A 45,647-nucleotide genomic window follows, 5' to 3' on the forward strand; every position below is an offset into this window, starting at 1 on the left:
CCCCCCCCCCCCCCCCCCCCCCCCCCCCCCCCCCCCGCTCCCACATTTTGATCTCATTTCAGCCGGAGACGGGTGTCAGACCAAACTGTCGTCAATCACCAACACCAATTTCCCGGAAATCTGATTGCTCGCCAACTCAGCGAACGCCGCCTCGGCATCCTTGATCGGGAAGGTCTTGGCCAGTTGCGGGCTCAGGCGTCCCTCGGCAAACAGCGGCCATACATGCTGGCTCAAGTCACTGAACAAGTCTGCCTTGAACTGATCGCTGCGGCTGCGCAGGGTCGAGCCGAGCAACTGAATGCGCTTGCCCAGCACCTGCGCCAGGTCGAGCTGCGCATCGCGCCCGCCCATCAAACCGATCAATACCCAACGGCCGTCCAGGGCCAGCAGCTTGAGGTCCAGCGCGGCGTAGTTGCCACCCACCGGGTCGAGGATCACATCGAACGGCCCGAAATCGCTTAGCCCTTCAATGCCGTCAGTACGTACCACGCCGCCCTGGACACCGAGTGCCTCGCAGTACGCCAGGCGCTGCGCCGAACCGACGCTGACCCAGCACGGGCTTCCAAACGCCTTGCACAGCTGGATCGCCGCCGAACCCACGCCACTGGCGCCAGCATGCAGCAAGACTTTTTCACCGGGCTTGAGGCCCGCCAGCTGGAACAGATTCAGCCACGCGGTGCTGTACACCTCAGGCAATGCCGCCGCTTCGGTCAGCGACAAGCCTTCCGGCACCGGCAGGACGTGGCGCGCATCCACCACCACTTCTTCGGCCATGCCGCCACCGGCGAGCAATGCGCAGACGCGGTCACCGACCTGCCAGGACGACCCCGGCCCGACCTCACTGATGACCCCGGAGCACTCAAGACCCAGCACGTGGCTGGCGCCAGGCGGCGGCGGATAGAGCCCGGCGCGCTGTAATAAATCGGCGCGATTAAGGCCCGCAGCCGCCACACGAATGCGAACTTGGCCTACATCGCAGGTAGGGCTGGGTTCTGTCAGCCACTCCACATGACCTTCAACGCCTTGCAATGCTTTCACAGTGCCTCCATAGTGAGTCTGGACTGAGCCCGTAGCTATAGCGCCGGGCTTTTTGCATTATGCGACCGGATCATATGGAACCGGCTCCCTCAAAGACGGCCTAATATGCGTTATCAATTGCCCCCGCGTCGAATCAGCATGAAGCATCTGTTCCCCAGCACCGCCCTCGCTTTTTTCATTGGTCTCGGCTTCGCGTCGATGTCGACCAATACGTTCGCAGCCAACAGCTGGGACAACCTTCAGCCTGATCGCGATGAGGTGATTGCAAGCCTTAACGTCGTCGAGTTGCTCAAGCGTCATCACTACAGCAAGCCGCCGCTGGACGACGCGCGCTCGGTGATCATCTACGACAGCTACCTCAAGCTGCTGGATCCGTCGCGCAGCTACTTCCTGGCCAGCGATATCGCTGAGTTCGACAAGTGGAAGACCCAGTTCGACGACTTCCTCAAAAGCGGCGACCTGCAGCCCGGCTTCACCATCTACAAGCGTTACCTGGACCGTGTCAAAGCGCGTCTGGACTTCGCCCTGGCTGAGCTGGACAAAGGCGTCGACAAGCTCGACTTCACCCAGAAGGAAACCCTTCTGGTGGATCGCAAGGACGCGCCTTGGCTGACCAGCAGCGCCGCCCTTGACGACCTGTGGCGCAAACGCGTCAAGGACGAAGTGCTGCGCTTGAAGATCGCCGGCAAAGAGCCCAAGGCCATTCAAGAGCTGTTGACCAAGCGCTACAAGAATCAGCTGGCACGTCTGGATCAGACCCGTGCCGAAGATATCTTCCAGGCCTACATCAACACCTTCGCGATGTCCTACGACCCGCACACCAATTATCTGTCGCCAGATAACGCTGAAAACTTTGATATCAACATGAGTCTGTCGCTGGAGGGCATCGGTGCCGTCCTGCAAAGCGACAATGACCAGGTCAAAATCGTGCGCCTGGTGCCGGCAGGTCCGGCAGACAAGACCAAGCAGGTCGCCCCGGCCGACAAGATCATCGGCGTGGCCCAGGCTGACAAAGAGATGGTCGACGTGGTCGGCTGGCGTCTGGACGAAGTGGTCAAACTGATCCGCGGGCCGAAAGGCAGCGTGGTGCGCCTGGAAGTGATTCCGCACACCAATGCACCGAACGACCAGACCAGCAAGATCGTGTCCATCACCCGTGAAGCGGTGAAGCTTGAAGACCAGGCCGTGCAGAAGCAGATCCTGAACCTCAAGCAGGATGGCAAGGATTACAAGCTCGGCGTGATTGTGATCCCGGCCTTCTACCTGGATTTCAAAGCGTTCCGTGCCGGTGATCCGGACTACAAGTCCACCACCCGCGACGTGAAGAAAATCCTGACCGAGCTGCAGAAGGACAAAGTCGACGGCGTAGTGATCGATCTGCGCAACAACGGCGGCGGTTCCCTGCAGGAAGCCACCGAGCTGACCAGCCTGTTTATCGACAAAGGCCCGACCGTGTTGGTACGCAACGCTGACGGCCGCGTCGACGTGCTTGAAGACGAGAACCCGGGTGCCTTCTACAAAGGGCCGATGGCGCTGCTGGTCAACCGTCTCTCGGCTTCGGCCTCGGAGATTTTCGCCGGCGCGATGCAGGACTACCACCGTGCGCTGATCATTGGCGGCCAGACCTTCGGTAAAGGCACCGTGCAGACCATTCAGCCGCTCAACCATGGCGAACTGAAACTGACCTTGGCCAAGTTCTACCGGGTTTCCGGGCAGAGCACCCAGCATCAGGGCGTGCTGCCGGATGTCGACTTCCCGTCGATCATCGACACCAAGGAAATCGGCGAGAGCGCCCTGCCTGAAGCCATGCCGTGGGACACCATCCGCCCTGCGATCAAGCCGGCGTCGGACCCGTTCAAACCGTTCCTGACGCAGTTGAAGGCTGACCATGACGCGCGCTCCGCCAAGGATGCCGAGTTTGTGTTCATCCGCGACAAACTGGCCCTGGCCAAGAAGCTGATGGAAGAGAAAACCGTCAGCCTCAACGAAGCCGATCGCCGTGCGCAGCACACCAGCATCGAAAATCAGCAACTGGTACTGGAAAACGCCCGCCGCAAGGCCAAAGGCGAAGACCCGCTCAAGGAACTGAAGAAAGAAGATGAAGATGCGCTGCCGACCGAGCCGGAAAAAACCAAGCCGGAAGATGACGCCTACCTGTCTGAAACAGGCCGGATCCTGCTCGACTACCTGAAGATCAGCAAGCAGGTGGCCAAGCAGTAAATGATGGCAGTTTAATGTGAACGCTCCTCGGAGTGTCATCATATAGACATCATTCTGTCGTGAAATGAAGGACCGCAGGCGCCAAGCCCGCGGTCCTTTTTTTTCGATCGAGATCGCCATGACCATGACCGAACAGCTGAATGCATTGGGCTCTATCCTGGCTCAAGGCAGTTTGCACAGCCTGTTCCAACCGATCATTTGCCTGTCCGAACGGCGCATCCTCGGCTACGAAGCTCTCAGCCGTGGCCCCTCCAATAGCCCATTGCACTCCCCGGTCGCGCTGTTTTCCGTGGCCAGGCATATCGGGCGCCTCAGTGAACTGGAAATGGCCTGCCGCGAAAGCGCGTGTCGACGGTTCAGCGAACAGAAACTGCCAGGCAAGCTGTTCCTGAATATCTCGCCGGAATCCTTGATGGAGACCGCGCATCAACCGGGGCGCACCTTGCAACTGCTGCGCGACGTCGGCATTCCCCCAAGCCTAGTGGTGATCGAACTCACCGAGCAGACCCCCACCGACGACTTCGATCTGCTGCAAACCGCACTGCACCATTACCGCGACATGGGCTTCGCCATCGCCCTGGATGACCTGGGCGCCGGCTATTCCAGCCTGCGGTTGTGGTCGGAGCTGCGCCCGGACTACGTGAAGATTGACCGGCATTTTATCGACGGCATCCATCAGGACGCGCTCAAGCGTGAGTTCGTCGGCTCCATCCTGCAAATCGCCAGGGCGTCGCGGGCACAGGTCATTGCCGAAGGTATTGAGTTACCCGAAGAATTGGCGGTGTTGACCGAGATGGGCGTGGACCTGGTCCAGGGCTACCTGCTCTGCCGCCCGCAGGAACAGCCGCCCCAGGAAGCACGCCTGATGCTGCCCAAGCAGGACAACGCCAACCTCGCCCTGAGCGAAGAAGGCAGCGACCTCAGTGCCCTGCTGAACGAGCAACCGGCGGTGGATCAGGACACGGCCACCGCCCAGGTGCTGGAGTCGTTCCGCCGCCAGGCCAATCTCAATTCGCTGGCGGTACTGGACGGGCGTGGCCACCCGGTCGGCATCGTGCACCGGCATTCGTTATCGGACGCGCTGCTCAAGCCCTTCGCCACCGATCTGTTCGCACGCAAGCCCATCAGCCGTTTGATGAGCGATGACTTTTTGGCGGTTGAGTTGAGCCAATCGCTGCAGCAAGTCAGCCGCCTGCTGACCAGCCGCGCACGGCAACGGATTGAAGAGGATTTCATCATCACGCTCAATGGCGATTACCTGGGCCTGGGGCGGGTGATCGATGTGCTCAAGCTGATCACCGAGCTGAAGATCCAGCAGGCGCGTTACGCCAACCCGCTGACGCTGCTGCCGGGCAATGTGCCGATCCAGCAATGCCTGACGCGGCTGTTGCAGCAACAAAGAGAGTCAGTGATCTGCTACGTGGATATCGACAGCTTCAAGCCATTCAACGATATCTACGGCTACGGGCGCGGGGATGAGGTCTTGCTCTGCCTGGCGCAATGCCTCAACGACCGGGTTGACCCCAGCCGCGACTTTGTCGGGCATATCGGCGGCGATGATTTTTTGCTGGTGCTCGGCCCACAGGATTGGCGCAAGCGCCTCAACCAGTTGCTGGATGACTTTCACACCCAGTGCCGACGCTTCTACCGCGCTGAACACCTCGACGCCGGCTGCTTTGTGGCATTGAACCGCCAGGGCGCGCGTCAGGAATTCGCCTTGCTGTCGCTGTCGATCGGCGTGGTTCACTTATATCCACAGGCCTGTGGGCAACTCGATGCCAGCCAGTTGGCGGAGCTGGCCTCGCAGGCCAAGCACCACGCCAAGGATGTGGCGGGCTACAGCATTCATGTGATCGACAGCATGGACATGCTGGCCCAGGCGCTTTAAGCCTCGGCAGATTCCGGGTAATCGTATTCGAACACGCGCACCACTTCCGAGGCGTGCCAGGAGGCGGCGGCCACGCCATCGGACGGCCCGCTGAAACGCCCCAGGCGCTCCACGCATTCGAAGAAACCGGTACGCGGCAGGCGGCTGGCACCCTGGCTGATCACCAGTGAGCTGCGCAATGGCTGCTCGGCCTTGGCGTCCAGCGCGGCCAAGTGCTCAAGGGCGGCGGCCAGGGTCTGCATGGCCGGCGTGGGAAATTGCAGACGCTCCAGCAGCGCGCGGTAGGTCAGCAGGTGGCGCTGGCGGCGCGCCTGATCCAGTTCGTTGAGTAATCCATCCCAGTGTTGACGGCTGATACGTAGGCTCAAGATTCATCCCTCCAACCTGCAACGCCCAATTCCCAGGCCAGGCTGCGGCGAATGGCGGCATCCGGCTGGCGTTCACCACTTTCAATCAATCCGAGATACGAGGGGCTGATACCCACGGTGCGGGCCAGGGTTTCGATGGCCAGCCCCCGGGTTTCACGCAGGCCGCGCAGGTCCGCGAGCGGGCGCAAAGCCTGATCGGGAGCGACCTGAGCGTCAGAAGAAGGAGGGAGTGCTGGTTGTTGCTGACCGGCGGCTTTTAGTAGCGCCTGGTACTGGTCCCATGGCAACACCGCGTACTCGGGTTCGCCATTGCGTGAAATTATCTGAATATCCATGACTGCCCCGTAGGATAACAACACTTACTAAGTAAGCTCTTTCCTTAGGAGTGTAATCCTAACAGCCACAAAGGTCGCAGGGGGATAGCCGTGTGATCAGTTTTTTTGCGGGTTTTCCTCAGCCAGCAGCGCAGGCGTCGCAGGCAGGCGCTCAACCACCGCAAGCTTTTCCGGGCGCTGGGCGTCACGCCAGGCGCGAAAAGCGCTCAGTTCGCCGTCCAGGGTCTTCATGACCCATGCCAGCACCGCGATGTCATCGAGCATGCCAAATACCGGGATAAAGTCCGGGATCGCGTCAATCGGGCTGAGGAAGTACATCAAGCCCGCCACCACCGAAATCAGCGCCTTGGGGCTGATTGCCCGGTATTCGCCGCGCCAGTAGGCCAGGCACAGGGCCTGAAGCAATTTGAGATCATCCTTGAGCTTACCCAGGCGGTTGCCCTGGCTTGAGCCTTTTGCGGCGACGGCAAACAGCAGGGTTGGCAAACGCCCACGGCCAAGCAGACGCGCGGCCATGGGCAAAAAACGGGTGAAATTGAACGGTGGTTTCATCTGTCACTCCAGTTCCAGGCGACATAAAAGGTTATCCACACAAATTGTGGATAACCTTGTGAACAGAGCCTGTTTTATCGGCTGAAAGCCACGGACTACAAGGCTTGCAGTCAGATCGGGCGTTTTTTGCGCACATAAAAAAAACCCAAGATTTCATTGACTTGGCGTTGATGTGCGGCTACCCGTGCTCGAGTCTTATATCAGACTGTTTCAGTTTGCGGGGGTTCGTTTGAATTTACGTCGGGTGTGAATCATGCGGATTTACCGGGCCGCAGATACGACAACGCCCCGTCGAAACGGGGCGTTGTCTGTTCAGGCGCCGATTACTTCTTGGCGGCTGGAGCAGCAGGTGCGTCAGGGGCTTCAGTCTTGGCTGGGTCCTTGATGGCCAGCAGTTCCAGGTCGAATACCAGCACGGAGTTGGCTGGAATCGCCGGGCTCGGGCTCTGAGCGCCGTAGGCCAAGTCAGACGGGATGTACAACTCGACCTTCTCGCCAACGTGCATCAGTTGCAGGCCTTCGACCCAACCCGGGATCACGCCGCTGACCGGCAGGTCAATCGGGCTACCGCGATCAACGGAGCTGTCAAAGGTCGTGCCGTTGGTGAGCTTGCCGGTGTAGTGCACAGTCACCACGTCGGTCGGCTTAGGCTGAGCGCCGTCGGCCTTCTTCACGATCTTGTACTGCAGACCGGAAGCAGTGGTCACTACGCCGTCTTTCTTGGCGTTTTCTTCGAGGAATTTCTTGCCGGCGGCTGCCGACTCTTCGCTCATTTTGGTCATACGTTCTTCTGCACGCTTCTGCAGTGCGGCAAACGCTTCAACCAGTTCGTCGTCTTTCAGCTTCTGTTCTTTCTTGCCGACGGCATCTTCGATGCCTTGGGCTACCGCTTTGGAGTCCAGGTCATCCATGCCTTCCTGGGCAAGACTTTTGCCCATGTTCAGGCCGATACCGTAGGAAGCTTTCTGCGCCGGGGTTTTCAGCTCTACGCTGGTCTGCGAATCACAACCCGCAAGTACCAGGCTAACCAGGGCCACCGCCGCCGCCAACCGATGCTGTTTCATGCTATTTCCTTGTTCGTGCGCCAAAAGGGCATTCGAGTAAAGTCGCGAGCTTATCAGGCGGCCACGACCAATGGCTACCGGCATGTGAGCAGGAAACTTCCGATAAGTTCACGTGTTTAAAAGCATTTTCATTCATGATGGAGGCCCGCGACGGATCGCGGGACTGCCTGCAACCAGGCTCATGGCCACTTGCCGCACCTATGGCGTAGTGGCATAACAACGCGACAACTCGACAAGGATAGTTATCTTGCGCATTTTTTCCCGTGTTTTGCTTCTGATATTGCTCGCACTCGGCCTGCTGCTGGCCGTCGTGCTCTATTACACCATCAACCCCAAGCTGCCCGACTACGTGCCCGTGCAGCAGGTGCGCTACCAGGATCAATGGAGTGCCGCCGATCGCCAGACCTACTACTTCACGCCTCAGGGCACTCAAGTGAAAGGCCTGCACTACGACTGGTTCACCGCCCTGGAGCTGCCGTTCTCCGAACAGCGTTTTGCCACGCCCGAGTACCTGGCGCGCTTTGGGTTTCTGGTCGACCCCAAGCAGGTCCCCACCGCGCAGAACCCCGGCAACCTGCCAGTCGGTTTTGCCCGCCATCAGAATGCCGGCAGCACAGTTGAATACCTGGATATCACCTGCGCCGCCTGCCACACCGGCGAGCTGCACTTCAAAGGCCAGGCTCTGCGCATTGATGGCGGCTCGGCCCAGCACGTGCTGCCCTCCAGCGTGCCCACCTTGCGCGGCGGCAGCTTCGGCCAGGCACTGGTGGCCAGCCTGGCCGCCACCTATTACAACCCGTGGAAATTCGAGCGCTTTGCCCGCCAAGTGCTGGGGGATCGATACGACGCCGAACATGGCCAGCTGCGTCAGGACTTCAAACGGTCGCTCAACCAGTTCCTCAAAGTCGCCTGGAATGACACCCACCGCGGCCTCTACCCCACCGAAGAAGGCCCGGGCCGTACCGACGCGTTTGGCCGCATCGCCAATGCCAGCTTTGGCGACGCAATCTCGCCGGACAATTACCGCGTTGCCAATGCTCCGGTGGACTACCCGCACCTGTGGGATATCTGGACCTTCGACTGGGTGCAATGGAACGGTTCGGCCCAGCAACCCATGGCGCGCAACATCGGCGAAGCCCTCGGCGTCGGCGCGACACTGGACTTCTTCGACAGTGCCGGCCAGCCCCTTCAAGGCGAAGCGCGCTACCCTTCCAGCGTGCGCGTGCGTGACCTCAACCTGATCGAAGAAACCCTGCAACGCCTCAAGCCGCCCACTTGGCCGGAAGACTTGTTCGGCGCCATCGACAAACCCCTCGCCGCCCAGGGCCGCGCGTTGTTCGCCGAGAACTGCGCCGGTTGCCATGTGCCCGCCGTCAGCCAGGTCAATGGCCGCCCGGTGCAGCAGTTGAAAATGCTCCCCGTTGAATACATCGGCACCGACCCCGGCACCGCCAGCAACATCGCTGACCAGCGCTACGACCTCAGCGCGCTGCAATGGGACCCGGCGGAACTGGCCAGGCTCAACGTCGAACTGCACCCCACGCCGACCGCGCCGCTGGACCTGCACAATATGTCGGTGGCGCAAGGCCTGGCCTACGTCACCGCCTTTGTCGAAGACCACGCCTACCGCGCCGCCGGCGTGACCCCGGCCGAGCGGCCAGGCCTGGACGGTTTCGGCCTGCCTATCGGCGTGCGCGAGGTGCGTGCCTACAAAGCGCGGCCACTGGCCGGCGTGTGGGCCACGCCGCCCTTCCTGCATAACGGCTCGGTGCCGACGATCTACCAATTGCTCTCGCCTCAGGACGAGCGCAGCACCACTTTCTATAAAGGCACGTTCGCCTACGACCCGCGCCACCTGGGCTTTGAAACGCAGGCGTTCAAGAATGGCTTCCTGTTCGATACCAAAGTCACCGGCAATCACAACAGCGGCCACGAGTTTCGCGCCGGCCAACGTGGCAATGGCGTGATCGGCCGCGGCCTGCAACCGCAGGAACGCTGGGCGCTGCTGGAATACCTCAAAGTACTGGGCGGCCCGCTGGAGCAACAGTTGCCATGAATATCCGATCTGACTACAAGGAATCTTCGATGCTCGCGCGTCTGTGGCTGCGCCTCGGCGCGTTTCTGGGTAAAACCCTGTTATGGCTGGTGGGCCTGGGGCTGCTGGGCTGGCTGATCGCTGCCGCCTGGTTTGCCTGGCAGCACAGCGGCCCGGTGTCGCCGGACGAGCAGATCCCGCCCGGTGAAGCGGCCATGACCCAGGGCATCATTCAGACGGCCGTGCGCATCGTCGATCAGCACCGCGAAGGCACGCGCTACCTGCGCGATGCGCATGCCAAGGCTCACGGCTGCGTGAAGGCGCAAGTCAGCGTAGTGGCGGATCTTGACCCGGCATTGCGCCAAGGCGTGTTCGCCGAGCCGGGCAAAACCTGGCAGGCACTGATGCGCCTGTCCAATGGCAATGCTTATCCGCAATTCGACAGCATCCGCGATGCGCGGGGCATGGCGATCAAGTTGCTGGATGTTCCGGGCAAACAGTTGATGGCAGATCAGCAGGCGCGCACCGAACAGGATTTCGTGATGTTCAGCCATCCGAATTTCTTTGTCAGCGATGTGGCGGAGTATGCGCAAAACATCGGCGCCCAGGCCGACGGCAAGAAGGTCCTGGCGTTCTTTCCCAAGGCAGACCCGCGCAGCTGGCAGGTGCGCCATTTGTTTATCGCGCTGGCCACACTGTCGCCTGCCCCGGCCAGCCCGACGCAGACGACTTACTTTTCGGTGTCGCCCTACAAGTTCGGCGCAGCCAATGCCAAGTTTCGCGTAGCGCCTGACCCGCTCAGTTGCCCTGAGTATGTGTTGCCCAAGCAGAACCAGGACCTGCCGAACTTTCTGCGCAGTGCCTTGAGCCAGCAGCTGTCGACCGACCGTGTGCCGGCGTGTTTTGTGTTGCAGGTTCAGCGGCAGAATCCGCAGAAATTCATGCCGATTGAAGACACCAGCATTGAATGGAAGGAGAGCGATGCGCCGTATGAGACCGTGGCGACCGTGCGGGTTGAGGCGCAGGATTTTGATACGCCGGCGTTGAATCTTGCTTGTGACAACCAGTCGTTTAATCCGTGGTTTGGGCTGGAGGCGCACCGGCCGATTGGAGGGATTAATCGGTTGCGTAAGGCGGTGTATGAGGCTGTGAGCGACTATCGGCATAGTCGTAATTTGTGAGGTGTCGGGTATGGGTTCCGCCCTTACGGCGGGTCACGTTGGAAAAGCCCCAAAGTGACCAAAGGGCTCTTGCCCCACCACTCGGCACCTCGCTCACGCTTCGGTGTGCCTGAGCTCAAAAGCAGATCAAGATCAAAAGCCGACCTGAGTGGTAGAAGCGGAGCCGAGGCGGCCTGACAGCCGACCTGATCTTGAAAGCTGAACTCAATCAAATGTGGGAGCTGGCTTGCCTGCGATGGCATCAACTGGTTGTGCCTGATACACCGAGGTGTCTGCATCGCAGGCAAGCCAGCTCCCACAGAAAAGCAAAAGCAGTGCGGTGCTGGCGGCTGAACTCGGTCAACTTGTGGGAGCGGGCTTGCTCGCGAAGGCGGTGTGCCAGTGACACATGAGCTGACTGACCCACCGCATTCGCGGGCAAGCCCGCTCCCACATTTGGATCTCTGTGCATCAGGTAGAAGTGTGTTGCTGTGCTTTTGCTTCTACCACTCAGGTCGGCTTTCAGGCCGCCGTGCTTTTGCTTTTGATTTGCTTGTGATCTGACAGGCCCTGTCAACCACGCTGGCCGAAGTGAGGGCATGCCGAGCCTGGGCGAGGCACCGAGTGGTGGGGCAAAGACCTTTTGGTTACTTTTGGCTGGGCCGGCATTCCGGGCGTTTGCCAAAAGTGACCCGCTGTAAGAGCGGAACCGCCAGCCGCCGTTACCGCAGCAACGGATATGTACCCCCCCCGATCCGTAAAGAACCCGTATAAATCCCAACTTCCCCATAACGATTCCGTCGTCCCTATTGAGCAACTACCCCCCCACCCTCTACCGTCAATTCCTACCCCCAAAACCCGTAGGAAGTCATCGTGGAAAGTTCAACTTTAGGCATGGTCGTCCTGTCAATGATTGCGCTCTTCGGCACCGCCGCGTTTTGCTTCGAGCACCTCGCCACCCGCGGCGAAAAGAAAAAGAAAGCCAAATAAGCTGATCCCTGAAATCAGCAGAACCCCAGTTTTCCAAGGGATACCCCGACACCGGGCTATCCCTTGTTTTCGTTCGCCCGGCAATCACTCATCTATATACCGTCTTAATACCGCCCCCTGTAATCAGTGCCCGGGCTTGATACCCAAGCGCATAACCTCCCCCCGCTTCTTCAACAAGGGGAGTTACACCGTGCTCACACTGACCTTCATTTATGTCGCCAGCGGCTTATGTGCCGTGGGCCTGTTCGCTTACCTGGGCTACGCCCTCATCCGCGCTGAAAAGTTCTAGGGAGTGAACCGTAGCCGGGCAATATCACGCCATTATTAGCAAATACATCCTGCGACGCGCATAGAACAACACCAAAAAAACCATAGCAAAGTTTAATTACGGCAAAACCAGGTACGTAGATAGTTTTCATGGCGTTAGTCTCATTATTTTTGTTGTATATGTGAGATCCGCAGATGTTACCGCTGAGTCAGCCTAGGTCGCCGCCTCCCACCGGCAACGTCACGCCCGTAATGTAGGAAGCCTCGTCCGAGGCCAGGAAAAGAATTGCGCCCGCTTGCTCATCAATGGTCCCGTAGCGCTTCATCAAACTGCTGTCGATGGTTTGATTGACGATTTGCTGGTACCAGATCCGCTCCTGTTCGCTTTGCGGTTGGTTGTTACGCGGGATACGGCGCGGTGGTGCCTCAGTTCCGCCTGGCGCGGTAGCATTGACGCGGATGCCACTGCCGGCAGTTTCCAGCGCCAGGCAGGCAGTCAGTGCGTTAACGCCGCCCTTGGCTGCGCCATACGGCACCCGATTCACGCCCCGTGTGGCGATCGATGAGACATTGACGATGGCGCCGGTGCCCTGTTCGAGCATGTAGGGCAGCGCGCTGTGGCAGCACCACAACGTGGGGAACAGAGAGCGGCGCACTTCGGATTCGATTTCACTCTCGGCGTAGTGCTCGAAGGGTTTGGCCCAGATCGTTCCGCCGACGTTGTTGATCAGGATATCAATGCGCCCAAAACGCGCTTTGGTCGTGGCCATCACCTGCGCGCATTCTGCGTGCCGCTCCAGGTCAGCGGTCAAGGTCAGCGCACGGTCATGCTGCAGTTCATGAACGAGTTCAGAACGGTCGACGGCGACCAGGAACGCGCCCTCCTCCAACAAACGCTCGGCGACACGCCGGCCAATGCCCTGGGCTGCGCCGGTCACTAGCGCAACTTTTGCTTTGAAACGTGGGTTCATTTCACTGTCCTCGGTCGGCGTCGCCGCTAACAATTGCATTGGGCGTAAACTTCTCATAATGGAAGTTGGCCGGGACGACGCCCTGATCTTTGAAGTACTGTCGCACCGCATCGACCATCGGTGGTGGTCCGCAGAGATACGCGTCAACGTTGCCACCGTTGAGCATGTCAGCGGTCATGTGCTGGGTGACATAGCCTTGCTGAGGATGGAAGGTCTGAGGGTCGGCAACGCAGGTGACGAAGCTGAAATTGGGCAAGCGCACAGTGAGAGCTTTCAGGGCCTCGACCATCACCAGATCCTGATCCCGGGTCACGCCATAGATCAGCGATACCTTCTGAATTTCATCACGTTCGGCGAGCACTTCGAGCATCGACAGAAACGGCGCAAGCCCGGTTCCGCCGGCCAGGAACAGCAGCGGTCGAGTAACCTCACGAAGATAGAAACTACCCATCCGAACTCTTCGGCTATGCCGAAGGCACCTTCACCGGTGCGCGCAAAGGCGGCTACGCTGGGCAACTTGCCGCCGCCAACGGCGGCACTTTGCTGCTGGACGAGATCGGCGACATGCCGTTCGCCCTTCAAACCCGCTTGCTACGGGTGCTTCAAGAGCGAGAAATATCACGTCTGGGTAGCGCCGTGCGCACCCCCTTGGACGTCAGACTGATCAGCGCCACCCACTGTAATCTGGCTGAACGCATCGCTCACAAGGCGTTTCGCGAAGATTTGTATTACCGCCTAAATGGCCTGGCTATTACCCTACCGGCGCTGCGTGAGCGCACTGATTTCGCCGTATTAGTGGAACGGCTGCGCCAGCGTTTCGACGCCCCACCACTGCATCCAGATGCGTTGCTGGCACTGCAAGAACAGGCCTGGCCGGGAAATATTCGTCAGTTAGAGCAAACCCTTCGATTGGCGAGTGCCCTTGCAGGCAATGACATGATGATCATGCTTGAGGGCTTATCACTGTCGGTTGCGCCACCGCCTACAAAAGCGCCGATGGATCTGAGGCAGACGCAGCAACGCGCAATTGAAAGTGCTTTGCAGGTTAATGGCGGCAACATAAGTGCCACAGCTCGACAGTTGGGCATATCGAGGACGACTTTGTACAAGAAAAAGTACGGGCGCGGATGAGAACGCTTTTGCGGCCTGGGAAATGCAAACTCCAGCAGGTCCGAACCACGAGATGGTACTTAAATAGATTGGGTGTAAACGAAGAAAACTGCGGTATCACGATCTACGTTCATTCCACTCATTTTAGGCGTGTTGGTGTCGTTGGGTTACCGCACCAACGCCCCTCGTGACCTGCTTTGAACCTGCGGATCAGCCAGTAAGCGTGCGAGAAACCACGCATCTTCAAGTCCCTGCCCTGCGTCGGCACCTTGATGGGGGAGCATGGCGTGAGCAGCATCGCCAATCAGAGCTACGCGTCCATGGACATTCCCAGAAAGTTCGTCCACATCATGGAGTGCCCAAAGGGTGGGCGAAGGAATGCACTGTTCCTCAAGGCGCCTCAAAACCGAGTGAAGATTTTGGCTCGCATTTATAGAGCACGATAACCAGGGCCAACTCCCACACCGTTCCCTCTTCGGGCAACAGCCCGATGCGGCAGATCACGCCAAGAACGGCGCCCGCGGTCGAGCCATCAAATAAAAAATACATATTTCCTGCAATTTGGGATTTTGCAGTATTTTGTCTTTACAGGATTTTTGCTTAGTAATAGATTTGGCCGTAGTCGAGGACACCTGCCTGCCCCAGACAATAAAAACAATAAGAGGTACGTTCATGCACACACCTACCCCCAGCAATATCCTCTGCGACGTAGTGGACGCCCGGCCTGTCAGTCGCTTGCAGTGGGAGCTGCTCGCCCTCTGCGTACTGGTTGCAGTGCTTGACGGGTTCGATACCCAGATCGTCGGATTCCTGGTAACGGCCATGGCTTCGACCTTGAACGTGACGCCCCAAGCCCTGGCCCCGGTGTTCGCGGCAGGTTTATTGGGTTTGATGCTCGGCGCCCTGCTACTTGCCCCTATGGCGGACCGCCTGGGGCGCAAGAAGATTCTGGTGTTGTCGATCCTGTTGTTCGGCACATTCGCGTTACTGACCGCTTTTGTTAACAGCGTTCCGCAATTGCTGGTCGTGCGCTTCCTGACCGGTATAGGTCTTGGCGGCGCGATCCCCAACCTGGTGGCGCTGATCTCTGAATACAGCCCACGGCGTTATGCGCGCAGTGCCGTCACACTGCTGTTCTGTGGCATGCCACTGGGCGCGATGCTGGCAGGTTTGACGGTCGACCAACTCCTCGCCACCTGGGGATGGGAAAACCTTTTCCTGATTGGTGGCGCGCTGCCCTTGCTGGTCGCCGGCGTCGTGGCACGGCGGCTTCCGGAGTCGGTTGAGTTCCTCAGTCGCAAGCCCGGCAGCCGCCCTGCCCTGAGCGCTATCATCAAGCGGCTCGCACCCGATCTCGCCGAACTGCCCGCCAGCCTTGGCCGTCCGCGTCAGCAGGCAACCTCCTCTACTTCCCTGAGCCGTCTTTTCACCGCCGGCATGTGGCGTCGCACACTGTTACTCTGGCTGCCGTACGCCATGAACCTGCTGATTTTGTACTTCATCATGAGCTGGATCCCGACACTGCTGGTGGCAGCCCATGCACCGCTAAGCATGGGGATCCGCGCGATTATTCTGTTCAGCCTGGGAGGTGTGATCGGCTCAGTTATACAAGGCTGGCTGATGAACCGTTGGGGCTCGGTCAATGTGCTGACCCTCGAGTTCATGGGCTACCTGGTGGTCGTGCTGGCGCTCAGCCAATTGCCGGTTTCGCTTTATTCGCTTTTCCCCGCGATGCTGGCGCTGGGCATTCTGGTACAGGGCGCGCAGGCCGGTCTTAACGCTTTAGCCGCCGAGTTGTACCCACAGGAAATACGCTCCACAGGTATCGGCTGGGCATTAGGCGTCGGGCGTGTGGGTTCCATTACAGGGCCTGTTTGCGGAGGCTTGATGCTGGCGGCCGGCTGGGTTTTGACAGAGATCCTCATCGCAGCGTTGATCCCGGGCGCCATCGCGCTGACGGCGATTACCTTGCTGCGACTGGACCCCGCAAGCAAGCAACAACCAACACGCTCACAAAGCGAACGGGCGCTGATGCGCTCAAAGACCTGCCCGCCTGGGGTTGAGTGAAATCGGCTTTCTGCCGGTTATTGCCAGCCCTGGCAAAGTGCTCCCCTCCAGTTCATTCCGGCCGGCCCCCCGGCCTGGATGAAGCCGAGTGATATCGTCAAAATCGAAATCGAGCGAATTGGTATCCTGCGCACCAGTAATGTAGACGAGCGCTGACATGCAAAAACCGTTTGATTCCGAACACAACGCCGAGCACCTGGCTGACAGCAAAGGCTCCAGCCTGGAGCGGATGTTGCGAATCCTGGACCTGTTTACCGAGCGCCATCCAATCTGGACGGTCGATGGAATGGGAAATGCGCTGGGGTTCACACGCTCCACCGCCTACCGTTACGTACGTGAACTGGCCGAGGCCAATTTGCTGTTTCAGGTAGAGGCCGGGCGCTACGCTCTGGGCGCGAGAATCATCACTTGGGATCGCCAACTGCGCGTCAGTGATCCGCTGGTTCGTGCCGCACATGCACTCGAGCCCAGCTTTCCAAAGTGGGGCGCCGAGCAAGCATGGCTGGTGTGCCGATCGTTCAAGGATCAAGTGGTCTGCGTCCATCAAACCGGCAATCTGTCCAATCAGGTGAGCTATTCACGAGGTTCGCCAAGACCGTTGTTCATGGGTGCCACTTCCAAAGTCATTCTGGCCAATATGGGCTCGCGACACCAAAGCCGGATATTTCTGGAAAACCCGAGTGATGTCGAATCCAGCAACCTGGGTAAGACGTGGGAGCAATTCCGACGCTCGCTGCAGCGCCTGCGCCGCCAGGGATATGTGCTGAGCATCAGCGAAGTGGATGCTGACGTCTTCGGCCTGGCGGCGCCCATATTCGATGGCGACGGCAAAGTCGTGGGTAGCATCAGTTGCGTGCGCCCGACCTCGCAACGCGACAGCGAACAGGATGAAGTGCAAGGCCAGCAGATCCTCGCCCTTGCCGACAATCTTTCACAACTCATGACCGCACTGGCGCACAGAGCAGAACTTCTGGACTGACCTGTGCGCAGGTCATCTACGGATGAGGGACGTAACACCGGACGCATCGCCACGGTCGGCAAACCCATCAATCGCGTTGCCCTTGAACTCGGCGGCAACGCCCTACTGATGGTGTTCAGCGACGTTTGGCTTTCACCAGCTCAGCAATCAAAAAATCCCTGAACGCTGAAACCGCTGCCGGCAAATTGCGCCCAGCCATGCTCTGCAGTTCGATGCGGCGTGCCTGCATGCCTTCATCAAGGATCGGCACGCATTGCAGCGCCTTGTCCGCCACCTGCTTGTGCAAGGTCATTTCGCTGGCCAGGCTGATAACGCCTTCTTCGCGGACGAAGCTGTAGAGCGCGGCAACGTAATTGGTGGTCAACACCGGGTCGAACAACAACCCCTGTACGCCGCAACAGATGTCAAACAGCTGCCGTATGGTGGTGTCAGCCTTGGGTAACGCAATGGGCCAGGGTTGCAACTCGGCGAGGGTGACCGCTTCACGCCCGGCCAAGGGATGAGAATTGGAGACCACGGCGAAAATCGCCCCGCTCAGGACATGTTCAACCTTGATTTCCTTTTGCGGCGTCAGGCTGAAGGTCATCGCCAGATCGGCTTCGCCGGAACGAACTTTCTCAGTTGCTTGCGCAGGCGCACAGACCTCCAATGTGAAATGAATGCCCTGATACTCACGCCTGAACGCGCTGATGCTCCTGGGCATGTATTCCAGTGCAAATCCTTCCGAGCAAGCAACATGCACATGGCCCCTGCGCAAGCCATGCAGCTCGGTAATTTCCAGCACCACCTGCTCGGCCTCAAGCTGCGACTTGCGCGCATATGCCGCCAATCGCGCCCCCGCCTCGCTGAGCACCATGCCCCGGGCACGACGCTCAAACAGGCTGGCATCCAGAGCCACCTCAAGCTTGGAAATTTGTCGGCTCACCGCTGATGCCGCTACATTCAGCCGCAATGAGGCTTCGCTGATCGATCCGCATCGCGCGACTTCGAGAAAATAGCGCAGTGCTGTGGACTGCACGCCATACAGTTGCATCGGCGCCTCCAAGGGTTGCCTTTTCGGCAAAGGAAGTATCGAAATATTATTCTTGTGGCATTGATAGCCTTTCCCTACATTCGTGTCCAGACCAAAAAAACCTTGCCTGAGCTTTCATCCTCCTTACGCATTTGCGACCCGCTGCCCTTTGATTCAACCACACTCGCCAACGGAGACGACGGCATGGGCATCAAAGGTTTCGCCTGCAGTATTGCGCTGATGGGCATCATCATCAGTTTTCCGGCTCATGCCGGTAAAGCCAACGACACCTTGGTTTACGCTTCCGACAGCGAGCCTGAAAACATCAGTCCCTATCACAACGATTTACGCGAAGGTGTGATTCTCGGCCGGCTGATCTGGGACAACCTGATCTACCGCGATCCCAAAAGCGGCGAATACAAACCCATGCTGGCCACCAGCTGGAAACAGGTCGACGACACCACCATCGACTTCGAGCTGCGCAAAGGCGTCAAATTTCACAACGGTGACGCGTTCACCGCCGACGACGTGGTGTTCACCCTCAACTACGTGGTGTCGCCCGAAGCGAAAGTCGTTACCGTGCAAAACGTAGACTGGATCAAGAGCGCCGAAAAAACCGGTGACTACAGCGTTCGCCTGCATTTGAAGAAGCCTTTCCCTCCCGCACTGGAATACCTGTCCAACGCCGTTCCGATGTTTCCCAAGCAGTATTTCGAGAAGGTCGGCCTGGCCGAATTCAGTCGCAAGCCCATTGGCACCGGGCCGTATAAAGCCGTGTCGGTGGTGGCCGGCGAAGGCGTGACCATGGAGATCAACAAGGACTACTTCCCGGACAGCCCACAAGGCCAGCCACATATCAGCCACCTCAAGTTCCGGGTGATCCCGGATGCGGAAACCCGCCTGGCCGAGCTGATGACCGATGGTGTCGACTGGACCTGGCGTGTCACCCCGGATCAGGCAGTCGACCTCAAAGGCATGCCGAACCTGACCGTGACCAGCGGCGAAACCATGCGCATCGGCTTCCTGATTCTCGATGCTCGGGGCACCTCCACTGAAAACTCGCCGATGAAGAACCTCAAGGTGCGTCAGGCCATCAACCATGCGATCAACCGCAATGCGCTGGCCACGCAATTGGTGGGTGGCGAAGCCAAACCCCTGCAGGTTGCCTGTTATCCAGGCCAGTTCGGCTGCGATACTACCGCAGCCACGGTCTACAACTATGACCCGGCCAAGGCCAAGGCGCTGCTCGCCGAAGCCGGTTACCCAAATGGCTTCGAGACAGAAATCTTCGCTTATCGCGACCGTGATTACGTCGAAGCCATCATCGGCAACCTGCGCGCCGTGGGCATCAACGCCAAGCTGCGCTACTTGAAGTACGCCGCCCTGCGCGATCAGCAACGTGGTGGCAAGGTACCCATGTCGTTTCAGGCCTGGGGCTCGTTCTCGATCCTCGACACCTCGGCGTCGGCCGGTACCTGGTTCAAGGGCAACCCGGACGACAACATCAAGGACCCACAAGTCCAGGGCTGGTTGCAGACCGCCGACAATGCCCTCGACCCGCAAGTGCGCAAGGACAACTACCGCAAGGCGTTGCAGCGCATCAGCGAACAGGCCTATTGGGCGCCGCTGTTCAACTACTCGATGAACTACGCCTACACCTCCGAACTCGCGTTCACCCCGTACCCGGATGAGCTGCCGCGTTTCGTCGAGTCCACGTGGAAGTAATGCGCAAGCTGGCGGACTGATCCAAAGGTGCCGTAGCGCCTGGACTCGTCCCTGCCACAGACACGTCCTCACACATGTCACCCAATAGATATGAGGAAACTCGCCATGCTTGGATTCCTTCTGCGCCGTCTGGGCATCGCTATTTGCGTTGCCATTACCGTGTCGGTGATCAGCTTTTCTCTTTTGCATCTGTCCGGCGACCTGGCCACTGCCATTGGCGGACCGGAAGCCACTAGCGAACAGATCGAACAGATCCGCGTGCAGTACGGTTTGAACAAACCGCTACCGACCCAGTACTTCAACTGGCTGGGCGATTTGCTACGGCTGGACCTGGGCAATTCATTTTTCTTTCAGGAGTCGGTCTACAACCTCGTCGCCAGCCGCTTGCCGATTACCCTCGGGTTGGGCGCCATGGCGTTGGGCATCGCCTTGCTGGTGGCAATTCCCCTGGGCGTGCTGGCCGCGGTCAAACGCGACACCTGGGTTGACCGACTGGCCTTGAGCATTGCGGTGCTGGGTCAGGCAATGCCAAGTTTCTGGTTTGCGCTGATGTTGATCGTGGTGTTCGCGGTGACGCTCAAGTGGCTGCCGGTGTCCGGCAACTCGACGCTGCTGCACTTCGTCATGCCGGCCATTGCCCTGGGCTACTACGCGACTCCGGCAATCATGCGGCTGACCCGCGCCGGCATGCTTGATGTGCTCAGTTCCGATTACATTCGCACCGCCCGCGCCAAGGGCCTGCGCGCTGCCCGCGTGTTGTTCAAGCACGCACTGCGCAACGCCTTGATTCCGGTAGTCGCGCTGGCGGCGGTGGAGTTCGGCTTCATGCTCGGCGGTTCGGTGGTGATCGAAACCGTGTTTTCCCTGCAAGGCATCGGGCAACTCGCCTGGGACGCCATCGCCCGTGACGACTTCCCGGTGGTACAGGCCGTGGTCCTGCTGATTGCGGTGATCTACATCATCCTCACCTTGCTGGCCGATGTGCTCAACGCACTGCTCGACCCGCGCATTCGCGTGCGCTAGGAGGCTTACATGAGCACCCCCACCACCCTCACGATCAATGACTACCTGCCACCACCGAGCAGCCTGAGCCGAGTACTTGGCAAGAGCTTTCGTCATCGTGGTTTCGCCATCGGCGCGGTGTTGTTGCTGATCATCTTCGCTGGCGCACTGTTCGCGCCGTGGTTGGCACCTTACGACCCTTATGCGCAAGACGTGATGCTGCGCATGAAACCGCCGGTATGGATGGCCCACGGCACCTGGGAGTACGTCCTTGGCACCGACAAGCTGGGCCGTGATTACCTGTCACGACTGCTCTACGGCGCACGTATTTCGCTGTTCATCGGGATTGCGGCGGCGCTGATTTCCGGCTTTATCGGCACCGTCATGGGGCTGTTGGCGGGTTACTACGGCGGCAAGGTCGATGCATTTATCAGCTACCTGATCACCACCCGGCTGGCGATGCCGGTCGTGATGGTCGCACTGGCCTCGGCCTCGCTGATGGGCGGCTCACTGAAAGTGGTCATCGTGCTGCTCGGCTGCCTGTTATGGGATCGCTTCGCGGTGGTGGTCAGGGCTTCGGTGCAACAGATTCGCGATGCTGAATATGTGGCGTCGGCCCAGGCGCTTGGCTGCTCGACCCTGCGCATTCTGGTCAGTGAAATTCTGCCCAATCTGGTCGGTGCACTGATCGTCGTCGCGACGCTGGAAATGGCCCACGCGATCCTGCTGGAGTCGGCACTGTCGTTCCTCGGGGTTGGTGTGCAGCCGCCGACGCCGTCCTGGGGTTTGATGATCGCTGAAGGCAAACCCTACATGTTCTTTTCCCCGTGGGTCATCGCCATTCCCGGCGTCGCCCTGATGATTCTGGTGCTGGGCATCAACCTGGTCGGCGACGGCCTGCGCGATCTGATCCTGCCCGACGGCCGTAACTGATAGACGGCCGTAACTAAAGAGGGTACCGAACATGGCACTACTCCATGTGGAAAACCTGCGCGTGGACATTCCAATGGGCAACAGCCCGACACCGGATGACATGCTGCATGCCGTGCGCGGTCTGAATTTTGAAGTCGAGCGCGGTGAAATGCTGTGCATCGTCGGCGAATCCGGCTGCGGCAAATCCCTGACCTCACTGGCGCTGATGGACCTGTTGCCACGCAAGGCCAAACGCACCGCGTCACGGCTGACGCTGGACGGTATCGACATGCTAAACCAGAGCGAGCGGCGCATGTGCGACCTGCGCGGCAACCGTCTGGCGATGATCTTCCAGGAACCGATGACCTCGCTGAACCCCGCCTACAGCATTGGCGATCAGCTCAGCGAAGTACTGACTCAGCATCGCAAGGTGTCGCGCAAGGATGCCCTGGCTCGCGCCGCGCAGATGCTGGAGAAAGTCGGGATCAGCAATGCGACCGAGCGCTTGCGTCAGTATCCGCATCAATTGTCTGGCGGTTTGCGCCAGCGGGTAATCATCGCCATGGCGTTGATGTGCGAACCGGACCTGATCATCGCAGATGAGCCAACCACGGCACTGGACGTGACTATTCAAGCGCAGATCCTGCGCTTGATTCGCGACATTCAGAAAGAACTCGGCCTGGCGGTGATCTTTATCACCCACGACCTTGGGTTGGTGGCACGGATCGCCGATCGGGTCGCAGTGATGTATGCCGGGGAAATCGTCGAAACCGCCCCTGCCCTGCAACTGTTCGAGAACCCGCAGCATCCTTACACCCGCGGTCTGCTGGCGAGTATTCCAATCCCTGGCCGGACTAAACCGGGTGAGGCGCTGGGTTCGATTCCGGGCCTTGTGCCGAGTCTGGTAGGCGAACAGCAAGGTTGTGCGTTCCGCAATCGTTGCAGCCAGGCGACACCGGACTGCGCGCAAAACATCCCCGAAGTCGAACAGGACGGACACATGGCGCGCTGCCTGCTCGCCGCACCGAACCCGGCACCGATTCGCCTTCAGGAGCGTGCAAGGTCATGAAAAAAGACATCGCTTTAGAGCTGTGTGACATCCGCCGCGAGTTTCGGATCAACAAGGGCTTTTTCAAACCCGCCGCCACCCTGAAGGCCGTGGACGGCGTTTCCCTGCGCCTGATGCGTGGCGAGACCCTGGGTCTGGTAGGCGAGTCCGGTTGCGGCAAAAGTACCCTGGCCAAGATGCTGCTCGGTCTGTTGCCGCCTACCAGCGGCGATGTGCTGGTCAATGGCAAACATCTGGCGGCGACTGATCGCAAGGAAATGTCCCGGCATATTCAGCCGATTTTCCAGGACCCCTACTCCTCGCTGAACCCACGCAAGACCCTGCGCGAAATCGTCACCCTGCCGCTGATCGTGCATGACATCGGCAGCACCGCCGAGCGACGCAAGAAGACCGAAGAGATGCTTGATGTGGTCGGCCTGCCCAAGCGGGTGATCGACAGCTACCCGAGCCAGCTGTCTGGCGGGCAACGCCAGCGGGTGGCGATTGCACGGGCGCTGATCATGCGCCCTGATGTATTGATCTGCGACGAGCCCACATCAGCGCTGGATGTGTCGGTGCAGGCGCAGATCCTCAATCTGCTGCAGGACCTCAAGCGCGAATTCGGCCTGACCTATCTGCTGATCAGCCATAACCTGGCGGTCATCGAACACCTCGCAGACCGGGTCGCAGTGATGTATCTGGGGCGCATCGTCGAGGAACGCACTCGCGAATCGTTGTTCGCCAACCCCGGCCACCCTTATACCCGCGCCTTGCTGGATTCGGTGCTCACGCCCGATCCGCGCTTGGGCATTCCTGAAATCGGCCTGCACGGCACCTTCCCCAACCCCATGTCACCGCCGTCCGGTTGCGCCTTTCATCCGCGCTGCCCGAGCTGCTTCGCCCCCTGCACAACGGCCTATCCGGCCAATGGTCCGCTTATCGGCGGCAACGTGCGTTGCCACCTTCACGACAATTCTGCCCAAACACTGGAGCTTATCCACTCATGAGTCGTTCACTGGCCATCAGCAACACCACAGAGCAATTCGACAACGGCGATTTTTTTAATCTGCTCGAACGTAGCGTCGCCTTGCACACCGAAAGCCAGGCAGCGGACAGCCAGCCCGAGCTGTATCGCTACCTCAATGATTTCATCACCCCGCATGTCGAGGCGATGGGCTTCAGCGTCATGGTCTATAACAACCCGGTGGCAGAACGCGGCCCCTTCCTGATCGCCACACGCATTGAACATCCAGAACTGCCGACCGTGCTCAGCTACGGCCACGGTGATGTGGTGCGCGGCTATGAAGCGCAATGGCGTGAAGGCTTGTCGCCGTGGCAAGTCACGGTCGAAGGCGATCGCTGGTACGGCCGCGGCACGGCGGATAACAAAGGCCAGCACCTGATCAACCTGACCGCGCTGGAGCAAACGCTCAAGGCTCGCGACGGCAAGCTGGGTTTCAATGTCAAGCTGCTGTTGGAAATGGGCGAAGAAGAAGGCTCGCCGGGCTTGAATGCGTTCTGTGCCGCACACAGTAAAGAGCTCGCGGCGGATGTTTTCATCGCCTCGGACGGCCCGCGTCTTGCGGCATCACGCCCGACGATTTTTCTCGGCTCACGCGGTGTATTCAACTTCGAGCTGGTGGTCAATTTGCGCGAAGGCGCTCATCACTCCGGCAACTGGGGCGGGTTGCTGGCCAACCCCGGCATTATTCTGGCCAATGCCATCGCGAGCATGGTCGATGAACACGGTCGGGTGAAAGTTGCGGGCCTGATGCCCGAGACACTGCCGGAGCCGGTTCGACAGGCACTGGCCGATATTGACGTCGGTGGCGGACCGGGCGATCCGGAAATCGACGCCAACTGGGGTAACCCGCAGCTCTCGCTGAGCGAAAAGGTGTTCGGCTGGAACACCCTCGACGTCATCGCCTTCAAGACCGGCAACCCGGACGCCCCTGTGCATGCTATCCCTGGCAAGGCCAACGCCCACTGCCATATCCGCTTCGTGGTAAACAGCGACTACACGACCTTTATCCCGGCTGTACGTGCCCACCTGGATGCTCATGGTTTCAGTAATGTCGAGGTCAAGCAAAGCCGCATCGATGTGATGCATGCCACTCGGCTGGATCCGCAAAGCCCGTGGGTCAGTTGGGCGCTCAGCTCCCTGGCACAGACCACCGGCAAAAAGCCTGCGCTGCTGCCAAACCTCGGCGGCTCGCTGCCCAACGACGTGTTCGCGGACGTGCTCGGCCTGCCAACATTGTGGGTGCCGCACTCGTACCCTGCATGCTCGCAACATGCGCCGAACGAGCACTTGCTGGCACCGGTGGTCAAGGAAAGCCTGCAAATCATGGCCGGGCTGTTCTGGGACCTGGGCAACGACGCGGCACGCCTGACCCAGGAACATCAGTTACGGGAGCAAGCGCAATGAGCGCCTCTGCGCAACAGGCGCTGGACTGGCTGGCTGACCAGCGCCAAGCCATGGAAACGCTGCTGCAGCGTATCGTCGACACCGACTCCAACAGCTATGACAAGGCGGGCGTCGACGCTGTGGGCGCGCTGCTCGCGGCTGAACTGGAAGCCGACGGCATCCTGCTCAAGCGCATACCGGTCGATGGTTTTGGCGACGTGATGCTCGCCGAAGTGCCAGGCGAATCTGGAAAGCCGGTGTTGCTGCTGGGCCATCGCGACACGGTTTTCCCCAAAGGTACCACCACGACTCGCGGCTATAGCCGCGACACCCATTTCGCCTATGGCCCCGGTGTTGCCGATATGAAAGGCGGCCTGGTGCTCAATTGCTTCGCCCTCAAGGCACTCAAGCGCGCCGGTCGGTTGCCCTATCCGGTGCAGGTTCTGTACACCGGTGACGAAGAAATCGGCTCCGGCAGCGCCAGAACCCATATCGAAAAGGCCGCCCGGGCCGCCCGCGCCGTGCTCAATACCGAGCCCGGCCGGGCCAGCGGTAACGTGGTCAGCGCACGCAAGGGCGGTGCCACGCTGATCATCGAAGTCAGCGGCCGCGCGGCGCATGCGGGGGTCAACCATGCCGACGGAGCCAGCGCGATCGAGGCCCTGGCGCGCAAGATTGTCAAGCTCCATGCCTTGACCGATTACCCGGCAGGCATCACCACGAACGTAGGCCTGATATCCGGTGGCACCTCCAGCAACACCGTCGCGCCTAGCGCCTACGCCCGGCTGGACGTGCGCTTCATCGAACTCAAGCACTGGGACCAGATCTTCACCGCAATCCAGGCCATCGTCGCAGAAGAAGAACTGATCGGTACCAGCGCCGTCCTCAAGGAAGCGACAACCTTTCTACCGATGGAAGCACATCACAGCGAACGCCTGCTGCACATCTACCAGCAAAAAGCGCTGGCGCTGGGTTTCAGCGTCGAAGGCGAGTTCACCGGCGGTTGCGCCGACTCCGGATTCACCGCCAGCCTGGGCATTCCAACCCTGTGTGGCCTGGGCCCAGTGGGTGGCAAGGTCCACACTGATCGTGAATACCTGGAACTGGACACGCTGGTGCCTCGCGCCCTGGCGTTGGTGGCGACCATTCTGGCTGTCGGCGACAGCGTTTGAGGTAATGGGTCTCTACGAATCGCCGGGGTCAAGGTATCAGACAGGCCCGTAGGCAACTTCTGCTGGTGTCGGGTATCACTTCAAGGTGGCGCGAATGGTTCACTCGGGCGAGGCTTTTAACCTGTTCTACTGCCGCAATGACGGAACGTTCAGCCGCCTCGTCGGGTGCTATCGGGTAGATGCATGACTGACCAATGGAAAGGTCGTGCAATAAACGCTCATCAAGTTCACCGAGTACCACAAAGCAGTAGTCACTCTTGGCCACTCGCACTTCGACGCGTTTGCCAGGCGCGGCGTTCACCGTATCGACATGGATCAGCGCAACATTGTCAAAACAGCTGAAACCCTGATGGATCAAATCAATATGGTCGCTATCAAGTCCGCACACGATGACCACGATACGCGTGCAATTTGAAGGCTCGCGCACCCACTTCATTGCGTGGGTACGACAATCGGCAGCTTGGCTCATATGCGTTGCCTTTCTTGTTGCAACAGGCGGGTTGACGAGGGCATTGGTTAAATCACGCCCCGCGCCTGCAACAGGCTTTTCGCCAAGCTGCGGGCCGCCGATAACACCTCTTCAACCTGTTGATCCATCGCCGCCGTGGATGAGGCTATTTTTCCAAGTTCGACGACGCGCAGCGGGTGGCCGCAGACGGATCCCAGCCAGGTCAGGCCAGACACCATGCCAACTTCGACATCCAGTAAAAAGCTTCCGTGGGAGACGGAGCACAACAGTTGGCTGACGAAACACGCATCGCCCCCGGCAGAGTTCTCCGGGCTAGACCCGACCCGTAACCAGTCGACCCTCAACGCCTCGGATTGCTTGATGGCTAGATAAGCCACCTGGTCCCAGTCATCTATCGCTACGTGCAGCTTGTCGATCATGTATTGGGGCAACGCGGCGCTGGTAACGATGACCACTCCGGCATCCGCCGAAGGTTGCTTGATCCAGACTGCAGATTGCGATATCGCATGCATGGCGGTACTCCCGGCGGTTTGGTAGGAGCCACTTGCTCCGGACGGCGATCTGACGATGAGGTCGTGACATTCAATATTGATGCCGACTGACCCACCGCTCCGTGAACAAGCTCGCTCCTACAGGTGATTGGCGTTAATCAGCCGTTGCGGAACAGGAAGCTATAGGCATTCAGCGCAGGCGCCCCACCCAGGTGCGCGTAAAGCACTTTCGAACCTTCGGGGAACTCGCCACGGCGGACCATTTCAATCATCCCGTGCATGGATTTGCCCTCGTACACCGGATCGGTCAGCACACCTTCCAGGCTCCCGCACAGGCGAATGGCTTCCAGCGTACCGTCGTTAGGCAAACCGTATTCCGGATAGGCGAAGCGTGTGTCGAGCACCACATCCTCTTCGGTGATCTCGCGGCCCAATTCCACCAGTTCTGCGGTGTGCCGGGCGATACGCAGGATCTGTGCCTTGGTTTTCTCTGGCTTGGCCGAGGCATCAATGCCGATAACGTTCTTCGAACGGCCGTCCGCAGCGAAACCGACGACCATACCGGCCTGGGTACTGCCGGTCACGGAGCAGACCACGATGTAGTCGAACTTGAACCCCAGTTGTTTTTCCTGCTCCCGTACCTCCTCGGCAAAGCCGACAAACCCAAGGCCGCCGTAGGGATGTTCGGAACACCCCGCAGGGATCGGAAAGGGTTTGCCGCCCCGCTCCACCACATCGTTCATGGCCTTCTCCCAGCTGGGCCGGATGCCAATGTCGAACCCGGCGGCGTCCAGCCGTACATCCGCACCCATGATGCGCGACATCTCGATATTGCCGACGCGGTCATACACCGCATCGGAGTAGTTCACCCAGTTTTCCTGGACCAGCACACACTTCATGCCCAGATGGGCAGCGACGGCGGCGACCTGACGGGTCTGGTTCGACTGTATCCCGCCGATGGACACCAGGGTGTCGCAGCCCTGTTCGAGTGCTTCGGGAATCAGGTATTCGAGCTTGCGCGTCTTGTTGCCGCCAAAGGCCAGGCCACTGTTGCAGTCTTCGCGTTTGGCATACAACTCGACCTTGCCGCCCAGGTGTTCGCTGAGGCGTTTCAAAGGCGTGATGGGAGAAGGACCGAAGGTCAGCGGATAACGTTTAAAACGATTCAAGTTCATGACTCTGCTCCTTGTTTATTGAGTATCCAAGCGCCAGACCGAAAGGCAAAAGAGGCTGCGTTCCAGGCTCTTTCAGAGGGGCTTCGATGAGTTCAATATTAAGAAGAGTTCGAAAAATATGTGTTGCAAATTTCTATTAAATAAAGAAACATAATTTTTCACAAGAAACACTAAACATACTTTAATTGCGTATAAATCCATATGAACGCAACAAATACTCAAGTGAAGCAGGGCAAAACAGTCGCGTTGCCGCAGCCGCTGGATCGAACCGACCGCGCCATTCTCAAGACCCTGCAGCGAGATGCTTCCATCTCCAACGTGGCGCTTGCAGAGAAGGTGAAATTGAGTGCACCGGCTTGCCTCAGGCGCGTCGAACGGCTCAAACAGGCCGGCCTGATCAAGGGCATCGTCGCCCTGCTGGACAATGAAGCGCTGGATGCGGGGATGGTGGTCTTGATCGGCGTGGTACTGGACCGCTCCACACCGGAATCCTTCGCTGCATTCGAGGCGGCGGCACAAAAAGTGTCCGGCTGCATGGAGTGCCATGTGGTGACAGGGGAGTTCGACTACTTCATGTTGCTGCGCACCAAGGACAGCAACAGTTTCAACCGGCTCCATGCGGAGCAATTGCTTTACCTGCCCGGGGTTCGCCAGATTCGCTCGTTCATGGGGTTGCGCCAGGTCTTGTCGACAACCCACATTCCCCTTTGAGGTTCAAATTAGCCCGAGCAGCCGTCGGTCAGCAATCCGGTGCCCCAGAAATATCAGCGCCCATCAAAGAGCGACGTGATGTCCGCATCCAATAGCAGGTCAGCTGTCGACCCTCGGCCAAAGAAGACACATAAAGAAGCCTTACTTTTCGTCAACTTTTTACTTCGGAACTCATGCCAGCGATAGGCAACCGCTTCAAACGTGTTGTTGGCGGCGTGAGAGGCTTTCTGCCGCTCGGCGCGACGATGTTGAGCGGGGATCGATATTGTTGGCCACCAGCGCATGTGCAGCCTCCCTCCGCTGGCGAGCCTCCTTGAGACTGACGCCTGGATAGATGCCGAGGGAAATACGCCATTGCTTGTCATGCCAATAGAAACGGAAATGCCAGCGCTTCGAACCCGTCGGTGGCACTTGCATAGATAAGCCATCCTCATCGGTTAACGTATAAGGCTTGCTGGCGGGCTTAGCTTGCTTGATCGCTGTATCTGTCAGCGCCATCAGACACCTCCTTTTGCATCAAGGAGGGGAATACAACTCAGCGGTAGACGGACCAATACGAAAATTGATGCGCAAGGAATCTTAAAAGGCTGTGCCAGCGGTGTACTTAAATGTGCACTTAAAACCGTGGCTGGAGATGGATTCCAGTGGAATTCAGAAAACGAAAAAAGCGGCTCAAGGCCGCTATTTCCGTGGCTTCCAGGCGCTCAATGGGCCTTAGTGGAAGCAAATATGGCGCAGCGGACGGGACTCGAACCCGCGACCCCCGGCGTGACAGGCCGGTATTCTAACCGACTGAACTACCGCTGCGCGTAACACTTTGAAGCGAATGGTGGGTGATGACGGGATCGAACCGCCGACCCTCTGCTTGTAAGGCAGATGCTCTCCCAGCTGAGCTAATCACCCTTCACTTTCGGTGTGGGCGGCATCATACACCAAAAATTCGCAATGTCTTGATTTAAATGCACTTTATTTGAAATATTTTCTCAAGCGCAGCGCACGCCCCCGGAAAACCGGGCTTCTGGCCCGCAAACGCGAGTCTATTGCGAGCTGGGCCCCAAGGCAGATTTCTTCGACGGACGCCTGAGCGCCAGCGCGGCCTATTTCGAAATCCACGAAAACAATCGCTCGGTGTCCGACGACGATTACAACACCCAGACGCCAGCCCCGCCCCACTATGCATTCAAAGGCACCAAGGCGGTGACCAAGGGTTATGAACTGGAAACAACTGGCGACCTGGCGCCGGGCTGGCAGTTGCAGGCCGGCTATACCCACAAGATCGTGCGTGATGACCAGGACGCAAAAATCTCCACCTACAAACTCAAGGCCAACCTGGACAAGTTGACCGTCGGCGGTGGCGTGCGCTGGGATTTCTAACCGGCCAATAAAAAACGCCGCCGATCATCGGAAATGATCGGCGGCGTTTTTTGAGGTTTCGCACACCCCAGACAGCAAAAAGCCCGCTCAATGAGCGGGCTTTCTGTGGTGACCTGGCGTTCAGCGTTCCAGGTTACCGAATATGGCGCAGCGGACGGGACTCGAACCCGCGACCCCCGGCGTGACAGGCCGGTATTCTAACCGACTGAACTACCGCTGCGCGTAACACTTGAAGCGAATGGTGGGTGATGACGGGATCGAACCGCCGACCCTCTGCTTGTAAGGCAGATGCTCTCCCAGCTGAGCTAATCACCCTTCGTTTCGGTGTGGCGCGCATTCTACGGAGCGACCCTAGGTCTGGCAAGCACTTTCTTAAATCTTTTTTTTCAGCCCTTCCAATAGCTTAGGCAGGGTTGGCCTCGAGCGCTATCAAGAGAATAATGCCCCCCTTTGTATAAAGGAGAGACTCACCCCATGTGGTTCAAGAACCTGCTTATCTATCGCCTGACCCAAGATCTGCCTGTTGATGCCGAGGCGTTGGAAGCGGCCATGGCCACCAAACTGGCGCGCCCTTGTGCGAGCCAAGAGTTGACCACTTACGGTTTCGTCGCCCCTTTTGGTAAAGGTGAAGACGCTCCCCTGGTTCACGTCAGCGGTGACTTCCTGCTGATCGCCGCGCGCAAGGAAGAACGCATCCTGCCGGGTAGCGTGGTGCGCGACGCAGTCAAAGAGAAAGTCGAAGAGATCGAAGCAGAGCAAATGCGCAAGGTCTATAAAAAGGAACGCGACCAGATCAAGGATGAAATCATCCAGGCCTTCCTGCCGCGCGCCTTTATCCGTCGCTCGTCGACCTTCGCCGCCATCGCGCCGAAGCAAGGCCTGATCCTGGTCAACTCAGCGAGCCCCAAGCGCGCCGAAGACCTACTGTCGACCCTGCGTGAAGTGATCGGCACCCTGCCCGTTCGCCCGCTCACGGTAAAAACCGCGCCAACCGCGATCATGACCGACTGGGTCACCACGCAGAAACCGGCCGATGACTTCTTCGTCCTCGACGAATGCGAACTGCGCGACACCCATGAAGACGGCGGCATTGTGCGCTGCAAGCGCCAGGACCTGACCGGTGAAGAAATCCAGCTGCACTTGACCACCGGCAAAGTCGTGACCCAACTGTCACTGGCCTGGCAGGACAAGTTGTCCTTCATGCTCGACGACAAGATGACCGTCAAGCGCCTGAAGTTCGAAGACCTGCTGCAAGACCAGGCCGAACAGGACGGCGGCGACGAAGCCCTGGGCCAACTGGACGCCAGCTTTACCCTGATGATGCTGACGTTCGGCGAATTTCTGCCGGCATTGGTTGAAGCGCTGGGCGGCGAAGAAACCCCACAAGGCATCTAAACGCAACACAGGCCTTATACGGGCACGGTCAATGTGGGAGCTGGCTTGCCTGCGATAGCATCACCTGGGTGTTACTGACAAACCGAGGTGCCTGCATCGCAGGCAAGCCAGCTCCCACATTTGATCGCGTTGCTCCCCCGAACACTCTAATAACAAGGACATCCTCATGCGCGCACTCGCCGCCTTGAGCCGCTTCGTCGGCAATACCTTCGCCTACTGGGTGTTGATTTTCGCGGTGCTCGCCTTCCTCGAGCCCGGCTGGTTCATTGGCCTGAAAGGCGCCATTGTGCCGCTGCTGGGCCTGGTGATGTTTGGCATGGGGCTGACCTTGAAACTTGAAGATTTCGCCGAGGTTGCCCGCCATCCGTGGCGTGTGGCCCTGGGCGTGATCGCGCACTTTGTGATCATGCCGGGCGTGGCATGGTTGCTGTGCCAGGCCTTCCACCTGCCGCCGGAAATTGCCGTCGGCGTGATCCTCGTCGGGTGCTGCCCAAGCGGCACCTCGTCCAACGTGATGACCTGGCTGGCCCGTGGTGACCTGGCGTTGTCGGTGGCGATTGCTGCAGTCACCACCCTTCTCGCCCCACTGCTCACGCCGGCGCTGATCTGGCTGCTGGCATCAGCCTGGCTGCCGGTGTCGTTCATGGAGTTGTTCTGGTCGATCCTGCAAGTGGTGCTGCTGCCGATCGTGCTCGGCGTGGTCGCACAACGGGTGCTCGGCGAGCGCGTGCGCCATGCGGTGGACGTGCTGCCATTGGTGTCGGTGGTGAGCATCGTGATCATCGTTGCGGCCGTGGTGGCGGCGAGTCAGGCCAAGATCGCTGAATCAGGCCTGTTGATCATGGCCGTGGTGATGCTGCACAACAGCTTCGGCTACTTGCTGGGTTACTTCACCGGCCGGTTATTCAAACTGCCACTGGCCCAGCGCAAGTCGCTGGCACTGGAAGTCGGCATGCAGAACTCCGGGCTGGGCGCCGCGTTGGCCAGTGCGCATTTTTCGCCATTGGCGGCGGTACCCAGTGCGCTGTTCAGCGTCTGGCACAATATTTCCGGGGCGTTGCTGTCGACTTACTTCCGCCGCATGAGCGAAAAGGAAGACCGCCGCGTACTGGAAAACACGCCGCAAACTTGATCACCTGATCGATATTGGGCACTCTACCGAGCTTCGCGGGGACGACCCCGCGACGCTGTCGAGCGCTATTCCAGGGGACGACCCCACTTTTAGAAGAGAGGTCATCATGTCCTGGATCATCCTGTTTTTTGCCGGGCTGTTTGAAGTGGGCTGGGCAGTCGGCTTGAAGTACACCGATGGTTTCAGCAAGCCATTGCCCACCGCCCTGACGATTGCCGCCATGGCCATCAGCCTCGGCCTGCTGGGCCTTGCCATGAAAGAACTGCCGCTGGGCACCGCCTATGCCATCTGGACCGGTGTCGGCGCGGTGGGCACGGTGATCGCCGGGATCATCCTGTTTGGCGAGTCCATGGCGCTGTTCCGGTTGGCCAGTGTGGCGTTGATTATCTGCGGGCTGATTGGCCTTAAGATTAGCGCCTAATTCACTGTCGCTATCGCAGGCAAGCCCGCTCCCACATTAAACCGCGTTCGCTTGAACAACTCGGTCAACTGTGGGAGCGGGCTTGCTCGCGAAGAGGCCCGGACAGTCAGTAAAAAACTACCTGACACTCCCGCGCAACACCCCCACCCGCTCCTGCAACTGCGCAGGCGTCGCGGCCTCGACCGTCACCGGCTCACCCGCCACCAGCACCACCCGCGACCAGATCCGGTGAAAGAACCCCTTGTTCGGATCGCGACTGAAAAAACTACCCCACAAGCCCTGCAACGCCATGGGAATCACCGGCACCGGCGTCTCTTCCAGAATGCGCGTCACGCCCCCGCGGAACTCATTCATCTCACCGTCCCCGGTGAGCTTGCCTTCCGGAAAAATGCACACCAACTCGCCTTCCTTCAGGTAGTGGGCAATCCGCGCGAAGGCCTTTTCGTAGATCTGGATATCCTCGTGACGCCCGGCAATCGGAATCGCCCCCGCAGTGCGGAAGATAAAATTGAGCACCGGCAAACGGTAGATCTTGTAGTACATGACAAAGCGAATCGGCCGACGCACTGCACCGCCGATCAACAGCGCATCGACAAACGACACGTGGTTGCACACCAGCAACGCCGCGCCCTCATCCGGAATCAGCTCGAGGTTGCGGTGCTCCACGCGGTACATGGAATGGCTGAGCAGCCAGATCATGAAACGCATGGTGAACTCGGGGACGATTCTGAAGATGTAGGTGTTGACCGCGATATTGAGCAGCGACACCACCAGAAACAACTCGGGAATCGACAGCTTGGCCACGCTCAACAGCAGGATCGACACGATGGCCGACACCACCATGAACAGCGCATTGAGAATGTTGTTGGCCGCGATCACCCGCGCACGCTCGTTTTCGGCGGTGCGCGACTGGATCAGCGCATACAGCGGCACGATATAGAAGCCGCCGAACACGCCCAGGCCGAGGATATCGAACAACACCCACCAGGCCTGGCCGTAGCCGAGTACGCCGAGCCAGTCATGCTCCTGAGCACTCTGCGGGAAGCCGCCGGAGTGCCACCACAGCAGCAGCCCGAACACTGTCAGGCCAAATGAGCCAAAGGGCACCAGGCCGATTTCCACCTTACGCCCGGAGAGCTTTTCACAGAGCATCGAGCCCAGAGCGATACCGACCGAGAACACCGTGAGGATCAAGGTCACCACAGTTTCATCGCCGTACAACCACTCCTTGGCGTAGGCCGGGATTTGCGTCAGGTAGATCGCGCCGACAAACCAGAACCACGAGTTGCCGACAATCGAACGTGACACCGCCGGGGTCTGCCCCAGGCCCAGGCGCAGGGTGGCCCACGATTCGCTGAATATGTTCCAGTTCAGGCGCAGCCCTGGGGTAGACGCCGCCGCGCGCGGAATGCTGCGGCTGGCCAAGTAACCCAGCACTGCCACACCGACAATTGCCACGGCCACGATCGGTGCGTAATGGGTCGAAGACATCATGATCCCGGCGCCAATGGTGCCGACCAGGATCGCCAAAAACGTGCCCATTTCCACCAGACCATTACCGCCCACCAACTCATCGTCGTGCAGGGCCTGGGGCATGATCGAATACTTCACCGGCCCGAACAGCGCCGAGTGCGTGCCCATGGCAAACAGCGCCAGCAGCATCAGCTCCAGGTGATTGAACAGGAACCCGGTGGCGCCGACGCTCATGATCACGATCTCACCGATCTTGATCGCGCGGATCAACGCGTCCTTGTTGAATTTCTCGCCGAATTGCCCCGCCAGCGCCGAGAACAGGAAGAACGGCAGGATAAACAACAACGCGCACAGATTGACCCAGATCGAGCGGTCACCGTCGATGGTGAGCTTGTAGAGAATGGCCAGGATCAGCGATTGCTTGAAGATGTTGTCGTTGAAGGCGCCCAGCAACTGGGTGATGAAAAACGGCAGGAAACGCCGTGTGCGCAGCAAGGTAAATTGCGAGGGGTGGCTCATCGTCCGTGTTCCTGCGTGGCCTGGTAGGCTTGATTGCCGGTTTTTTATAAAAAGACAGGCCACGACTTTACCTAATCCCGCTTACTTATTCCCTAGTCCTGCAATGCATGGCGATACAAAAAGCTCCCCTTTGTAGGCGCCCTGCACAGTGCGCGTGGCAACGATCAGCCACATCAGCGCCAACGCCACCACCAGCACGCACCCGAACACACTGAAGAACCCGAGGTGCAGCAGGCTCGCAAGCTTCAGTGTGGCCAAGGCATAAACCCCCAGCGGGAAGGTAAAACCCCACCAGCCCAGGTTGAACGGAATGCCGGCGCGCAGGTAACGCAGGGTGATCAACACGGCGATCAGCATCCACCACAGGCCAAAGCCCCACAGGGTAATGCCGGCCACCAGGCCGAGGCCGTTGGCCATCTCCCCTGCGCCTGGCAAACCGTTGGCCGCGAAGATCGCCGGTGCGTCGCCACCCAGCAACAACATACCCAATGCACCGGTGCCGATAGGGCCGAGGGCCAGCCAGCTGGACGCGGCCATGTTGGCGTGAGGCAGTTTGTGCAAGGCCATGCGCAGCATCAGGATGGTCAGGATGCTGAAGGCTACCGGCAGGGAAAACGCCCACAGCACATAGCTGGTCACCAGCATCACCAGTTGCGAGTGAGCGTCGGCCAAGTGCGGCGCCAGCAGGCCACCGCTGGCGGCAGCGACTTCAGCGGCGACCACCGGCAACAGCCACACCGCGGTCATCTGATCGATGCTGTGCTGCTGACGCGTGAACATCATGAATGGGATCAGCACGCCGCAGGCCAGGGCCATCGCCACGTCCAGCCACCATAAGGCTTCGGCCAACGGCACCACATCGGCGCCCCAGCGCGGCAGCCCAAACAGCAGCAAGCCATTGATAATCGTCGCCAGGCCCATGGGGATGGTGCCAAAGAACATCGAGACGGTGGAGTGCCCGAAAATCCGCCGCGCCTCGTGGAAAAACATCAGCCAGCGGGCCGCGTACAACACGCTGAACAGCACGAACAGGCCGACGGTGAACATCCACAGCCCTTCGGCAATGGTGTGCAAGCCGGGCAAGCGGGTCGGCACTTGGGCCAGCGCAAGGGCCAGCACGCCAGTGCCCATGGTGGCGGCAAACCAGTTGGGCGTGAACTGGCGAATCACTTCCCGTGGACGGGCCAGGTGACTGAAGGGTTTGTAGGTGATGGCAGTTGAGCAGGTCATGTTGGCAATCCTCTTCCTCGCATGAGGTTGAGATCATCATAGAACCGGATTGAATATCTATATAACGGGTAATATCTCTATCTGTTATCTACTTAGCCAATATAGACACTCGAGCTAAACCGTTGCCTTGGCTCGCGCCGCCCCCTGGATCAGCAAGCCTGCCAGCGCGCCGAGCGCCAATACGATGAGCACTGCGCCATAACCATCGGTGGTGGCGATCAGGCCAAACACGCGGCTCAGGTTGCCCGCCAGCAGGGCCGGCACGCAGAACGCCAGGTAGCTCAGCACATAAAAAGCCGACATCAGCCCGGCCCGCTCATGGGGTAACGCCAGGCTGACGATACTGCGCACACTGCCCATGAACCCGCCGCCGAAACCGAAGCCTGCAATCACACTGGCACCAAAGAACAGCCACAGGCTGGCGCTCTGCACCGCAACCAGCAACAACGCCACGCCCACCGCCAGCAGGACCGCGGAGAGACGCATGACCTTGTCTGCCGGGTGCTCGCGCAGGCTGTAAATCATCACCGCACCGCTTAAGGTCACGACTGCAACCAGGCCGCCGCCGATCAAGTGTGAGGTCGAACCGGTCGCCGCCCGCACCAGCGAAGGCGCCAGGGATGAAAAGAACCCGCCCAGCGCCCACACCGCCACATTCAGCGGCATCGCCAGCCACAAGGCCCGACGCGCCTGCGCGGGGACATGCAGGGTGGGCGCCAGCGACCTCAAGGCACCCGGCAGGCGGCTGACGGTTTCCGGCAAGCGCCACACATAAAGCGCCTGCAGCACCATCAGGCCCAGCAGCGTGAAGTAGATCAATTGGGTCGGGCGTGGCGCGTATTCCACCAGCAAGCCACTGCCCAAGGCACCGCAGGCCATGCCCAACAGCGGCGCGAGGCTATTGAGCATCGGCCCGCGCAGGCGGTCGGTGTCCAACAGCGTTGCCGCCAACACTGCAGTTGCCGTGCCCGTGGCGAAACCTTGCAGCGCCCGAGCGGCAATCAGGTAGGCGGTGCTGTCAGCATTGATAAACAGCAGCATCGCCACAATATTCAGCAACAGCGCGGCGAAAATCACCGGCTTGCGCCCCACGTGGTCCGACAGCGAACCGACGGTCAACAGCGCCGCCAGCAAGCTCACGGCATATACCCCGAAGATCACCGTCAGCATTGCTGCGGAGAAATGCAGGTTGTCCTGATACACCTGATACAACGGCGTCGGCGCGCTGGACGCAGCCAGGAAGGTCAACATCGTGATGACCAGGAACGCCAGGCTGGAACGTTGAGAAATGACGCTAGACATGTGCACACTCCGCTAAAGCTAATATTTTGCTTTTGCAGAGTGTGCTACTCGCAAGCGCTTAAAGCAAATTCTTTGTGTTAAGGTTTTACGCATGGCGATTAAAGAAGGCCTTCGCCCGGGGGGCCGCAGTGCCCGGGTTCAAGAATCAGTGCATAACGCTGCGCGCGAATTGCTGGAAGCCCATGAGCGTTCCAGCGTTACCGTGCCGATGATCGCTGCGCGTGCGGGCGTCACGCCGTCGACCATCTACCGCCGCTGGGGCGATTTGTCTGCGCTGCTCGCCGACGTGGCGCTGGAACGCCTGCGCCCAGACAGTGAACCCGCCAACACCGGCAGCCTGCGCGGCGATTTGCGTGCGTGGGGCGAGCAATACCTGGACGAAATGAGTTCCGAGCTTGGGCGCAACATGATGCGCGACGTGCAGTGCAGCCATCCCCGGGACTACTGCAGCAACATCCTGATGGGCCAGATGCAGGTCATTCTCGACCGCTACCAGAGCACCCACGACGTACTGCCGAGCCTGGACCGGTTGCTCAACCTGATCGCCGCGCCCACGGTGTACCGCAGCCTGTTCGCCAGTGCGCCGCTGCCGGTTGAAGAACTGCATGAACTGATCGACCTGGCACTGAAAGGCTAAGGGCCCAGCGCCTGCAGAAAAGCAGCGCTTGGCAGTCTGACAGACCACCAGATCTTGAGAGCTAAACTCGATCAACTTGTGGGAGCGGGCTTGCTCGCGAAGGCGGTGGATCAGTCAACTCATGTGTAGCTGACACACCGCTTTCGCGGGCAAGCCCGCTCCCACATTTGGAGCTCAGTGCATCAGGTAGAGGTGTGTTGATCTGCTGTTGCCCTGCTTTTGCTTCTACCACTCAGGTCGGCTACCAGGCCGCCGTGCTCTGCTTTTGATCTTGCTCTTGATCTGACAGGCCCCGTCAACCACGCTGGCCGAACGCAGGTTTGAATCCGTGGGTAACCCGGCAGGACGCCGGGTTAGCCGCGTTGGGCCATGGATGGCCCGTCGCGGCGGCCCACGGATTCAAGCCTGCGTGAGGGCACACCGAGCCTAGGCGAGGTGCCGAGTGGTGGGGCAAAGACCTTTTGGTTACTTTTGGGGCGTTTGCCAAAAGTGACCCGCTGTAAGAGCGGAACCGCCAGCCGCCATTACCGCAGCAACGGATATGTACTCATATCCACCTAAACAAGCACCTAAAGACCGCCATCGCAGGCAAGCCAGCCCCCACACGGTTTTCGTGCATTCCATAAAAAAGGCCTCATAAAGAGGCCTTTTTTATTCCAACTAACTGCTTACGTTCGCATCCCGCGCCCGCTCACCAGCAACCGCGCGCAGCCGACATACAGCACCACGGTGGCCACCAGCATGAAGGTGATCGCCACGCTGATCTTGATATCCGACACGCCCAGGATGCCGTAGCGGAAGGCATTGACCATGTGCAGCACCGGGTTGGCCAGCGACACGGTCTGCCAAAACGGCGGCAGCAAGGTAATGGAGTAGAACACCCCGCCCAGGTAGGTCAGTGGCGTCAGCACGAAGGTCGGGATGATCGAAATATCATCGAAATTGCGCGCGAACACCGCGTTGATAAAGCCCAGCAGCGAGAAGATCGTCGCCGTCAGCACCACCACCAAAATGGTGACGCCCAGGTGATGCACTTGCAGATGAGTGAAGAACAGCGACAGCAAGGTCACGATCACGCCCACCATCAAGCCACGCAGCACACCGCCCAGGGTGTAGCCGATCAGGATGGTGTGCGGCGACACCGGCGACACCATCAATTCTTCGATGGAGCGCTGGAACTTGCTGCCGAAAAAGCTGGAGACCACGTTGCCGTAGGAGTTGGTGATCACCGACATCATGATCAGGCCCGGCACGATGTATTCCATGTAAGTGAAGCCACCCATGTCGCCGATCTGGCGGCCGATCAGGTTACCGAAGATCACGAAGTACAGGACCATGGTGATCGCCGGCGGCAGCAGCGTCTGCGGCCAGATCCGGGTAAAGCGCTTCACTTCGCGGTAGACGATGGTCTGCAGCGCGACAAGGTTGGGTTGCAGTTCGGAACTCATACCGCCACCTTCGCCAGATTTTTCTCCACCAGGGACACGAACAACTCCTCAAGGCGATTGGTTTTATTACGCAGGCTCAGCACTTCGATGTTCTGCGCGGCCAATTGGGTGAACAACGCCGTGATACCCATGGCTTTGTCCACCTGGACTTCCAGGGTATGACCATCGACCAGTCGGCTTGGGTAGCCAAGCAGTTGCGGCGCCACCGACAGGTTGTTTTTCAGGTCGAGCAGGAAGGTTTCCACATGCAGCTGGCCCAGCAGGTTACGCATGCTGGTGTTCTCGACAATGGTGCCGTGGTCGATGATGCCGATGTTGCGGCACAGCTGCTCAGCCTCTTCCAGGTAATGGGTGGTGAGGATGATGGTGATGCCCTTCTCGTTCAGCTCGGTGAGGAAGGTCCACATCGAGCGACGCAACTCAATGTCCACACCTGCGGTGGGCTCGTCGAGGATCAACAGGCGCGGTTCGTGCACCAGCGCACGGGCGATCATCAGGCGGCGCTTCATGCCGCCGGACAGCGAACGCGAAGGCACGTCGCGCTTGTCCCACAGGCCCAGCTGGGTCAGGTACTGCTCGGCGCGCTCCTTGGCGACTTTCGCCGGGATGCCGTAGTAGCCAGCCTGGGTCACGACGATGTCGAACGTCTTTTCAAACTGGTTGAAGTTGAATTCCTGGGGCACTACGCCGATGGAACGCTTGAGCGCCGCCGGGGATTTGTCCAGGTCATGACCAAAGATATTCACCGTGCCGCTGGTCTTGTTGACCAAGGTGGAGAGGATACCGATGGTGGTGGATTTGCCGGCGCCGTTAGGGCCGAGCAAAGCGAAGAAGTCACCTTCAGCAACATCCAGATCGATACCACTCAGGGCCTGGAAACCGTTGCCGTAGGTTTTGGTTAGCTGCCGGATGGACAGAGCGGAACTCATATCGGAATACGCACCAAAGAAGGGAATAGAAACAGTAGATGAGGGCGCAGCCCAGGTAGTTCAACGGCGGCGCATGACAGGCATGGTGCTTGCCCGCGCCGCACAAGTACAGTCACCCGTATTAATAGTGGGTATTAAGTCAACGCGGTCATCACCGCTTTACGGTACGCCGGCCGTTGCTGCAGACGGTGATACCAGGCCTCTAGATGGGGCATCGAAGGCCGTTCGATGGGCATTTCGAACCAGGCATAAATAAAGCTGCCGAGCGGGATATCGCCCATGCCAATGTCGTTGCCCGACAGGTAAGGCTGCTCTGCCAGGGCTTTATCCACGGTGCTCAATGCGTCGATACAGGCCTGGCGCCCGGCATTGATGCTGTCCCAGTTCTGTTTTTCAGGCGGGGTGCGCAGGATGCCCCAGAACACCGACTTGAACGGTTCGGCGAGGGTCGAGGTGGTCCAGTCCATCCACTTCTCGGCATTGGCCCGGGCTTGCAGGTCGCTTGGGTACCAGCTCGACGCCTGCCTGGCGCAGAGATAACGCACGATGGTGTTGGACTCCCACAGCACAAAGTCGCCATCTTCGATCATCGGCACCCGGCCATTGGGGTTCAGCGCGCGGTATTGCGGTGTATCGACCACACCAAATGCCCCGCCCGCATCAATTGCTTCATAGTCCAGGCCGAGTTCCTCGGCGCACCACAGTGCTTTCCTGACGTTTGATGAATTTTTACGACCCCAGATTTTCAGCATGACCGCGCCTTATCGTTGATGAACATGGCTTGATGAACGCAGCAGCATACGCCGGTTCAGGCGCGGCTTAAATCGCTCTGCATGTCCCCCAGCAGGGTCGGCATGTCCTCGGCAAACAGGTGCGGGTAACACTGCTGAATATGCGCGAAGAAAAGCCCCTCCGGCACGTCGGAAAACTGCCCGTGTTCCCGCACGTACTCCATCGAGCGCCGGCCCTGGCGGTTGAAGGCGTGAAACACGCTGTCGTTGATCCCATCGAATTCCAGCGGCGGTACATCAAACACCTCGCACAGCTGCTGGTTGAACGCCGGCGTGGCCTTGACCCAACGGCCACGCAGGTACAACTCGGTGTAGCCGTGCATGGCGAACACATCGCTTTTGAGCAGGGCGATCAGGCGCGGTGTCGAGAGGTGATTGCGCACATCCGCCAGGCCGATGCGTGCGGGGATGCCGCAGTGGCGGGCACAGGCGGCCAGCAGGGTGGCCTTGGGCACGCAGTAGCTCTCACCGGCGGCGAGGGCAAAGCTGGCGCTCAAGGTGCCTGGGTCACGGCTGAAGGTGTAAGGGTTGTAGCGAATCGCCTCACGCACGGCGTAATAAAGACTGACTGCCTGGTCACGTAAATCCGCGCTCGGGCCGCGATGTTTTTCGGCGAACTCCACCACCGCAGGGTGGTCACTATCGATGAAGCGGCTGGGACTCAGGTACGTATCCATGCGCGTTATCTCCGAAGGAAGCCTTGAGTCTAACGACTGGTCTGGCGCAGAGATAACGACGATTCGGCCAAATGTCGGCGCCTGGCGGTCGGTACTTCGCGTACAACTCGTTACACCCTGATCACCGCGCTTATTCGGATGCCGACTAAGCTCCATGGTGGTTTCGCCCCTGGTTTCACGGAGGATTGAATATGCTGTTGTTGTGGATACTGGTTCTGGTGGTCGGCATTGCCTACTTGGCACACCGCCGCACCGCGCCCCTGCCCGCCCTGGGCGTGGTCGCCGTTTACCTGCTGGCGATGGGTGCCTGGAGCCACGCACCGGGTTGGCTGCTGCTGATCTTCTGGGTATTGATCGCCGCCGTGGCCCTGCCCTTGCTGCTGCCCGACCTGCGTCGTCAATACTTCACCAAGCCGCTGTTCAGCTGGTTCCAGAAAGTCCTGCCGCCGATGTCCGAGACTGAGCGCGACGCGATTGATGCCGGCACCGTGTGGTGGGATGGCGAACTGTTCAGCGGCCGCCCCGATTGGGACAAGTTGCTGGCCTACCCCAAGGCGCAACTGACCGAAGAAGAACAGGCCTTCATCGACGGCCCCACCGAAGAACTCTGCGCGATGGTCAGCGACTGGGAAATCGGCCAGGCCATGGACCTGCCGCCCGCCGCCTGGGAGCACATCAAGACCCACGGCTTCTTCGCCCTGATCATTCCCAAGGAATACGGCGGCAAGGGCTTCTCGGCCTATGCCCACTCGCAGGTCGCGATGAAACTCGCCACCCGCAGCGGCGACCTGGCGTCCACCGTGATGGTGCCCAACTCCCTCGGCCCGGCCGAGCTGCTGCTGCATTACGGCACCGACGAGCAACGCAATCACTACCTGCCGCGCCTGGCGCGTGGCGATGACATCCCATGCTTCGCGCTGACGGGCCCACTGGCCGGCTCCGACGCCGGCGCCATGCCCGACACCGGCGTGATCTGCAAAGGTGAATGGGAAGGCAAGGAAACCCTTGGCCTGCGCCTGAACTGGGAAAAACGCTACATCACTCTCGGCCCGGTCGCGACCCTGCTGGGGCTGGCGTTCAAGGCGCATGACCCGGACCACCTGCTGGGCGACAAGGAAGACTTGGGCATCAGCCTGGCGCTGATCCCGACCGACACCCCCGGCGTCGAAATCGGCCGTCGTCACTTGCCGCTGGGCGCTGCGTTCATGAACGGCCCCAACTCCGGCAAAGACGTGTTCATCCCCCTGGAATTCCTCATCGGCGGCCAGGAAATGCTCGGCAAGGGCTGGATGATGCTGATGAACTGCCTGTCGGTGGGCCGTTCGATCTCCCTGCCTGCGGTCGGTACCGGTGCAGCCAAGTTCACCAGCCTGGTAACGGGCCAATACGCCCAAGTGCGTGAGCAGTTCAACGTGCCGCTGTCGGCGTTCGAAGGTATCCAGGAAGCCCTGGCGCGCATCGGCGGCAACGCCTGGCTGATGGACAGCGCACGCATGCTTACCGCCAATGCAGTCGACCTGGGGGAGAAACCCTCGGTGCTGTCGGCCATTCTCAAGTACCACCTCACCGAGCGCGGCCGCGAATGCATCAGCCACGCCATGGACGTGCACGGCGGCAAGGGCATCATCATGGGCCCGAACAACTACCTGGGCCGTAACTGGCAAGGCGCACCGATCTTCATCACCGTGGAAGGCGCGAATATTCTTTCGCGCAACCTGATGATCTTTGGCCAGGGCGCGATTCGCTGCCATCCGTTCGTGCTCAAGGAAATGGCCCTGGCCGGCCGCGAAGACCGCGATCAGGCATTGAAGGAATTCGACGGCCTGCTGATGCAACACATCGGCTTTGCCGTGAGCAACGCCGCCAGTACGCTGGTGCTGAATCTGGGCGTAGGTCACTTCGAGAAAGCGCCGGGCAACCGCCTGAGCCAGGGTTACTTCCGCGCACTGAACCGTCAGGCTGCTGCGTTCGCCCTGCTCGCTGACTTGAGCATGATGCTGCTGGGCGGCGAGTTGAAACGTCGCGAACGCCTGTCGGCACGCCTGGGCGATGTGCTGAGCCACATGTACCTGGCGTCGGCGGCGCTCAAGCGTTACCACGACCTGGATTCGCCGGATCATCTGGAACCGCTGTTCGCCTGGGCCATGGAAGAAAGCCTTGGCGAGTCGGAGCGTGCGCTGGATGAGCTGCTGAGCAACTTCCCTAACAGGGTGCTCGGTTGCCTGCTGCGGGTCATCGTGTTCCCGTTCGGGCGCCGCCACACCGGACCGTCCGATGCACTGGACGCCGAGGTGGCCGCGGTGATTGGGCGTGCCAAAGGCGACCCGACCCTCGAAGAGTTGCTGGCGGGCTGCTACCGCCCGCAATCGGCAGAAGACCCGGTCGGCGCCCTGCAACACGCCTACGACCTGCTCGGTGCCAGCCACCCGCTGCAGAAAAAACTCCACGCGGCGCTCAAAAGTGGTCAGGTCAAACCTACCGCTGGCGAACACGCCATCGACGCCGCCCTGCACGCCGGCGTGCTGCAACCGGGCGAAGCGCAAACCCTGCGCGACGCCGAAGCTGCACGGCGCAAGGTGATCGACGTGGATGATTTCAGCAAGGAAGAGCTGACTCAGGCTGAGGGTAAAGTCCGCTGATACCAGCGGTCATATAAAAACGGGCGCTTGAGCTATATACTCTCGCGCCCGTTTTTGCTTTAGAGGACTTATCTCGTGTCCAACGTCGTTGCCGATCATCTCGTCTTGCTCGACCACTTGCGCAGCATCCTGGTTGCCGTCGGCGAAGCCGAACAGGTGCCCGAGGAAAGCCACACCCTGTTTCTGGAGCGCTTCGACGAATTGCGCGCCCTGCTGCCGATCGACCCGATCGAGAGCCAGTACCTGGGCCAGGACCTGATGAGCCAAGTCATCCTGCGCTACCCGCAGATCGCCCACCTGGTGCCGCGCGACCTGCTGTGGTTTTTTGGCGGCGATTGCCTGCATTTCATGCCGGATGAAGAACTGGACCTGTACCAGGCCCTGGAAGAGCGTCGCTTCGAGGCTGAACAGAACGACGAACCGTTCGACTGGAACCAGGAAAAGCAGTTGCTGGCCATGCCGCACGACCAGAGCAAGCACTGATCTGCAGGCTACAACCGAACTAAATGTGG

The 45,647-nt window shown here is 59.6% G+C and carries 40 protein-coding genes, 4 tRNA genes and 4 pseudogenes; 24 read left to right on the top strand and 24 right to left on the bottom strand.

Going from position 1 to position 45,647, the window contains the following annotated elements; genetic code table 11:
• Positions 1–75: 75 nt before the first annotated feature.
• The gene (locus NTD89_RS27765; protein ID WP_262210697.1) at positions 76–1,038 is read right to left on the bottom strand and encodes an alcohol dehydrogenase catalytic domain-containing protein; all 963 of its coding nucleotides are present in this window, start codon (positions 1,036–1,038) and stop codon (positions 76–78) included.
• Between the two features lie 138 nt (positions 1,039–1,176).
• Between NTD89_RS27765 and NTD89_RS27770 the strand changes: the two genes are divergently transcribed.
• Both NTD89_RS27770 and NTD89_RS27775 read left to right on the top strand, forming a co-directional pair.
• Complete coding sequence (locus tag NTD89_RS27770; RefSeq protein WP_242193608.1) at positions 1,177–3,258, top strand: carboxy terminal-processing peptidase; 2,082 nt, start codon at positions 1,177–1,179, stop codon at positions 3,256–3,258.
• 118 nt (positions 3,259–3,376) lie between these two features.
• Positions 3,377–5,146 (top strand): bifunctional diguanylate cyclase/phosphodiesterase, encoded by a 1,770-nt coding sequence (locus NTD89_RS27775; protein ID WP_262210699.1) that lies wholly within the window; start codon positions 3,377–3,379, stop codon positions 5,144–5,146.
• On the opposite strand, the gene NTD89_RS27780 is transcribed toward NTD89_RS27775, so the two are convergent.
• From NTD89_RS27780 to NTD89_RS27795, 4 genes are all read right to left on the bottom strand, one after another.
• Positions 5,143–5,514 carry a hypothetical protein gene (locus NTD89_RS27780; protein WP_010565198.1) on the bottom strand — a complete coding sequence of 124 codons (372 nt, stop codon included), beginning with the start codon at positions 5,512–5,514 and terminating at the stop codon, positions 5,143–5,145. The two genes, NTD89_RS27775 and NTD89_RS27780, sit on opposite strands and share 4 nt — an antisense overlap.
• On the bottom strand, positions 5,511–5,849 hold the full coding sequence (locus NTD89_RS27785) for a multiprotein-bridging factor 1 family protein (RefSeq protein ID WP_119735601.1): 339 nt from the start codon (positions 5,847–5,849) through the stop codon (positions 5,511–5,513). Before NTD89_RS27785 ends, NTD89_RS27780 begins: the two co-directional genes overlap by 4 nt.
• A 96-nt stretch (positions 5,850–5,945) precedes the next feature.
• Positions 5,946–6,401, bottom strand: a complete 456-nt coding sequence (locus NTD89_RS27790) for a YkvA family protein (RefSeq protein ID WP_058420139.1) — start codon at positions 6,399–6,401, stop codon at positions 5,946–5,948.
• A 323-nt stretch (positions 6,402–6,724) separates the two neighbouring features.
• Positions 6,725–7,465, bottom strand: coding sequence for an FKBP-type peptidyl-prolyl cis-trans isomerase (locus tag NTD89_RS27795; RefSeq protein ID WP_262210702.1), 741 nt, complete (start codon positions 7,463–7,465; stop codon positions 6,725–6,727).
• Positions 7,466–7,712: 247 nt separating this feature from the next.
• Here NTD89_RS27795 and NTD89_RS27800 point away from each other — a divergent pair, with 247 nt between their 5' ends.
• The 3 genes from NTD89_RS27800 (at position 7,713) to kdpF (ending at position 11,939) form a co-directional block, all read left to right on the top strand.
• Complete coding sequence (locus tag NTD89_RS27800; RefSeq protein WP_262210703.1) at positions 7,713–9,521, top strand: cytochrome c; 1,809 nt, start codon at positions 7,713–7,715, stop codon at positions 9,519–9,521.
• On the top strand, positions 9,518–10,681 hold the full coding sequence (locus NTD89_RS27805; RefSeq protein ID WP_178119759.1) for a catalase family protein: 1,164 nt from the start codon (positions 9,518–9,520) through the stop codon (positions 10,679–10,681). Before NTD89_RS27800 ends, NTD89_RS27805 begins: the two co-directional genes overlap by 4 nt.
• A 1,159-nt stretch (positions 10,682–11,840) precedes the next feature.
• Positions 11,841–11,939 (top strand): K(+)-transporting ATPase subunit F, encoded by a 99-nt coding sequence (gene kdpF / locus NTD89_RS27810; RefSeq protein ID WP_053255293.1) that lies wholly within the window; start codon positions 11,841–11,843, stop codon positions 11,937–11,939.
• Positions 11,940–12,126: 187 nt separating this feature from the next.
• Here kdpF and NTD89_RS27815 read toward each other — a convergent pair whose 3' ends face one another.
• Together NTD89_RS27815 and NTD89_RS27820 are read right to left on the bottom strand one after the other, a co-directional pair.
• The gene (locus tag NTD89_RS27815; RefSeq protein ID WP_262210705.1) at positions 12,127–12,888 is read right to left on the bottom strand and encodes a 1,6-dihydroxycyclohexa-2,4-diene-1-carboxylate dehydrogenase; all 762 of its coding nucleotides are present in this window, start codon (positions 12,886–12,888) and stop codon (positions 12,127–12,129) included.
• A gap of 1 nt (position 12,889) precedes the next feature.
• Positions 12,890–13,339 (bottom strand): annotated as a pseudogene (locus NTD89_RS27820) (NADH oxidase); the annotation flags it as partial.
• Positions 13,340–13,398: 59 nt separating this feature from the next.
• Between NTD89_RS27820 and NTD89_RS27825 the strand changes: the two are divergent.
• Together NTD89_RS27825 and NTD89_RS27830 are read left to right on the top strand one after the other, a co-directional pair.
• Positions 13,399–13,644: pseudogene (locus NTD89_RS27825) on the top strand (sigma 54-interacting transcriptional regulator); the annotation flags it as partial.
• Positions 13,645–13,884: 240 nt separating this feature from the next.
• Positions 13,885–14,019, top strand: coding sequence for a helix-turn-helix domain-containing protein (locus NTD89_RS27830; RefSeq protein ID WP_262210727.1), 135 nt, complete (start codon positions 13,885–13,887; stop codon positions 14,017–14,019).
• 173 nt (positions 14,020–14,192) lie between these two features.
• Here NTD89_RS27830 and NTD89_RS27835 read toward each other — a convergent pair.
• Positions 14,193–14,384, bottom strand: a pseudogene (locus NTD89_RS27835) (FAD-dependent monooxygenase); the annotation flags it as partial.
• Between the two features lie 349 nt (positions 14,385–14,733).
• Here NTD89_RS27835 and NTD89_RS27840 point away from each other — a divergent pair.
• Both NTD89_RS27840 and NTD89_RS27845 read left to right on the top strand, forming a co-directional pair.
• On the top strand, positions 14,734–16,065 hold the full coding sequence (locus NTD89_RS27840; RefSeq protein WP_262210706.1) for an MFS transporter: 1,332 nt from the start codon (positions 14,734–14,736) through the stop codon (positions 16,063–16,065).
• A gap of 157 nt (positions 16,066–16,222) precedes the next feature.
• Positions 16,223–17,044 carry an IclR family transcriptional regulator gene (locus tag NTD89_RS27845; protein WP_262210707.1) on the top strand — a complete coding sequence of 274 codons (822 nt, stop codon included), beginning with the start codon at positions 16,223–16,225 and terminating at the stop codon, positions 17,042–17,044.
• 115 nt (positions 17,045–17,159) lie between these two features.
• Here NTD89_RS27845 and NTD89_RS27850 read toward each other — a convergent pair whose 3' ends face one another.
• Positions 17,160–18,077, bottom strand: coding sequence for a LysR substrate-binding domain-containing protein (locus NTD89_RS27850; protein ID WP_145166159.1), 918 nt, complete (start codon positions 18,075–18,077; stop codon positions 17,160–17,162).
• Between the two features lie 183 nt (positions 18,078–18,260).
• Between NTD89_RS27850 and NTD89_RS27855 the strand changes: the two genes are divergently transcribed.
• From NTD89_RS27855 to NTD89_RS27885, 7 genes are all read left to right on the top strand, one after another.
• Complete coding sequence (locus NTD89_RS27855) at positions 18,261–19,781, top strand: ABC transporter substrate-binding protein (RefSeq protein ID WP_145166158.1); 1,521 nt, start codon at positions 18,261–18,263, stop codon at positions 19,779–19,781.
• Positions 19,782–19,886: 105 nt separating this feature from the next.
• Positions 19,887–20,804, top strand: a complete 918-nt coding sequence (locus NTD89_RS27860) for an ABC transporter permease (RefSeq protein ID WP_262210709.1) — start codon at positions 19,887–19,889, stop codon at positions 20,802–20,804.
• A gap of 9 nt (positions 20,805–20,813) precedes the next feature.
• On the top strand, positions 20,814–21,716 hold the full coding sequence (locus tag NTD89_RS27865; RefSeq protein WP_145166157.1) for an ABC transporter permease: 903 nt from the start codon (positions 20,814–20,816) through the stop codon (positions 21,714–21,716).
• Positions 21,717–21,747: 31 nt separating this feature from the next.
• Positions 21,748–22,764, top strand: coding sequence for an ABC transporter ATP-binding protein (locus NTD89_RS27870; protein ID WP_145166156.1), 1,017 nt, complete (start codon positions 21,748–21,750; stop codon positions 22,762–22,764).
• Positions 22,761–23,750, top strand: coding sequence for an ABC transporter ATP-binding protein (locus NTD89_RS27875; protein WP_145166155.1), 990 nt, complete (start codon positions 22,761–22,763; stop codon positions 23,748–23,750). Before NTD89_RS27870 ends, NTD89_RS27875 begins: the two co-directional genes overlap by 4 nt.
• The gene (locus NTD89_RS27880) at positions 23,747–25,171 is read left to right on the top strand and encodes a M20 family metallopeptidase (RefSeq protein WP_262210711.1); all 1,425 of its coding nucleotides are present in this window, start codon (positions 23,747–23,749) and stop codon (positions 25,169–25,171) included. The genes NTD89_RS27875 and NTD89_RS27880 overlap by 4 nt, the downstream gene beginning before the upstream one ends.
• The gene (locus tag NTD89_RS27885; protein ID WP_262210712.1) at positions 25,168–26,322 is read left to right on the top strand and encodes a M20 family metallopeptidase; all 1,155 of its coding nucleotides are present in this window, start codon (positions 25,168–25,170) and stop codon (positions 26,320–26,322) included. The genes NTD89_RS27880 and NTD89_RS27885 overlap by 4 nt, the downstream gene beginning before the upstream one ends.
• A gap of 28 nt (positions 26,323–26,350) precedes the next feature.
• Here NTD89_RS27885 and NTD89_RS27890 read toward each other — a convergent pair whose 3' ends face one another.
• The 3 genes from NTD89_RS27890 to NTD89_RS27900 form a co-directional block, all read right to left on the bottom strand.
• Positions 26,351–26,791, bottom strand: coding sequence for a hypothetical protein (locus NTD89_RS27890; RefSeq protein ID WP_262210715.1), 441 nt, complete (start codon positions 26,789–26,791; stop codon positions 26,351–26,353).
• A gap of 47 nt (positions 26,792–26,838) precedes the next feature.
• The gene (locus NTD89_RS27895; protein ID WP_262210716.1) at positions 26,839–27,303 is read right to left on the bottom strand and encodes a transketolase; all 465 of its coding nucleotides are present in this window, start codon (positions 27,301–27,303) and stop codon (positions 26,839–26,841) included.
• Between the two features lie 137 nt (positions 27,304–27,440).
• Positions 27,441–28,457 (bottom strand): 1-aminocyclopropane-1-carboxylate deaminase, encoded by a 1,017-nt coding sequence (locus tag NTD89_RS27900; protein WP_145166150.1) that lies wholly within the window; start codon positions 28,455–28,457, stop codon positions 27,441–27,443.
• 201 nt (positions 28,458–28,658) lie between these two features.
• Between NTD89_RS27900 and NTD89_RS27905 the strand changes: the two genes are divergently transcribed.
• The gene (locus tag NTD89_RS27905) at positions 28,659–29,168 is read left to right on the top strand and encodes an Lrp/AsnC family transcriptional regulator (RefSeq protein WP_410017235.1); all 510 of its coding nucleotides are present in this window, start codon (positions 28,659–28,661) and stop codon (positions 29,166–29,168) included.
• A 195-nt stretch (positions 29,169–29,363) separates the two neighbouring features.
• Here NTD89_RS27905 and NTD89_RS27910 read toward each other — a convergent pair whose 3' ends face one another.
• The 3 genes from NTD89_RS27910 to NTD89_RS27920 all read right to left on the bottom strand — a co-directional run bounded on the left by NTD89_RS27910 (position 29,364) and on the right by NTD89_RS27920 (position 30,071).
• Positions 29,364–29,666, bottom strand: a complete 303-nt coding sequence (locus NTD89_RS27910; RefSeq protein ID WP_262210717.1) for an Arm DNA-binding domain-containing protein — start codon at positions 29,664–29,666, stop codon at positions 29,364–29,366.
• Positions 29,667–29,898: 232 nt separating this feature from the next.
• Positions 29,899–29,975: transfer RNA gene (locus tag NTD89_RS27915), tRNA-Asp, on the bottom strand.
• 20 nt (positions 29,976–29,995) lie between these two features.
• Positions 29,996–30,071: transfer RNA gene (locus NTD89_RS27920), tRNA-Val, on the bottom strand.
• Positions 30,072–30,209: 138 nt separating this feature from the next.
• On the opposite strand from NTD89_RS27920, the pseudogene NTD89_RS27925 reads away from it, so the two are divergent.
• Positions 30,210–30,533: pseudogene (locus NTD89_RS27925) on the top strand (TonB-dependent receptor domain-containing protein); the annotation flags it as partial.
• 152 nt (positions 30,534–30,685) lie between these two features.
• Here the strand turns inward: NTD89_RS27925 and NTD89_RS27930 are convergent.
• Both NTD89_RS27930 and NTD89_RS27935 read right to left on the bottom strand, forming a co-directional pair.
• A tRNA-Asp gene (locus NTD89_RS27930) sits at positions 30,686–30,762 on the bottom strand.
• A 19-nt stretch (positions 30,763–30,781) separates the two neighbouring features.
• Positions 30,782–30,857 (bottom strand) — tRNA-Val (locus tag NTD89_RS27935).
• Between the two features lie 159 nt (positions 30,858–31,016).
• On the opposite strand from NTD89_RS27935, the gene rdgC reads away from it, so the two are divergent.
• From rdgC to sugE, 3 genes are all read left to right on the top strand, one after another.
• The gene (gene rdgC, locus NTD89_RS27940) at positions 31,017–31,937 is read left to right on the top strand and encodes a recombination-associated protein RdgC (RefSeq protein WP_119735561.1); all 921 of its coding nucleotides are present in this window, start codon (positions 31,017–31,019) and stop codon (positions 31,935–31,937) included.
• 166 nt (positions 31,938–32,103) lie between these two features.
• Positions 32,104–33,069 carry a bile acid:sodium symporter family protein gene (locus NTD89_RS27945; RefSeq protein WP_262210718.1) on the top strand — a complete coding sequence of 322 codons (966 nt, stop codon included), beginning with the start codon at positions 32,104–32,106 and terminating at the stop codon, positions 33,067–33,069.
• 106 nt (positions 33,070–33,175) lie between these two features.
• A complete protein-coding gene (gene sugE / locus NTD89_RS27950; protein ID WP_010166396.1) occupies positions 33,176–33,490 on the top strand; it encodes a quaternary ammonium compound efflux SMR transporter SugE in 315 nt (104 codons plus the stop codon).
• Positions 33,491–33,607: 117 nt separating this feature from the next.
• Here sugE and NTD89_RS27955 read toward each other — a convergent pair whose 3' ends face one another.
• From NTD89_RS27955 to NTD89_RS27965, 3 genes are all read right to left on the bottom strand, one after another.
• The gene (locus NTD89_RS27955) at positions 33,608–35,482 is read right to left on the bottom strand and encodes an MFS transporter (RefSeq protein WP_262210720.1); all 1,875 of its coding nucleotides are present in this window, start codon (positions 35,480–35,482) and stop codon (positions 33,608–33,610) included.
• Positions 35,483–35,563: 81 nt separating this feature from the next.
• Entirely contained in the window at positions 35,564–36,712 is a 1,149-nt protein-coding gene (locus NTD89_RS27960; RefSeq protein WP_145166057.1) for a TDT family transporter, read from the bottom strand.
• A 114-nt stretch (positions 36,713–36,826) separates the two neighbouring features.
• Positions 36,827–38,014: an MFS transporter gene (locus tag NTD89_RS27965; RefSeq protein ID WP_262210721.1), complete on the bottom strand. Its 1,188-nt coding sequence runs from the start codon at positions 38,012–38,014 to the stop codon at positions 36,827–36,829.
• Between the two features lie 91 nt (positions 38,015–38,105).
• Here NTD89_RS27965 and NTD89_RS27970 point away from each other — a divergent pair, with 91 nt between their 5' ends.
• The gene (locus tag NTD89_RS27970; protein ID WP_242193642.1) at positions 38,106–38,651 is read left to right on the top strand and encodes a TetR/AcrR family transcriptional regulator; all 546 of its coding nucleotides are present in this window, start codon (positions 38,106–38,108) and stop codon (positions 38,649–38,651) included.
• Positions 38,652–39,319: 668 nt separating this feature from the next.
• On the opposite strand, the gene NTD89_RS27975 is transcribed toward NTD89_RS27970, so the two are convergent.
• From NTD89_RS27975 to NTD89_RS27990, 4 genes are all read right to left on the bottom strand, one after another.
• Positions 39,320–40,099: an ABC transporter permease gene (locus NTD89_RS27975; RefSeq protein ID WP_058420148.1), complete on the bottom strand. Its 780-nt coding sequence runs from the start codon at positions 40,097–40,099 to the stop codon at positions 39,320–39,322.
• On the bottom strand, positions 40,096–41,028 hold the full coding sequence (locus tag NTD89_RS27980) for an ABC transporter ATP-binding protein (protein ID WP_145166060.1): 933 nt from the start codon (positions 41,026–41,028) through the stop codon (positions 40,096–40,098). Before NTD89_RS27980 ends, NTD89_RS27975 begins: the two co-directional genes overlap by 4 nt.
• A 134-nt stretch (positions 41,029–41,162) precedes the next feature.
• Positions 41,163–41,780 carry a glutathione S-transferase family protein gene (locus NTD89_RS27985; protein ID WP_262210724.1) on the bottom strand — a complete coding sequence of 206 codons (618 nt, stop codon included), beginning with the start codon at positions 41,778–41,780 and terminating at the stop codon, positions 41,163–41,165.
• A 56-nt stretch (positions 41,781–41,836) separates the two neighbouring features.
• On the bottom strand, positions 41,837–42,496 hold the full coding sequence (locus tag NTD89_RS27990) for a transglutaminase-like domain-containing protein (protein ID WP_262210725.1): 660 nt from the start codon (positions 42,494–42,496) through the stop codon (positions 41,837–41,839).
• Positions 42,497–42,687: 191 nt separating this feature from the next.
• Here NTD89_RS27990 and NTD89_RS27995 point away from each other — a divergent pair, with 191 nt between their 5' ends.
• Both NTD89_RS27995 and NTD89_RS28000 read left to right on the top strand, forming a co-directional pair.
• Entirely contained in the window at positions 42,688–45,135 is a 2,448-nt protein-coding gene (locus NTD89_RS27995; protein WP_262210726.1) for an acyl-CoA dehydrogenase, read from the top strand.
• Between the two features lie 75 nt (positions 45,136–45,210).
• Positions 45,211–45,618: a PA2817 family protein gene (locus tag NTD89_RS28000; RefSeq protein WP_145166063.1), complete on the top strand. Its 408-nt coding sequence runs from the start codon at positions 45,211–45,213 to the stop codon at positions 45,616–45,618.
• Positions 45,619–45,647: the final 29 nt, after the last annotated feature.

The organism is Pseudomonas sp. 14P_5.3_Bac1 (genome assembly GCF_025466135.1).
In the GTDB taxonomy this organism is placed as follows: Bacteria; Pseudomonadota; Gammaproteobacteria; order Pseudomonadales; family Pseudomonadaceae; genus Aquipseudomonas.

Bases quoted from the DNA above. Each gene is read 5' to 3' on its own strand.
- NTD89_RS27770 (WP_242193608.1), top strand. From the start codon at position 1,177: ATGAAGCATCTGTTCCCCAGCACCGCCCTCGCTTTTTTCATTGGTCTC.
- NTD89_RS27775 (WP_262210699.1), top strand. From the start codon at position 3,377: ATGACCATGACCGAACAGCTGAATGCATTGGGCTCTATCCTGGCTCAA.
- NTD89_RS27785 (WP_119735601.1), bottom strand. From the start codon at position 5,849: ATGGATATTCAGATAATTTCACGCAATGGCGAACCCGAGTACGCGGTG.
- NTD89_RS27790 (WP_058420139.1), bottom strand. From the start codon at position 6,401: ATGAAACCACCGTTCAATTTCACCCGTTTTTTGCCCATGGCCGCGCGT.
- NTD89_RS27795 (WP_262210702.1), bottom strand. From the start codon at position 7,465: ATGAAACAGCATCGGTTGGCGGCGGCGGTGGCCCTGGTTAGCCTGGTA.
- NTD89_RS27805 (WP_178119759.1), top strand. From the start codon at position 9,518: ATGAATATCCGATCTGACTACAAGGAATCTTCGATGCTCGCGCGTCTG.
- NTD89_RS27815 (WP_262210705.1), bottom strand. From the start codon at position 12,888: ATGAACCCACGTTTCAAAGCAAAAGTTGCGCTAGTGACCGGCGCAGCC.
- NTD89_RS27830 (WP_262210727.1), top strand. From the start codon at position 13,885: ATGGATCTGAGGCAGACGCAGCAACGCGCAATTGAAAGTGCTTTGCAG.
- NTD89_RS27845 (WP_262210707.1), top strand. From the start codon at position 16,223: ATGCAAAAACCGTTTGATTCCGAACACAACGCCGAGCACCTGGCTGAC.
- NTD89_RS27850 (WP_145166159.1), bottom strand. From the start codon at position 18,077: ATGCAACTGTATGGCGTGCAGTCCACAGCACTGCGCTATTTTCTCGAA.
- NTD89_RS27855 (WP_145166158.1), top strand. From the start codon at position 18,261: ATGGGCATCAAAGGTTTCGCCTGCAGTATTGCGCTGATGGGCATCATC.
- NTD89_RS27860 (WP_262210709.1), top strand. From the start codon at position 19,887: ATGCTTGGATTCCTTCTGCGCCGTCTGGGCATCGCTATTTGCGTTGCC.
- NTD89_RS27865 (WP_145166157.1), top strand. From the start codon at position 20,814: ATGAGCACCCCCACCACCCTCACGATCAATGACTACCTGCCACCACCG.
- NTD89_RS27870 (WP_145166156.1), top strand. From the start codon at position 21,748: ATGGCACTACTCCATGTGGAAAACCTGCGCGTGGACATTCCAATGGGC.
- NTD89_RS27875 (WP_145166155.1), top strand. From the start codon at position 22,761: ATGAAAAAAGACATCGCTTTAGAGCTGTGTGACATCCGCCGCGAGTTT.
- NTD89_RS27880 (WP_262210711.1), top strand. From the start codon at position 23,747: ATGAGTCGTTCACTGGCCATCAGCAACACCACAGAGCAATTCGACAAC.
- NTD89_RS27885 (WP_262210712.1), top strand. From the start codon at position 25,168: ATGAGCGCCTCTGCGCAACAGGCGCTGGACTGGCTGGCTGACCAGCGC.
- NTD89_RS27890 (WP_262210715.1), bottom strand. From the start codon at position 26,791: ATGAGCCAAGCTGCCGATTGTCGTACCCACGCAATGAAGTGGGTGCGC.
- NTD89_RS27895 (WP_262210716.1), bottom strand. From the start codon at position 27,303: ATGCATGCGATATCGCAATCTGCAGTCTGGATCAAGCAACCTTCGGCG.
- NTD89_RS27900 (WP_145166150.1), bottom strand. From the start codon at position 28,457: ATGAACTTGAATCGTTTTAAACGTTATCCGCTGACCTTCGGTCCTTCT.
- NTD89_RS27905 (WP_410017235.1), top strand. From the start codon at position 28,659: ATGAACGCAACAAATACTCAAGTGAAGCAGGGCAAAACAGTCGCGTTG.
- NTD89_RS27910 (WP_262210717.1), bottom strand. From the start codon at position 29,666: ATGGCGCTGACAGATACAGCGATCAAGCAAGCTAAGCCCGCCAGCAAG.
- rdgC (WP_119735561.1), top strand. From the start codon at position 31,017: ATGTGGTTCAAGAACCTGCTTATCTATCGCCTGACCCAAGATCTGCCT.
- NTD89_RS27945 (WP_262210718.1), top strand. From the start codon at position 32,104: ATGCGCGCACTCGCCGCCTTGAGCCGCTTCGTCGGCAATACCTTCGCC.
- sugE (WP_010166396.1), top strand. From the start codon at position 33,176: ATGTCCTGGATCATCCTGTTTTTTGCCGGGCTGTTTGAAGTGGGCTGG.
- NTD89_RS27955 (WP_262210720.1), bottom strand. From the start codon at position 35,482: ATGAGCCACCCCTCGCAATTTACCTTGCTGCGCACACGGCGTTTCCTG.
- NTD89_RS27960 (WP_145166057.1), bottom strand. From the start codon at position 36,712: ATGACCTGCTCAACTGCCATCACCTACAAACCCTTCAGTCACCTGGCC.
- NTD89_RS27965 (WP_262210721.1), bottom strand. From the start codon at position 38,014: ATGTCTAGCGTCATTTCTCAACGTTCCAGCCTGGCGTTCCTGGTCATC.
- NTD89_RS27970 (WP_242193642.1), top strand. From the start codon at position 38,106: ATGGCGATTAAAGAAGGCCTTCGCCCGGGGGGCCGCAGTGCCCGGGTT.
- NTD89_RS27975 (WP_058420148.1), bottom strand. From the start codon at position 40,099: ATGAGTTCCGAACTGCAACCCAACCTTGTCGCGCTGCAGACCATCGTC.
- NTD89_RS27980 (WP_145166060.1), bottom strand. From the start codon at position 41,028: ATGAGTTCCGCTCTGTCCATCCGGCAGCTAACCAAAACCTACGGCAAC.
- NTD89_RS27985 (WP_262210724.1), bottom strand. From the start codon at position 41,780: ATGCTGAAAATCTGGGGTCGTAAAAATTCATCAAACGTCAGGAAAGCA.
- NTD89_RS27990 (WP_262210725.1), bottom strand. From the start codon at position 42,496: ATGGATACGTACCTGAGTCCCAGCCGCTTCATCGATAGTGACCACCCT.
- NTD89_RS27995 (WP_262210726.1), top strand. From the start codon at position 42,688: ATGCTGTTGTTGTGGATACTGGTTCTGGTGGTCGGCATTGCCTACTTG.